Source organism: Pseudomonas sp. TNT2022 ID1044, from assembly GCF_028656895.1.
Taxonomy (GTDB): domain Bacteria; phylum Pseudomonadota; class Gammaproteobacteria; order Pseudomonadales; family Pseudomonadaceae; genus Aquipseudomonas; species Aquipseudomonas reinekei.
The window spans coordinates 1-56,585 of sequence record NZ_JAMDHB010000025.1 but is presented as its reverse complement, the minus strand read 5'-3'; the positions used below and the strand labels follow the sequence as shown (position 1 = coordinate 56,585).

53 protein-coding genes and 1 tRNA gene (1 of these 54 running past the window's edge) are annotated in these 56,585 nt (G+C 59.9%); 30 read left to right on the top strand and 24 right to left on the bottom strand.

Translation table 11 applies throughout. From position 1 onward, the window contains the following. A protein-coding gene (locus M5G20_RS25525; RefSeq protein WP_273921668.1) for a chalcone isomerase family protein crosses the window boundary here: on the bottom strand, positions 1-265 show its 5' portion. 236 nt of this gene lie to the left of the window's left edge; only the first 265 of its 501 coding nucleotides appear in the window; its start codon is at positions 263-265; its stop codon lies off the left edge, out of view. A 453-nt stretch (positions 266-718) separates the two neighbouring features. On the opposite strand from M5G20_RS25525, the gene M5G20_RS25520 reads away from it, so the two are divergent. Then, positions 719-2,257, top strand: coding sequence for a cryptochrome/photolyase family protein (locus M5G20_RS25520; RefSeq protein ID WP_273921436.1), 1,539 nt, complete (start codon positions 719-721; stop codon positions 2,255-2,257). Positions 2,258-2,304: 47 nt separating this feature from the next. Here M5G20_RS25520 and M5G20_RS25515 read toward each other — a convergent pair whose 3' ends face one another. After that, positions 2,305-3,666: a heavy metal sensor histidine kinase gene (locus tag M5G20_RS25515; protein ID WP_273921435.1), complete on the bottom strand. Its 1,362-nt coding sequence runs from the start codon at positions 3,664-3,666 to the stop codon at positions 2,305-2,307. Beyond that, positions 3,663-4,334 (bottom strand): heavy metal response regulator transcription factor, encoded by a 672-nt coding sequence (locus tag M5G20_RS25510; RefSeq protein ID WP_150734522.1) that lies wholly within the window; start codon positions 4,332-4,334, stop codon positions 3,663-3,665. Before M5G20_RS25510 ends, M5G20_RS25515 begins: the two co-directional genes overlap by 4 nt. Before the next feature lie 148 nt (positions 4,335-4,482). On the opposite strand from M5G20_RS25510, the gene M5G20_RS25505 reads away from it, so the two are divergent. Then, positions 4,483-4,986 carry a GlcG/HbpS family heme-binding protein gene (locus M5G20_RS25505; protein ID WP_273921434.1) on the top strand — a complete coding sequence of 168 codons (504 nt, stop codon included), beginning with the start codon at positions 4,483-4,485 and terminating at the stop codon, positions 4,984-4,986. Positions 4,987-4,995: 9 nt separating this feature from the next. After that, the gene (gene uraH, locus M5G20_RS25500; RefSeq protein ID WP_273921433.1) at positions 4,996-5,406 is read left to right on the top strand and encodes a hydroxyisourate hydrolase; all 411 of its coding nucleotides are present in this window, start codon (positions 4,996-4,998) and stop codon (positions 5,404-5,406) included. A 119-nt stretch (positions 5,407-5,525) separates the two neighbouring features. Here uraH and M5G20_RS25495 read toward each other — a convergent pair whose 3' ends face one another. The 3 genes from M5G20_RS25495 to M5G20_RS25485 all read right to left on the bottom strand — a co-directional run bounded on the left by M5G20_RS25495 (position 5,526) and on the right by M5G20_RS25485 (position 9,586). Then, positions 5,526-8,006: a TonB-dependent siderophore receptor gene (locus M5G20_RS25495; protein ID WP_273921432.1), complete on the bottom strand. Its 2,481-nt coding sequence runs from the start codon at positions 8,004-8,006 to the stop codon at positions 5,526-5,528. Positions 8,007-8,102: 96 nt separating this feature from the next. After that, positions 8,103-9,068, bottom strand: a complete 966-nt coding sequence (locus M5G20_RS25490; RefSeq protein WP_273921431.1) for a FecR domain-containing protein — start codon at positions 9,066-9,068, stop codon at positions 8,103-8,105. Beyond that, positions 9,065-9,586, bottom strand: a complete 522-nt coding sequence (locus tag M5G20_RS25485; RefSeq protein ID WP_273921430.1) for a sigma-70 family RNA polymerase sigma factor — start codon at positions 9,584-9,586, stop codon at positions 9,065-9,067. The genes M5G20_RS25490 and M5G20_RS25485 overlap by 4 nt, the downstream gene beginning before the upstream one ends. A gap of 278 nt (positions 9,587-9,864) precedes the next feature. On the opposite strand from M5G20_RS25485, the gene M5G20_RS25480 reads away from it, so the two are divergent. Further along, positions 9,865-10,302, top strand: coding sequence for a nuclear transport factor 2 family protein (locus tag M5G20_RS25480; protein ID WP_273921429.1), 438 nt, complete (start codon positions 9,865-9,867; stop codon positions 10,300-10,302). 70 nt (positions 10,303-10,372) lie between these two features. Here the strand turns inward: M5G20_RS25480 and M5G20_RS25475 are convergent, their stop codons facing one another. The 4 genes from M5G20_RS25475 to M5G20_RS25460 all read right to left on the bottom strand — a co-directional run bounded on the left by M5G20_RS25475 (position 10,373) and on the right by M5G20_RS25460 (position 16,289). Beyond that, positions 10,373-11,995, bottom strand: a complete 1,623-nt coding sequence (locus M5G20_RS25475; protein WP_273921428.1) for an acyl-CoA synthetase — start codon at positions 11,993-11,995, stop codon at positions 10,373-10,375. 135 nt (positions 11,996-12,130) lie between these two features. Continuing rightward, positions 12,131-13,687: an aminomethyl-transferring glycine dehydrogenase subunit GcvPB gene (gene gcvPB / locus M5G20_RS25470; protein ID WP_273921427.1), complete on the bottom strand. Its 1,557-nt coding sequence runs from the start codon at positions 13,685-13,687 to the stop codon at positions 12,131-12,133. Further along, positions 13,684-15,087, bottom strand: coding sequence for an aminomethyl-transferring glycine dehydrogenase subunit GcvPA (gene gcvPA, locus M5G20_RS25465; protein WP_273921426.1), 1,404 nt, complete (start codon positions 15,085-15,087; stop codon positions 13,684-13,686). Before gcvPA ends, gcvPB begins: the two co-directional genes overlap by 4 nt. A gap of 35 nt (positions 15,088-15,122) precedes the next feature. Then, positions 15,123-16,289, bottom strand: coding sequence for an ATP-NAD kinase family protein (locus tag M5G20_RS25460; protein ID WP_273921425.1), 1,167 nt, complete (start codon positions 16,287-16,289; stop codon positions 15,123-15,125). 161 nt (positions 16,290-16,450) lie between these two features. Here M5G20_RS25460 and M5G20_RS25455 point away from each other — a divergent pair, with 161 nt between their 5' ends. The 3 genes from M5G20_RS25455 (at position 16,451) to M5G20_RS25445 (ending at position 17,710) form a co-directional block, all read left to right on the top strand. Then, a complete protein-coding gene (locus M5G20_RS25455) occupies positions 16,451-17,053 on the top strand; it encodes a TetR/AcrR family transcriptional regulator (RefSeq protein WP_273921424.1) in 603 nt (200 codons plus the stop codon). A gap of 115 nt (positions 17,054-17,168) precedes the next feature. Beyond that, positions 17,169-17,525 carry a hypothetical protein gene (locus M5G20_RS25450; protein WP_273921667.1) on the top strand — a complete coding sequence of 119 codons (357 nt, stop codon included), beginning with the start codon at positions 17,169-17,171 and terminating at the stop codon, positions 17,523-17,525. Between the two features lie 2 nt (positions 17,526-17,527). After that, complete coding sequence (locus M5G20_RS25445; RefSeq protein WP_150734532.1) at positions 17,528-17,710, top strand: DUF1289 domain-containing protein; 183 nt, start codon at positions 17,528-17,530, stop codon at positions 17,708-17,710. Between the two features lie 73 nt (positions 17,711-17,783). Here the strand turns inward: M5G20_RS25445 and M5G20_RS25440 are convergent, their stop codons facing one another. The 4 genes from M5G20_RS25440 to M5G20_RS25425 all read right to left on the bottom strand — a co-directional run bounded on the left by M5G20_RS25440 (position 17,784) and on the right by M5G20_RS25425 (position 19,785). Continuing rightward, entirely contained in the window at positions 17,784-18,479 is a 696-nt protein-coding gene (locus M5G20_RS25440) for a tRNA (adenine(22)-N(1))-methyltransferase (RefSeq protein ID WP_337994304.1), read from the bottom strand. Positions 18,480-18,564: 85 nt separating this feature from the next. Continuing rightward, positions 18,565-18,738: a DUF2986 domain-containing protein gene (locus M5G20_RS25435; protein WP_273921423.1), complete on the bottom strand. Its 174-nt coding sequence runs from the start codon at positions 18,736-18,738 to the stop codon at positions 18,565-18,567. Beyond that, positions 18,656-18,832, bottom strand: coding sequence for a hypothetical protein (locus M5G20_RS25430; RefSeq protein ID WP_273921673.1), 177 nt, complete (start codon positions 18,830-18,832; stop codon positions 18,656-18,658). The genes M5G20_RS25435 and M5G20_RS25430 overlap by 83 nt, the downstream gene beginning before the upstream one ends. A gap of 26 nt (positions 18,833-18,858) precedes the next feature. Continuing rightward, positions 18,859-19,785 carry a Gfo/Idh/MocA family protein gene (locus M5G20_RS25425; RefSeq protein WP_212627259.1) on the bottom strand — a complete coding sequence of 309 codons (927 nt, stop codon included), beginning with the start codon at positions 19,783-19,785 and terminating at the stop codon, positions 18,859-18,861. 324 nt (positions 19,786-20,109) lie between these two features. On the opposite strand from M5G20_RS25425, the gene M5G20_RS25420 reads away from it, so the two are divergent. Next, positions 20,110-21,177 (top strand): alpha/beta fold hydrolase, encoded by a 1,068-nt coding sequence (locus M5G20_RS25420; RefSeq protein WP_273921422.1) that lies wholly within the window; start codon positions 20,110-20,112, stop codon positions 21,175-21,177. Positions 21,178-21,219: 42 nt separating this feature from the next. On the opposite strand, the gene M5G20_RS25415 is transcribed toward M5G20_RS25420, so the two are convergent. Next, positions 21,220-21,618, bottom strand: coding sequence for a GFA family protein (locus M5G20_RS25415; RefSeq protein WP_273921421.1), 399 nt, complete (start codon positions 21,616-21,618; stop codon positions 21,220-21,222). A 120-nt stretch (positions 21,619-21,738) separates the two neighbouring features. Here M5G20_RS25415 and M5G20_RS25410 point away from each other — a divergent pair, with 120 nt between their 5' ends. After that, positions 21,739-22,725 (top strand): AraC family transcriptional regulator, encoded by a 987-nt coding sequence (locus M5G20_RS25410; protein ID WP_273921420.1) that lies wholly within the window; start codon positions 21,739-21,741, stop codon positions 22,723-22,725. A gap of 50 nt (positions 22,726-22,775) precedes the next feature. On the opposite strand, the gene M5G20_RS25405 is transcribed toward M5G20_RS25410, so the two are convergent. Together M5G20_RS25405 and M5G20_RS25400 are read right to left on the bottom strand one after the other, a co-directional pair. Further along, positions 22,776-24,695 (bottom strand): tyrosine-protein phosphatase, encoded by a 1,920-nt coding sequence (locus tag M5G20_RS25405; protein WP_273921419.1) that lies wholly within the window; start codon positions 24,693-24,695, stop codon positions 22,776-22,778. A gap of 261 nt (positions 24,696-24,956) precedes the next feature. Beyond that, positions 24,957-25,031, bottom strand: a tRNA-Gln gene (locus M5G20_RS25400). 415 nt (positions 25,032-25,446) lie between these two features. Here M5G20_RS25400 and M5G20_RS25395 point away from each other — a divergent pair. From M5G20_RS25395 to M5G20_RS25310, 18 genes are all read left to right on the top strand, one after another. Further along, positions 25,447-26,853 carry an aldehyde dehydrogenase family protein gene (locus tag M5G20_RS25395; protein ID WP_273921418.1) on the top strand — a complete coding sequence of 469 codons (1,407 nt, stop codon included), beginning with the start codon at positions 25,447-25,449 and terminating at the stop codon, positions 26,851-26,853. A gap of 378 nt (positions 26,854-27,231) precedes the next feature. Then, positions 27,232-28,050 (top strand): alpha/beta fold hydrolase, encoded by an 819-nt coding sequence (locus M5G20_RS25390; RefSeq protein ID WP_273921665.1) that lies wholly within the window; start codon positions 27,232-27,234, stop codon positions 28,048-28,050. Positions 28,051-28,087: 37 nt separating this feature from the next. After that, entirely contained in the window at positions 28,088-29,212 is a 1,125-nt protein-coding gene (locus M5G20_RS25385; protein ID WP_273921416.1) for a sensor histidine kinase, read from the top strand. A 226-nt stretch (positions 29,213-29,438) separates the two neighbouring features. After that, positions 29,439-30,410: an MBL fold metallo-hydrolase gene (locus M5G20_RS25380; RefSeq protein WP_273921414.1), complete on the top strand. Its 972-nt coding sequence runs from the start codon at positions 29,439-29,441 to the stop codon at positions 30,408-30,410. Between the two features lie 132 nt (positions 30,411-30,542). Continuing rightward, complete coding sequence (locus M5G20_RS25375; protein ID WP_273921413.1) at positions 30,543-30,842, top strand: hypothetical protein; 300 nt, start codon at positions 30,543-30,545, stop codon at positions 30,840-30,842. A 161-nt stretch (positions 30,843-31,003) separates the two neighbouring features. Further along, positions 31,004-32,743 (top strand): dipeptidase, encoded by a 1,740-nt coding sequence (locus tag M5G20_RS25370; RefSeq protein WP_273921412.1) that lies wholly within the window; start codon positions 31,004-31,006, stop codon positions 32,741-32,743. Between the two features lie 477 nt (positions 32,744-33,220). Beyond that, a complete protein-coding gene (locus M5G20_RS25365; RefSeq protein ID WP_273921410.1) occupies positions 33,221-33,580 on the top strand; it encodes a DUF6124 family protein in 360 nt (119 codons plus the stop codon). Between the two features lie 212 nt (positions 33,581-33,792). Further along, positions 33,793-34,368 carry a type II RES/Xre toxin-antitoxin system antitoxin gene (gene parS, locus M5G20_RS25360; protein WP_273921409.1) on the top strand — a complete coding sequence of 192 codons (576 nt, stop codon included), beginning with the start codon at positions 33,793-33,795 and terminating at the stop codon, positions 34,366-34,368. Then, positions 34,368-34,865: an RES family NAD+ phosphorylase gene (locus M5G20_RS25355; RefSeq protein WP_273921408.1), complete on the top strand. Its 498-nt coding sequence runs from the start codon at positions 34,368-34,370 to the stop codon at positions 34,863-34,865. Before parS ends, M5G20_RS25355 begins: the two co-directional genes overlap by 1 nt. 328 nt (positions 34,866-35,193) lie before the next feature. Beyond that, positions 35,194-36,672 carry a DUF3300 domain-containing protein gene (locus tag M5G20_RS25350; protein ID WP_273921407.1) on the top strand — a complete coding sequence of 493 codons (1,479 nt, stop codon included), beginning with the start codon at positions 35,194-35,196 and terminating at the stop codon, positions 36,670-36,672. Between the two features lie 26 nt (positions 36,673-36,698). After that, a complete protein-coding gene (locus tag M5G20_RS25345; RefSeq protein WP_273921664.1) occupies positions 36,699-37,586 on the top strand; it encodes a DUF2950 domain-containing protein in 888 nt (295 codons plus the stop codon). 43 nt (positions 37,587-37,629) lie between these two features. Next, a complete protein-coding gene (gene tspO, locus M5G20_RS25340; RefSeq protein WP_273921406.1) occupies positions 37,630-38,070 on the top strand; it encodes a tryptophan-rich sensory protein TspO in 441 nt (146 codons plus the stop codon). Between the two features lie 130 nt (positions 38,071-38,200). Beyond that, positions 38,201-39,499, top strand: a complete 1,299-nt coding sequence (locus M5G20_RS25335) for a sialidase family protein (protein ID WP_273921663.1) — start codon at positions 38,201-38,203, stop codon at positions 39,497-39,499. Beyond that, entirely contained in the window at positions 39,496-40,113 is a 618-nt protein-coding gene (locus tag M5G20_RS25330) for a hypothetical protein (protein WP_273921405.1), read from the top strand. The genes M5G20_RS25335 and M5G20_RS25330 overlap by 4 nt, the downstream gene beginning before the upstream one ends. 32 nt (positions 40,114-40,145) lie before the next feature. Beyond that, on the top strand, positions 40,146-42,182 hold the full coding sequence (locus M5G20_RS25325) for an LTA synthase family protein (protein ID WP_273921404.1): 2,037 nt from the start codon (positions 40,146-40,148) through the stop codon (positions 42,180-42,182). A 1,071-nt stretch (positions 42,183-43,253) separates the two neighbouring features. Further along, on the top strand, positions 43,254-44,627 hold the full coding sequence (locus M5G20_RS25320) for a glutamine synthetase family protein (RefSeq protein ID WP_273921403.1): 1,374 nt from the start codon (positions 43,254-43,256) through the stop codon (positions 44,625-44,627). A gap of 7 nt (positions 44,628-44,634) precedes the next feature. After that, entirely contained in the window at positions 44,635-46,026 is a 1,392-nt protein-coding gene (locus M5G20_RS25315; RefSeq protein ID WP_273921402.1) for an aldehyde dehydrogenase family protein, read from the top strand. Between the two features lie 3 nt (positions 46,027-46,029). Next, a complete protein-coding gene (locus tag M5G20_RS25310; protein WP_273921401.1) occupies positions 46,030-47,190 on the top strand; it encodes an iron-containing alcohol dehydrogenase in 1,161 nt (386 codons plus the stop codon). 104 nt (positions 47,191-47,294) lie between these two features. On the opposite strand, the gene M5G20_RS25305 is transcribed toward M5G20_RS25310, so the two are convergent. Then, entirely contained in the window at positions 47,295-48,068 is a 774-nt protein-coding gene (locus M5G20_RS25305) for an AraC family transcriptional regulator (protein WP_273921662.1), read from the bottom strand. Positions 48,069-48,216: 148 nt separating this feature from the next. Between M5G20_RS25305 and M5G20_RS25300 the strand changes: the two genes are divergently transcribed. Both M5G20_RS25300 and M5G20_RS25295 read left to right on the top strand, forming a co-directional pair. Next, entirely contained in the window at positions 48,217-49,434 is a 1,218-nt protein-coding gene (locus M5G20_RS25300) for an MFS transporter (RefSeq protein ID WP_150734556.1), read from the top strand. A gap of 90 nt (positions 49,435-49,524) precedes the next feature. Next, the gene (locus M5G20_RS25295; protein WP_273921400.1) at positions 49,525-49,665 is read left to right on the top strand and encodes a hypothetical protein; all 141 of its coding nucleotides are present in this window, start codon (positions 49,525-49,527) and stop codon (positions 49,663-49,665) included. Between the two features lie 5 nt (positions 49,666-49,670). On the opposite strand, the gene M5G20_RS25290 is transcribed toward M5G20_RS25295, so the two are convergent. The 6 genes from M5G20_RS25290 to M5G20_RS25265 all read right to left on the bottom strand — a co-directional run bounded on the left by M5G20_RS25290 (position 49,671) and on the right by M5G20_RS25265 (position 55,571). Beyond that, positions 49,671-49,835, bottom strand: a complete 165-nt coding sequence (locus tag M5G20_RS25290) for a hypothetical protein (protein ID WP_273921399.1) — start codon at positions 49,833-49,835, stop codon at positions 49,671-49,673. Further along, positions 49,828-50,841, bottom strand: a complete 1,014-nt coding sequence (locus M5G20_RS25285) for a class I SAM-dependent methyltransferase (protein WP_273921398.1) — start codon at positions 50,839-50,841, stop codon at positions 49,828-49,830. The genes M5G20_RS25290 and M5G20_RS25285 overlap by 8 nt, the downstream gene beginning before the upstream one ends. 17 nt (positions 50,842-50,858) lie before the next feature. Then, the gene (locus tag M5G20_RS25280) at positions 50,859-52,241 is read right to left on the bottom strand and encodes an iron-containing redox enzyme family protein (protein WP_273921397.1); all 1,383 of its coding nucleotides are present in this window, start codon (positions 52,239-52,241) and stop codon (positions 50,859-50,861) included. A gap of 229 nt (positions 52,242-52,470) precedes the next feature. Continuing rightward, positions 52,471-53,517: an NAD(P)H-dependent flavin oxidoreductase gene (locus tag M5G20_RS25275; protein ID WP_273921396.1), complete on the bottom strand. Its 1,047-nt coding sequence runs from the start codon at positions 53,515-53,517 to the stop codon at positions 52,471-52,473. A 36-nt stretch (positions 53,518-53,553) separates the two neighbouring features. Further along, positions 53,554-53,943 carry a tautomerase family protein gene (locus tag M5G20_RS25270; RefSeq protein WP_273921395.1) on the bottom strand — a complete coding sequence of 130 codons (390 nt, stop codon included), beginning with the start codon at positions 53,941-53,943 and terminating at the stop codon, positions 53,554-53,556. A gap of 110 nt (positions 53,944-54,053) precedes the next feature. Next, complete coding sequence (locus tag M5G20_RS25265) at positions 54,054-55,571, bottom strand: CoA-acylating methylmalonate-semialdehyde dehydrogenase (protein WP_273921394.1); 1,518 nt, start codon at positions 55,569-55,571, stop codon at positions 54,054-54,056. A gap of 572 nt (positions 55,572-56,143) precedes the next feature. Here M5G20_RS25265 and M5G20_RS25260 point away from each other — a divergent pair. Continuing rightward, positions 56,144-56,503, top strand: coding sequence for a DUF6124 family protein (locus tag M5G20_RS25260; protein ID WP_273921393.1), 360 nt, complete (start codon positions 56,144-56,146; stop codon positions 56,501-56,503). Positions 56,504-56,585 lie beyond the last annotated feature (82 nt).

Here is a 56,585-nt window from a genome sequence, read left to right as displayed (position 1 = left end):
CTGGATTCAGAGGGTTGGGTGACAGGCGGCGAATTTCCTTGATGCTGGCCTCGACCAGATCTTCGCGACTTACCGCGCGACGGTAGGTCAGCTCCAGCGCAAAAGGCACATCCGCACCTGGCGATTGACCGGCAATCAGGCGCGGGCTCCAGAATTGCGCGCTGTAGATAGAAAAACCAAACACGCTCATGTCCCCGCGCCCCAACAGACGAGCATCGGGTAAAGCCTCACGCCAATCAGCTAACAGTTCTGCGCTCTGGAGCATCAGAACAAAACAGATAACGCGGCGGATTAGGCCGTCCGGCTGCCTGGTCATACGAAGGCCTCGATAAGACTCAATGAACGTCCTTAAAAGTTATACCAAATAATAGATTTGTATAGTTTTCGTCTCAAATTCGAGTGCCCCCTGAAAAAACGGATACCGACGACATGTAAAAATAATGCAGGTGCCAAGGGACTCAGCACGATTCCCGCGTCGCCGACGCGACCGTCGAGCTGCCGTTGATATGGGCTCGGGGTTATCACCGCACAGCCATGACGCACATTGTCAGCTCGTTTTTTTAGGCCTACCTTATGCACATACCTATACACGACAACCTACAATGTATAAGAAAATGATTGCAGCTTGTCCCTCCATTCCCTGCGTACTTGTGCAGCACTGCGTTCATGATGAGATGTGCGGCGCCCTGGGGAGGCGTATTTCGCCGGAGACCGGCACATGAGCAACGTTCGCCGACTGTGCCTGGTTCTGGGCGACCAACTGTCGTTCGACCTGGCCTCATTGCAGGGGCTGGACGCCGAGCTCGATACGGTGCTGCTGGCGGAGGTGATGGAAGAAGCCAGCCATGTGCCCCATCACCCGCAAAAAATCGCACTGATTTTCAGCGCGATGCGCCATTTTGCCGAGGCGCTGAGGCAGCGCGGTCTGCGCGTGCACTACGTCACCCTCAATGATCCGCACAACAGCGGATCGTTACCCGGCGAATTACGGCGTTTGCAGTCACTGCTGCAACCCCAGGAATTGCACCTGACCGAGTGCGGTGACTGGCGCCTGGAGCAGTCGTTCAAGGACTGCGGTTTAGCGATACAGTGGCATGGCGATAGCCGTTTTCTTTGCACCCGGGCCGAATTTTCGTCCTGGGCCGAAGGCAAAAAGCAGCTGCGCATGGAGTTCTTCTACCGTGAGATGCGCCGTAAAAGCGGCTTGCTGCTCAATGGTGATAGCAGCCCCGTCGGCGGCGCCTGGAACTTTGATGCCGAAAACCGCAAAGCCCTGCCCAAAGGCATGAGAGCGCCCTCGCCCGTGCGCTTTTCGGCCGATGCCATCACCCAGGATGTGCTGGCGCTGGTGGCAGAAAACTTCTCCGGCCACTACGGCGCGCTCGACACCTTTGACTACCCGGTGACCCACGCCGATGCCCAAGCCTTGTGGGACTACTTCCTCGATTGGGGTCTGGCGGCCTTCGGCGACTATCAAGATGCAATGGCCAGTGACGAGCCTTTCCTGTTTCATGCGCGAATCAGCGCCGCGCTGAATATCGGCCTGCTGGATCTGCGTCAGGTGTGCAGCGACGTCGAGGCGGCGTACTGGGCGCACCGGATTCCCCTGAACGCCGCCGAAGGCTTTATCCGTCAACTCATCGGCTGGCGTGAGTATGTAAGGGGCCTCTACTGGCTGAAAATGCCCGACTACGCCGGCGGCAATCTGTTTGGCAACAGCCGGCCGCTTCCGGAGTTCTACTGGACGGGCGACACCAAAATGAACTGCATGGGCCAGGCGATCGGCCAAAGTTTGAAACATGCCTATGCCCACCATATTCAACGGCTGATGGTGACCGGCAACTTTGCGCTGCTGGCCGGCATTGCACCAAACCAGATTTGCGACTGGTACCTGGCGATCTACATGGACGCGTTCGACTGGGTTGAACTGCCCAATACCTTGGGCATGGTCATGCATGCCGATGGCGGTTACCTGGGCTCCAAGCCGTACTGTGCCAGTGGCCAATACATAAAGCGCATGTCGGATTACTGCCGTAACTGCGCGTACAACGTCAGTGAAAGCACGACGGACGATGCCTGCCCTTTCAATGCGCTTTACTGGCATTTCCTGATGCGTCACGGCGACCTGTTGCGCAGCAATCAGCGCATGGGCATGGTCTACAAAAACCTCGACCGCATGACTGGACTCAAGCAGCAAGCACTTTGGGAACGGGGCGAGCAACTGCTCGCCAGACTGGATGCCGGGGAGTCGTTTTGACGCGTCATCCAATGGCTGCCGCCTGACCTGAAAGGAGACCAGGGGTTTTACAGGGGAAACGCCAGGCAAAAGCTGGTCCCGCTTTCAGAGCTGTCAACACTCACGCGACCGCCATGCACTTGCATAATCGACCGAACGATTGCCAGGCCCAGGCCGCCGGAGTCGTCCGGTTGATTTCGTGATGGGTCACACCGGTAAAAGCGTTCAAACAATCGTGGCAGGTGCTCCGGAGCAATCGGATCACCGTGGTTGTGCACGCTGAGTTCGAGCATGTTTTCCCGAATCTCGCTGGTGATGGTTACTGCAGTACCGGGCGTAGCATGGCGCAGCGCATTGGCAAGCAAGTTCGCCAATGCTCGACGGATCAAGATCGGATCTGCCACCAACTCACCCTTGGTTTGATCAATGAGCTGGACGTCCCGCTCTTGCGCTACGCCTTCGAAATACTCGCACAACTGCGCACCTAGTTCGGGTAGATCCACGCGCTCAGGCTTGATCGAGATATGTGATTGCTCGGTCCGCGCAAGAAACAACATGCTGTCAATCATTCGCGCCAGTCGCTCGTATTCTTCCTGGTTGGAGACCAGCAGGTTCTGATACTCATCAACAGTGCGGCCATGCCTGAGCATATGCTGGGTATGGCCCATCAGGTTGCTCAATGGCGTACGCATCTCATGAGCGAGATCTTCCGAGAAACGAGAGAGTTGGGCAAACCCGTCTTCAAGTCGCGCCAACATTTGATTGAGGGCTTTGCTGAGAACTCGGAGCTCGCTCAGTTCATTGAAGTCATCCAACCGCAGATGCAGATGCTGAACATCAATGCCAGCGGCACGCACAGCCAGTTGGCGCACCGGTCGCAAGCCACGCTGACTGACCCACCAGCCGAGCGCAAAGGCGAGTAAAGCGCCGACGGATAAGGTTAGCCAAAGCTTGAATCGGTAGACGCTGAGCATCTGCTCGCGCTCAATCAGCAACTTGGCGGCAATCAGGGTTAGATGGCGGTCTCCATTGACGACCGTCAGCCAGGCCAGACGGACGGGCTCAGCGTAGTTGCCGTCACCCAGTTGCGCCGTTGGGGTAGCCTGCAACTTGGGCAAGACCAACTGTGCAGGGTTGATTTCGATTAACACCTTGTCAGCGTCATCGACAATCCATAACAGGTTGTCACGATTTCCCAGCATGTTTTCATAAAGCTTTGGCCGGCCGCGCAGCGTTTCGATACTGTCGCTGTCGTTGATCAACGCTTGCATGCGTTGTAACCGTCCAAGCAAAGCCTGGTCGTCGCGCCAGGCTATTTCTCGCTGTAACGATTGATAAAGATAAAACCCGATAGCGCCCATCAGTAGCATGCTGACCAAGGCAAACATGACGGCAAGGCGCACACTCAAGGCGCTCGGCACGAGTTTCAAGATTGCACCTCAAGCAGGTAGCCAATACCGCGAACGGTATGGATCAGCTTGAGCGGGTAAGGATCGTCCACCTTTGCCCGCAGCCGGCGGATGGCAACGTCAACAACGTTGGTGTCGCTGTCAAAGTTCATTTGCCACACCTGGGAGGCAATAAGCGCGCGCGATAGCACCTCTCCTTCTCGACTGAGCAATAGATGCAGGAGCGCGAATTCTTTGTTGGTCAGGGTAAGACGCTGGCCACTGCGAGTGACCTTACGCCCTAATAAATCCAGACTCAGATCGGCAACGAGAAACTGTTCAACCTCGCGAGGCGGCCCCCTGCGCAACAACGTACGCACGCGCGCCAGCAGCTCCGCGTAGGAAAAAGGCTTGACCAGATAATCATCTGCTCCCAGTTCCAATCCTTTGACCCGGTCGTCGATGGAGTCACGTGCAGTGAGGAACAACACAGGCGTTTGCCACTTGCGCCGGATGATCTGAAGTAATTGCCAGCCGTCCAAGCCGGGGAGCATTACGTCAAGAATGATCAAGTCGTATTCACTTTCTTGCACCAGGTGCTGGCCATCCAGACCATTCAAGGCGACGTCCACTGCATACCCGGACTCACTCAAGGCTTTGTGCAGGTAATCGGCAGTTTTCGCTTCATCTTCAACGATCAGGATACGCATCTTTTCCTCCAGAACAGGCGCATAGGCTAAGCCGATATGCCGCCCTCTCACATTACAAATTGGTAATCCGGGGGCAATCATCCTGTCGGGATGAGCGGCTCATTATGCCCAACGATTTTTTCAGTCACGCTCAACCAAGGGGAAAGGCATGCGTATAACCGGATCAACCTTATTGCTGATCACATTGGCGGTGAGCTCGACGTTTGCAGTTGCGGCACCCGACAGTCAGGTTGCGCAGCGCAAGGATATGACGCTGACGCTGGCTAATAACCTGGCCGGTGCCGCATTGGCAGCCTGCCATTTGGAGGGCAGAACAGGCGTTGTCGCTGTCGTCGACCGTGGAGGTAATTTGGTCGCCGTACAACGCGACGACAATGTCGGCCCGCACAACACGCTGGCCGCTCAGCGCAAAGCGTATACGGCTCTGTCGACCAAGACACCCACGAGGCTGCTGGCAGAACGTGCTCGCAGTACTGCCGATGCCGAAAATCTGAACACTGTGCCTGAGTTGTTACTGCTCGGGGGCGGCGTGCCGGTGTTGGTCGAGGGAGAGGTTATCGGTGCAATCGGTGTCGCCGGTGCCGGAGGAGCGGCATTCGACGAAGGATGTGCACTGACCGCCATTTCTAAAATTTTAACTGCCACTCATTAAGAGACGATCATGAACGTATTGAAATTGTTTTTCGCAGGCGCCGTATTGAGCGCGCTCTCCTCGCTGGCATCAGCTGCGGCAAATCCCCTGAGCGTACATGTATTGAATCTACAGGACGGATTACCTTCCCCGGCAGTCAAGGTGACCCTGGAAAAAAAGAATGGCCAGAGCTGGGACATGCTCAACACTGCATCAACCAATGATCAAGGGCGGATCCCTGAGTTCTATCCGGATGGAAAATCATTAGAGAAAGGCATTTACCGGGTAACGTTCAAGACCGGCGAATGGTTCACTGCACACAAGATCGCCAGTTTCTTTCCGGAAGTACCGGTTATTTTCGAAGTGGACGGTACTGTTCCCCACTACCACATTCCGTTGCTGCTCAGCCCTTATGGCTTTTCCACTTACCGTGGAAATTAAGGAATAGGCGAGAATAGATAAGAGCCCGAATGCAGAACCGGGCTCTTTTTATGTGCCAGCATCACTTGAGTTCGAAATCCGGCCAAAGAACAGACGTTCGGGCCGGTTTTCCCTTCGAATCAGAAACTCGCTTTTACCGAGACCATGAAGTTACGCGGATCACCATAGTAGTTACCGAAAGCCTCGGTCCCGATGGTGGCGTAGTAGCGCTTGTCGAAGAGGTTATTGCCGTTGAGTGCCACCGACCAGGTGTCGTCGATGCGGTAGCCGATGCGGCCGTTCCAGATCGCATAACCTGACTGGCTGATTTTCTCGCCACTGGACGGAGACACGCGGAAGTTGTCGCTTTGCGCGTTCACACCGGCACCGATGGTGAAGCGCTCCAATGATCCGCCCAACGCGTAGTCACCCCACATCCGCAGCATATGCCGAGGCACATAGCTGTTGAACGCGGCGCCGTTCAGGCTGCTGTCGATGTCATCCAGGGTTTTGGTCTGGGTGTAGGTGTAGCCCGCCAGCACTTGCAGGCGTTCGATGACTTCACCGCTGATCTCGGCCTCAAAACCCTGGGCGCGAACCTTGCCGGCATTGACGTAGCAATAACCGTCGGAGGACGGGCAGGACGAGTTGAAGTCCGTCTGTGCCTGATCTTTCTGGATCGTGCGGAACAGGTTGAAGGAGCCGTTCAGACGACCGTCGTACCAGGCGCCCTTGATCCCCAGCTCATAGCTCTGGCCAACCAGCGGCTTGAGCGCCGAGCCGTCCTCGGAGCGGTAGTTGCCTTGCGGGGTAAAGATGTCCGAGTAGCTGGCGTAGGCCGTCAGGTTCTCGTTGAGGTCCAGCAGCACGCCGGCAAATGGCGTGACTTGCCCGGTCTCGGTGGTACTGGAGTGTTCCGAAGTCCCCGTGTTGATGAAGTCGGAGTCGGTATCGGAGTTGTACCAGCTCACCCGAGTGCCGACCACAAAGGTCAACGGATCGGCCAGTTTCAACCGCAGTGTCGAATACACGCCCTTCTGTTTGGTCACTGAATTGACCGGCCCGCCGCGAGACGAGTTATCGATGAAGTAGCTGTCAGCCGGCTCCGGGATATGTTTGTCGGGGTTGAACACGTTTTGCCGTTGCGGCAGAAACGCCACCGAGTAGAAGTCGTCCTTATTCGAACGGCTGGCGTTGAAGCCCACCACCCATTCATGTTTCTGACCGAACGCGTCGAACTTGCCATCGACGTACGCATCGAGTCCGTAATCGACCTGATCGTAATCGTACATACTGCCGAGCATGCCGGTGGTGTTCGTGCCGGGAGTCACCGCGCCGGAAGCGAATGCGTACTTGATGTCCTGGGTGTTTTTTGTATAGACGCTGGCGACCTTGAGGCTCCAGTCGTCGTTGATCTGATGCTTCAGATCACTGAACACCGTGGTGCGCTTGCTGCGCCATGTATTCCACGAAGGATCGAGACAGGTCGAGCGGCTGAGCTTCAAGTCGCTGCGATCCCGGTAACGCGGCAAGCCGCCCCAGCAAGGGTTGGCGTCGACGTCTTCATAGGCAACGCCCAACCCGAGGGTCGTGTCGGGGCTCAGGTCCGCGTCGAGCGCGCCGTAATACACCTGATCCTTGCGACTGGCGTCATCGACAAAGTAATGCCGGCTCTGCTCGGCCACCACCGCCCGCCCGCGCAAGGTGCCGGTTTCGTTCAGCGGGCCACCGGTGTCGACCTGGCCACGGTAGTTGTCCCAGCTGCCGCCGGACAGCGTGATTTCGGTGTGCGGGGTCGTCTGCGCGCGTTTGCGCACGAAATTCACCCCGCCAGCGGTGCCACCCGAGCCTTTCATCATGCCCGCCGCACCACGCAGGATTTCAACGCGGTCGTAATAGGCCATGTCACCGCTGAAACTGTCGGCCTGAACATAGAGGTTGCCCATGTCCAGCGGAACGCCGTCGTACTGATACTGGCCGGACATCCGGAACCCGCGCGAGTAAAAGTATTTGCCGCCCATGGTCGAGTCGTAGACGGTGATGCCCGGGGTCTTTTCCATGACCTGGTCGATGGTGTTCAGGTTCTGGTCATCGAGCATCTTGCGGGTCATCACCGTAACCGATTGCGGCGTCTCCCTGAGCGAGTGTTCGCCCTTGCCGATGGTCACCGCCCCCGTGGTGTAGGAGCCGCTGTTTTCCGTGGTCGCACCGAGCATTTGCCCATTGATGTTGGTGGCGCCCAGTTCCAGCGCCGAGCCGGTCGCCGGTGCCGGACGCAGCACATAAGTGCCATTGCCCTGGGGTTCGGCTTGCAGGCCGCTGCCGGCCAGAATCCGCGCAAACCCTTCGCTGATACCGTACGCACCCTGGAGCCCGGAGGATTTCAAGCCATCGGTTTGACGCGCATCAAACGAAAGCGCCGCACCCGCCGCGCTGGCGAAATGACTGAGCACTTCGGTCAGGCTGCCTCCCGCGATGTCAAAGGACTTGACCGCGTTTTGCTGTTGCGCCGGCAACTGCGCCGCCATCGTGACGTTTGACCACACGCCCGCGGTCGTTGCCGCCAATAGCCCGACCTTGACTGCGGTCGTCAACCGACCCGGTTTGTACACCCGAAACATGCTTACCCTCCCCCAAAAGACGATCTGTAAAAACTCATTGAGGGATGAGCCGAACGGTGCGCATGAAAAGTGCAAACCCACGCAAACTTTTTTAATTCACTGGAAAATCGCATTGGCAGGTGGCGACACGGTGACCCAATAACGGCTGTACCGCGCGATGCGCAGGGAGAACCCGCTCTCCAGCGCCGCCAGTGCCAGGTCAGTGTCATCAATGGGAAATGCGCCGGACACCTTGAGCTGTGCAATGCGCGGATCACAGCGCAACACCCCGGTGCGATAGCGAGAAAGATCGGCCAGCAACTCGCCCAAGGGACGATTGATCGCAATGATGCTGCCCTGCTGCCAGGCACCAACGGAAGCGTCGTTGCGCCGGACAGCGCCCACCGATTGGCCATCGAAATCCAGGGACTGCCCGGCCTCCAGGCGCACCGCCGAGCCACCACCCGCCGAACGGACCTCCACAGCCTTCTCGATCACTGCCACCCCTCCACTCTGCTCGGCGCAACGGACGATAAATCGCGTCCCCAGTGCCAGCACCTCTCCATGACGAGTGAAGACCTTGAATGGCCGTTGCGAAGGATCGACGGCGGTTGTCACCAGGATTTCGCCGCGCAACAGTTCGAGCGTACGTTGACGACCATCGAATCGCAGGTTGACCGAGGTATCGGTGTTCAGCAGCAAGGAGGTGCCATCCGCCAGGCGAAACTCACGGCGTTCACCCACTGCGGTGTGAAAATCGGCAAGCAGGTCCTGGGAGGTTTCACTGCGCCAGCCCAACCAGCCCAGTGAACCGGCTGACGCGATGACCAACACACTGCGCAACACCTGACGCCGGGTTTGATCTGCGCCGCGTAATGCGGGTGCAGCCAGCGAGCCCGGCACGCCCGCCATCTGCTCGCCGACATCGACCATGCGCTGCCAGGCCTGGCGATGAGAAGGATCTGACATCAGCCAGTCATTCCAGGCGGCTCGATCGGAATCGGTCGCGACACCGGAGCGAAGCCGGGCGTACCACTGCGCGGCGACGCCAATCACTTTCAGCTCGGCAGGTGAAAGGCTCATGCCAATTCCAACCGGATCTGCATCAGGCAGCAATGCTCCATGGCCTTGGCCATGTAGTTATTGACCGTGCGGGAACTGATGTTCAAACGCTCGGCGATCTGCGGGTATGTCAGGCCGTCGAACTGGGACAGGATGAACGCCTGCTTGACCTTCGGCCCCAAGCCTTGCAGCAGGCGATCGATTTCTACCAGGGCTTGCAACAGGATCGCCTGCTCCTCCAGCGACGGCTGCTGCCATTCGGGCATGGCGGCCAAGGCTTCCAGATAAGACTGTTCCAGCGAGCGTCGACGAAACAGGTCGATCAACAAGCCTTTGGCGATCATCGACAGGTACGGGCGCGGCTCGCGGATCTCCAGCGCGTTACGTGCCTTGATCACCCGAACGAAGGTGTCCTGCGCCAGATCCGCCGCATCGAAAGCATTGCCCAGGCGCTTGCGTAGCCAACCCTTGAGCCAACTGTGATGGTCGCAATAGAGATCGTGAACGGCGCTACGCAGGGATAATTCGTTGGCGGACATGACGAGGGAGTCATTCGTTACTGATAATGACTCTTATTGTCATGCGCACTGCGAGTGGTTTGCAATAGCCATATGGCGTTGCCAGGGAAACTCGCAGCCATCTGCTTTCAAAGTCACCTCTTTGATCCCCCCGCTGCGTTATTCACGCGAAGACCTACGCGATGTATATTTATTGACATACGCAGCGAATGCGAAATAGCATGAACTCATACGGGACGTATGCTCTACCCAATTCAAGGAACGACATCCTCGAAACCCGCAGTAAATCTGGAGCATTTATGATCGACAGCCTCGCCGGATACCAGTCACCGTCCCTGATTACCGATGCAGCCACCCGGGAATCTCTCAATGCATTTATCGCCAAGGTGCTTGAAGGCCTTTCCACCCCAGGCTCAGATGTCGCCAAGTACTTCGCCGACCCCGACGTCGCGATCGCCGGCTCTGGCCTGGACGAGTACTTCATGGGGACCGAGGCCGTTCAACATGGCGTGACCTGGGTGAGCACCTTGAACATTCGCTGGGAGCCAAAACGGGTGGTGTCCTGGATGCGCGCAGACATTGCCTGGGCGCAGATCCGCATTGACGGCCACACGATTGAAAATGGCGAGCCGACAGTCGTCCAGTACGTCGCAACCGGGGTCTTCCAGCGCAATGGCGACAGTTGGACCTGGCTGTACTGGGGCGGCGGCGAACCGCAGAAAGTAGCCCGGCTGTAACACGACCTTTTCAGCAAGGTCGCCAGGCGAGACGAGTAAAAGAAAAGAGCCCCTGATCCAGGGGCTCTTTTTATAGGGCCTTGGCCCAATCGCGCAGCAAATACTTCTGGATCTTGCCGGTCGAGGTTTTCGGCAACTCGCTGAACACCACGGTTTTGGGCAACTTGAACCCCGCCAGATGCTCACGGCAGAAGAGGATGATCTCGGTCTCCCGGGTGTCCTGATAACCGGCCTTGAGCGTGATGTAGGCGCAAGGTGTTTCACCCCATTTTTCGTCCGGGCGGGCCACCACGGCGGCCTCCAACACGGCCGGGTGAAGATAGAGAACATCTTCAACCTCGATGGTGGAAATGTTCTCCCCGCCGGAGATGATGATGTCCTTGAGGCGATCCTTGATTTCGACATAGCCGTCGGGGTGACGAACCGCCAGGTCGCCAGTATGGAACCAGCCCCCCTCGAAAGCTTCGGCTGTCGCTTGAGGGTTCTTCAGGTAACCCTTCATCACCGTGTTACCACGCATGAAGATTTCGCCAACCGTGGTGCCGTCGCAAGGCACTGGCTCAAGGGTTCGCGGATCGGCCACCATCAGCCCTTCCAGGGTCGGATAACGCACGCCCTGGCGCGCCTTGATCTTTGCCCGCGCGTCCAGCGGTTGTTCGTCCCATTGCGCATGCCAGGCACACACGGTCACCGGACCGTACACCTCGGTCAGGCCATAAACGTGGGTGACCTTGATGCCCATCTCCTCGACCGCGCCAATGACTTTGGCCGGTGGAGCGGCGCCCGCCAGCATGGCGTCGACCGGATGATCGATAGTGACTTTGGCCGAGTCGGGCAAGTTAACCAGCCCATTGAGCACAATCGGCGCCCCACACAAATGGCTGACCCGATGTTGCCGGATAAGCGTGAGAATTTTTTGCGGGTCGACGCGGCGCAGGAATACGTGCGTCCCGGCCAGCGCGGTGACCGTCCACGGATAACACCAGCCATTGCAGTGGAACATCGGCAATGTCCACAGGTACACCGGATGATGCCCCATGGCCCAGGTCATCTGATTGCCCAGTGAGTTGAGATAGGCTCCGCGATGGTGATAGATGACGCCCTTCGGATTACCCGTGGTGCCGGAAGTGTAGTTGAGCGAGATGGCTTGCCATTCGTCTTCCGGCCATTGCCAGGCAAACTGCGGGTCACCTTCAGCGAGGAACGCTTCGTAATCCAGCGCGCTGACGGGGCTGCCTTCGCCGTACTCCGGATCGTCCACATCGATCACCATGGGCGGATGCGAGAGCAGGCTCAAGGCCTCACGAATGACCACGTGGAACTCACGGTCGGTGATCAACACCTTGGCTTCGCCGTGCTCAAGCATGAAGGCAATGGCCTGAGTATCCAGGCGCACATTCAGGGTATTGAGGACTGCGCCAATCATCGGCACGCCGAAGTGAACTTCGAGCATCGCGGGAATGTTCGGCAGCATGACCGCCACCGTGTCGCCCTTGCCGACACCCCGTCCGCTGAGCGCACTGGCAAGCCGCCGGCAGCGTTCATAGGTTTGTTGCCAATTGCGCCGGATGGCGCCGTGGATCACGGCGGGATAATCGCCATAGACAGCGGCAGTACGCTCGATAAAGCTCAACGGGGAAAGGGCGATGTGGTTGACTGCCGAGGGCGCCAGGCCCGTTTCGAAAATCGACATGAGGTTTTCCTGTTGGGAGATCACCAGCCTGTTTTGCGGTGCTGGAAACCTCCGATGGCTGATTGTTAGCTCTGATCAGGTTTCGACAACGCCCCCGCCCGATCGGCGGGGACGCTGCAACGGTGAAGCATCGAATCAAGCGGTTTGCTTCTTGCTCTTGCGCAAGAACGACCGCCAGGTCATGGCCCAATGTTCAGGGTCTTCCAGCGGTGCGCTCTTGAGCCGGTGGATCGCCTGGTTATGCGGCGACGTCTTGACGATCTCCGGGTTGGCGTATGCCTCGTCCGAGATGTGCGCGAGCACTGCAATCCAGGTGTCCAGCGCCTCTTTGCCGTACATTTCGCCCGGTTCCGGGGTGAAGGGCTCAGGCACCAGCCACGGGTGATGACTGCTCCACATGGGATCGATGCCGAAGTCGCTCATGCGGTTCTGCACATCGTGGACGTCGACGCCGGTGTCTTCCTTGAGCTGCTCAAGACTGTAGCGTGTCATCTCCATCCGTGGGCTGGTGGCATCAGGATGTGAACGGGTCACGCCACGAATCGCCAGCAAGCCTTTTTCCATGTAGTTATTGGCCAGCACCGAAATGTCGGACGCTTCAGCCATCCCCGCAGCCCCCATGGCCCGAGACCAGGCATAGGCCTTGAGGATCACCGGAACGTTGCCCCAAAACTCGCGGATCTTGCCGGTGCTCTGCGGACGGTCGTAATCCAGGCTGTAGCGCTCACCGTCGAAAGCCACCACCGGCGCCGGCAGGAACGGCGCCAGTTCCGCCGAACAACCATAGGCACCCACTGCCGGGCCCCCTACTCCACTTTTTGGCGCGCCGAAGGTTTTGTGCAGCATGAACATGCACGCATCGAAGCCGAGCTCGCGGGCACGAATCTTGGTCATTGCGCCGTTGAAGTTGGCGTGGTCGTAGAAGCACAAACCACCCGCTTCATGCACCACCCGCACCCACTCACGGATCTGCGGGTTGTACACTCCCATGTCGTCGGGATTGTTGACCATCAACGCGGCTGTGCGATTGGACACGGCGGCCTTGAGGGATTCAAGCGACGGGTAACCGTTTTCCTCAATCATCAGGGTGATGACCTTGAACCCGGCGGCAGCGGCTGTCGCGGCACTGCTGGGGTGAGTCTGGATCGTGGTGATGATCTCGTCTCGCTGCGCCAGTTCACCACGCGAAGCATGGTAGGCGCGGGTCACGGCGCAACTGGTGTAAGCCGCGTCAGCACCGCCGCCCGCCTGGAAGATGAACTGATCCATCCCGGACAGCTCGCGCAGAATCGTGTCCATGCCGTGCACCACTTCCAGCGCGCCTTGCAGGGTGTCTTCGTCCTGATACGGATGAACGTGGGTAATTTCCGGACGCCAGGCCATCGCCTCGTTGATCTGAGCGTTGTACTTCATGGTGCAGGTGCCGAACAGGCTAATTTTCATCATGCCCAGGGTCTGCTGCGACAGGCGCAAATAGTGATACAACACCTCGGGCTCGGACATCTCCGGCAAAGCCGGTTTGCTCGAACGCCGCATACTCGCCGGAATGAGTCCGTCGGCGCTGCCGACAGCCGCCTGCACACCGGACTCGACGTCAGAAAAAATCACACCGCGACGGCCGGGATAGCCCATCTGCAGAATGACGGGTTCGCTCCAGACGGGAGCGCGGTATTCCTTGAGTGTTGTGCTCATTGTGCGATTACCTTTTTGAGTGCATCGGCCAGACGCTGAAGATCGGCCTGAGTGTGAATCTCGGTGACGCAGTAAAGGGCGCTGGCCCCAAGCGCTGGAAAATCCTGTGTCAGGTCTTTGCCGCCGAAAATCCCGAGCGCGAGCAAGCGCTTGTTGATGTCTTTCACGCTGACGCCGGCTTCGTCGAAGTTCACCACGAACTCCTTGAAGAACCCGGATGGGAACGTCACGCGCACGCCTGGAATATCACCCAGCAGCTTCGCGGCGTAGTGCGCCCGTTGCAGGATGATCCGGCCCACGTCCTCAAACCCTTTCGGCCCCATCATGGCCATGTACACGGCATTGGCGATGGCCCACATGTACACCGAGTGCCCCGTCCAATCGTTACCCTTGTCACGCAAACCGTAAGACGATTGCTCGAACAGACTCAGGCCAAAACCGTATTCACCGGGCTGGGTGGTTTCGGCGATGCTGATGAACAACGTCGGGTATTGATGCGCGTAGAGTTCTTCGTCGCGAGTCGCAATGAAGCCGCTGACACCGCCCCCGCAGTTCATGTGCACGCCGAGCGGTTGCGTGGTGCCGACCACGATGTCCGCGCCGAAGTCGATCGGTGCTGCCAGTACACCCAGCGAGATGGGATCGACACCGACGATCACCTCGGCGCCAACGGCATGGGCAATGGCGGCGATCTCGGCGCCTTGCTGTTCGATCACACCGAAGTAGGACGGGGTTTCAAAATAGACGGCAGCGGTTTGCGAGCCGATCGATGCACGAAGATGATCGAGATCAAGCAATCCGGTCGCCGGGTCGTAGTCGACAAGACGCACAACGATGTGGCCCGGCATATCAATCGGCTCGCAGTAATTACGGATGATCGACAACCGCTCCGGATCGATGGCGCGCACCACCGCCACTTCGTTGCGCCCGGTAATGCGCGTGGCCATGCGAATGGCGTGGCCGGCGGCGCAACCCCAGCTGCGCACCGGCAGGCCGACCAGATCCATGTTCAGCAGCTCGCCGAGCTGGCTGCAGAATTCAAACCAGGCCTGATTGCGACCGTGGTCGGAACTCGGCTCGCCAAACACCGAGGTCAGCCACTCATTGCGACGCACGACCTCGTCGCACGCCGCCGGAACGTGATGCTGCCAGCAACCGGCGCCCAGGAAGTTGAGGTTCTGCTCGCAGGTCTTGTTCTTCGACAGCGTACTGACCAGGTGCCGACGCAGCTCGTTCTCGGTCAATGCTGGCGGCAGATCAATCGGACGTTGCAGCCGATGTGCCTCGGGGATCTGCTGGAACAATTCCTCGATGCTGTCGGCACCGATTGAGTCGAGCATATCCTGTTTGAGAGCAGGAACGGAGTTCGCCATGTAGGGGTGGGCGACATGATTACTCATGGGGTTATCCTCGTTTTTTCGGATGAAACAAATGATCAGGATCGAACCCTGAAAAAGACGGACCGGTCTGGCCCTGTGTGCACGCGTATGTGGCCGCTGAGCATGGCGTCGACGTGTGCGTCACCGGTGTCGACGCGCAGGCACCCGGCGTCGAGGGAGAGGAGCTTGTCCATCGAGGTGATCACGAGGATGTGCTCGCGCCCTACCTGGCGGATGACCTCGGCACTGATCTGCTGATTGCCACGGCCGAACAGACTGCCGTGACCGCCCAGGACGCCGACGATGATGCAGGTCTCACGCCCCGCCATCAGGCGGATCAACTCATGTTCATTAAGATCAGAGCCCACCAGCGCTCCGTCCATGACCGCGTCTACGCCAAGCAGCGTCGAGGGCAGGCCGAGTTCGGTCATGACGCGCCGTGTCGTCGTGCCTGGCCCCAGCAGGTACAGGCAGCCGGGTTTCATCTCCCTGACGACCTGTCGTGAAACTGCGTCAAGCGCCATGTTTTCGCTGACCACTGAACCGGCCTTGGCGTTTTGCGTCAGGTGGCGCTCGTGGGGGCTGCGTGCGTAGCCATACAAGCGCGCCGAGACCTGGTCGTTGCGCATGGCGGCCTCATCGATGTCCATGACCTCCGCCTCGCGAAAACGCACTGAGGATTCTGCGGCCACGAACCGTGCGGCAAGATTTCCGGCGTTTTCCGGGTTGGTGCCGAAAACGGCGGAATACATTTTCACGCCCGTCGGGATACCCAGGATGGGAACGCGATCGGCGACCATCGCCAGCACATCCCGCGCCGTACCATCGCCCCCGGCGAAAAGCAGCAGATCGACAGAGGCGTACGCCATGACGAGCGCGGCATTACGGGTGTCATCCGGCCGGCTTGATCCGGGTGATGACGCGTAAACGACAATTGGCTCGAGACCGGCGGCGCGTGCCACATCCTCGCCCAGGTCCCCGGAGCCGGTAACCAGACGAAACGGCGTTGTCGAAGCAGCCAGGCGCTTTAGCGCGAGCAAAGCCCGTTCACTGGAGACCGGCCGCGCGCCACGACGCCTTGCTTCCTGCAGGATCTCGGGGCCATCGGTGCCTTTGAGTCCCACGGGCCCGCCCATACCGGCGACAGGATTGACGATCAATCCGAGGGTTGTTCCCGGGCCTTGGTCACGGAGTGAAATATCTGAATCGCTCTGTCCACGCATTGGTCGGTATCCTGTGCTAAATGGCGGTGCTTCAGAGCCTGTAAGCACATCTGTCAGGCTCATTGCATACGCCGCGTATGTCGGACACAATACGACATACGCGAAGTATGTCAACTCGCATACGCAACGAATGTTAAATTTTTTATAGAGGTAGACGAGCGATGGCGCAGAAGCGTGCGGACATGATTGCGGAGACTCGCGGCAAACTGATCAAGGCTGCGCGAGAAGCATTCGCCGCGAAGGGATACGCGGAAAGTTCGATGGACGACTTTACCGCTCAAGCGGGTCTGACCCGTGGCGCGCTGTACCATCACTTCGGTGACAAGAAGGGCTTGCTGCAGGCGGTCATCGCTCAGATCGACGGGGAGATGATTGAGCGCCTGTCGGTCATTATCGAAGCGGCGAGCACGACTTGGGACGGGTTTATCGATGAGTCCATCGCTTACATCAAGATGTCCCTGGAGCCGGAAATCCAGCGCATCGTATTCCTCGATGGGCCGGCGGTGCTGGGCGACCCATCGCAGTGGCCGAGCCAGAGTGGGTGCATCAGCAGTACGCAACGCAGCATTCAAAAGCTGATGGATGAAGGGATCATCCGGGAAGTCGACAGCGAGGCAACAGCGCGTCTGATCATGGGTGCCCTGCTCGGTGCTTCCTTGTGGATCGCGCACGCAGAGGACCCGCAAACCGCCTCCGAGAAAGCGGGCCAGAGTTTCATCGCATTGGCGTCCGGGTTGCTGAAGTCCGGCGAGTCGGTAAAGTAACAAACAGGCGGTTGGCGCGTACTTGAAGCGGATGCTGGCTGAGGACAGTCCTACAAACGGCGCCAAATGCTTTGGTCAAGCGCCGCCCCACCATTGCCTCCCAAGGAAACCCCCAATGCCCCCTGGCAAACGTGAAATGGCGCGGATCGAGCGCCGGTTGATTACCGCCCTCACCGAAGCGTGCGAAACAGCAAAAGGTGAAATCAAAGGCTTCACCTGGCTCACCCATACCACCGATTTGAACGCGCTGACTGAAACACTGAGGATCACCTGGGTGTTCGAAACCCAAGCCGATAAAAAACTGGCTCAGGCCAACGCAAAGGCGCGCATTTTTGAGCTGACGGCCATGGCGTTGAACGAGGCAAACATCGACCTGACGCCTTCAGACCTTACTGTCCGCTTCGATTCTGAGGAAGAGTGCCAACGCACTCACCGGGGCGACTGGCAGAAGCGTCTGGCCAAAGGTGATTGACGATGGCAAAAGAAATCGAAAACCCCTGCATCTCGGTTTGCCAGTTGAGCGGCGACCTGTGTGTGAGTTGCGGAAGAAGCAAGGAAGACATCAAAAAGTGGAAACGCATGAAGCGGCCGGAAAAGATGGCTGCGGTGCAAAGGGCGAATATGCGTTTGAAAGGCCTGAAGAAAATGCAGAGTTAGTCAGCGAAGGACGAAAACGCGAACCTTACCGCCCCACCCACTGCCGCGGAACCCCGCTATTGCGCAGTGGTAGCTAAGCCAATAATTCGGCAATCCATCGGGCCTGTCGGGCGACGTCCTGGACCTTGTCCTCAGGTAAAGCCTGTCGCGCCTTGGCAACGTTGCTGAGTGTCTTGTGCTTAAGTCGCAGCAGGCGCTGCCACTTGCTCAGGAACGCCGGGCTGCGTTCCTGCATTTGCAACGGGCCGAAGTACAGCTCCTGGGCGCTATACCGCACCGGCCCGGCGCGTTCGGCGACGATGATTTCGTAGTCGAAGCGGTTTTCTCGCAGCACTTGCTCGAACATGATGCGGTAGCCATTGTCCATCAGCCATTGGCGCAATGGCTGCTCGCCGCCGTTGGGCTGCAGGATCAGTCGCTCCTGCCCGTTCAGGCGTGCCTTGCCGGCGTCGAGAATGTCGCGGATCGTCTCGCCGCCCATGCCGCAGATGCTGATCGCGGTGATGTCGTCTGCCGGCTCGATTGCCGCCAGGCCATCGGCCAGACGCACAGTGATCTGCAAGTCCAGAGCGTTCTCACGCACGGTGCGCCTGGCCGCGTGGAACGGCGTCAAGGCCACCTCGCCCGCCACCGCCGCCGCGATGACGCCACGCCTCAGCAGCGCGACCGGCAGGTAGCCGTGATCCGAGCCGATGTCGGCCAGTCGCGAACCTGCTGGCACCTGCGCCGCCACGCGCTCCAGGCGCATGGACAATGTCTGTTCGTTCAAAAGCAGCCCCTGTTCGCTTCAAACGTCCGGCACCTGAGTCCGGATCGGGAGGCGATTCTGTCGAGCTATGCCGCACATTTCAAATTTATGCGACCGGAACCCCGGCTGTGCTCGGCACCGTCGATTCTTGAGCGCTTTCTTCCGCCAGCTTCAACCGGTCCGCCTTACTGATGTATTTAGGCTTTTTCGGCGCCAGTTTGGCGCTGGCCTTTTTGGCCTTTTCCTTGAACAGCTGCTGTAACTTCTTTTGGCGATTCATATTTTTCTACTCGGCGATCCTTGGGCAACTTGAGCGCCACTTTAGCAAACGCGCTGCACGGCAGGGAAACCCAGTGAGCCATTTTCAGGCTCATGTGCGTCTGCCCTGCCCAAGCGGCCATTAATCGTAGAACGGTTCGACCAAGGTCCGGCTGCCGACAAAAAAGCTGTCGGCAACCAGGCGCAGTGGCTGGAGGTCCAGGTCACTGGCTTTGTCGCCGATCAGCTGTTGGAAGTGTCGATACACCGCCGCGTACTCGCCCTCCTCCGATACGGTCTGGCGCACGCCGTCAATGCTCAGCAGCGCGCCGCCGTTGTCCAGTCGCAGGACGCCTTCGGTGCAGCGAACCTCGATGCTCCAGAGTTCGTCATGACCGTGATCGAAATCGAATTCCGCGCGGACATCGAGGTGGCGTGCGTCAGACATTTTGATCGAAGCGGCAATCGGCGACTGGCAGTTGTCAGGGACGCGCAGCTCAGCGGACTCGACAAACAACGGCAGCGCCAGCAGATGGGTGACAATCGACAAGGCGTTGATACCCGGATCGAAAACGCCCAGGCCACCGGGTTGCCAGATCCAGGCCTGGCCGGGGTGCCACTTGCGCACGTCTTCCTTCCAGTCGATCTGCACGCTTTGCAGGGTGCGGCTGGCCAGCCAGTCACGGGCAGCTTCGATGCCTGGCGCGTAGCGTGAATGCCAGGCGAACAGACCGCTGACGCCTTGCTCGGCGGTCTGATTAACCAGCGCCATGGCTTCGCCGAGCGTGGCACACGGCGGCTTTTCCACCAGCACATGTTTGCCCGCGGCCAGCGCTTGCTGCACCAGCGCAAATCGCCCTTGCGGCGGCGTGCAAAACGCTATCGCATCGACCTGCGGGCCGTTTTCCAGCAGCTCGCCAAGGGAGTGGAAATTCTCTACGCCGGCGCAGGGCTGCCCTTGCGTCGCGACAGCCACCAACTGGAACGCCGGGTTGGCGAGGATAGCGGGAACGTGTTGATCCTGAGCAATCTTGCCGTAGCCCACCAGACCGAGACGGATCGGTTGCATCAATGACTCCTGATTTGTTCGTTTTGTTTTGATCAGCGAACTGGCGAGATTACGTTTGAATCGCGAGGAAGTCATTGATGGCGTGCTCGCGGATGAAAGCGGCCTGTCCTCGAAGGCCTGTTGCATGCCGCGCAACGGCTCAAACCAGGGTGGCGAACCGGGTCGCTCTGTATCACTGTGTATCTCAATACGGTCTCGATACACGGGCTTGCACCTGGCCGGTGATTCGACACAGGCCAGATACGTCTCCGCATTCAAATGCATGCAAGGTTTGAAGGGGCTCAGCCAGACCCCTGGCCAATGGCTTGCAACGGAGACATCACCATGAAGATGGCAGTGCAGAACAACACCAAAGGCAAAACCCGCCGCCGACTGGTGGGTTCGTCGATCCTCGCATTTACCCTGCTCGGCGCTTTCGGCGTGACCCAGGCGCAAACGGCCGCCGCCGGACAACCCGCCGCGGCCACTGCCGGCACCCGTTATTCGGCCCCCTCTCCGTTCGGCCCGCTCAAGCATGTCAACGCCGGCCTTCTGAGCGTGGCGTACGCCGAAACCGGTCCGGCCGACGGGCCAGTGGTCATTCTTCTGCACGGCTGGCCCTACGACATTCACAGCTATAACGACGTCGCACCACTGCTCGCAGCCAAGGGCTATCGTGTGCTGATGCCGTATGCCCGTGGTTACGGCGATACGCATTTCCTGTCTGAAAAAACCCTGCGCAATGGTCAGCCCGCCGCTCTCGCCAGTGATGTCATCGACTTTATGGATGCGCTGCACATCAAGCAAGCCGTGCTCGGCGGCTACGATTGGGGCGCACGTTCAGCCGATATCGTCGCGGCGCTGTGGCCAGAGCGGGTCAAGGCGCTGGTTTCGGTCAGCGGCTACCTGATCGGTAATCAGGCGGCCGGCAAGAACCCGTTGCCGCCCAAGGCTGAACTGCAATGGTGGTATCAGTTTTACTTCGCCACGGACCGTGGCCGCGCGGGTTACGAGAAAAACACCCACGATTTCGCCAAGTTGATCTGGCAACTGGCTTCGCCGAAATGGGCGTTCGACGACGCGACCTTCGACCGCAGTGCCAAGGCGCTGGAGAACCCGGACCATGTTGACATCACCGTGTACAACTACCGCTGGCGTCTGGGCCTGGAACAAGGTGAAAGCCGATACGACGCGCTGGAGCAGAAACTCGCCACCGCGCCGTCCATCAGCGTCCCGACCATCACCCTTGAAGGCGACGCCAATGGCGCACCGCACCCTGACCCTAAGGATTACGCCAAGCGCTTTACCGGCAAGTACGAGTTCCGCCTGATCACTGGCGGCATCGGCCACAACCTGCCGCAGGAAGATCCAAAGGCGTTCGCCAAGGCGGTGATTGACGCGGATCACCTCTAAGGTCGATCTAGAACGCGCAGAGGTCCAGACCTCTGCGCGTTTTCACGGTTGATCTTCCATACGCCCCGTGCTGTCACGATCACGCTCATATCGCCGCATAGGCTGGAACGCCGGCAACCAGGACTCGCGCCGAAGGGTCCAGAGTTCGTAGGTGGGCGTCAATTGATCGGGAGCATCGAGGGCACCGAGGCTGACTTCGATCTCATCGGCGCTGCGTCCGAACACGGACGAGCCACACCGCGGACAGAAATGCCGCCCGGCGTAGTCGCGGGTCTCACCTTCGACAGTCACCGCATCCTCGGGAAAAATCGCCGACGCCTGAAACAGCGCACCGCTGTGCTTGCGGCAGTCAAGGCAATGACAAACGCCCACCCGGTAGGGGCGCCCCGACGCCACAATCCGTACGTTGCCGCAAAGGCAACCGCCCGTGAATCGCTCCATGTTGCGTCTCCTCTGAAATAAAGCCTCGAACGCTCGTCACGAACCTGTCATTGACGCCTGCTAACGTCCCGGCGCGTCCCTGAGTCGGGGGCCATCCCCTTCCTCAAGGTGACAGTCCAGGTGTATTCAAGTTCGACCCGCAAACAGATCATCCTCAGATCCAGTGACCTGCGCTGCGACGACTTCGGCGCGTTGTTCTCGAAAATGTTCGGCAATCTCTATTCCGATTCTGCGCCGCTACCAAAAAACATCATCATCGGCGGTGTCTACGGCAGGCACGACGGGGTCAGTTTCCGCCGCATGCATTATCGTGGCGACTTCTCGGTGGCCTTTCCCGCCCCCCTCGACGAGATCACTTTCGTCATCCCTACCGCCGGCAAAATCATTTTCAATCATGCCACCGAGTCTGTTGGCCTGACCCACGTTGGCCTGGCCATCGATAAGGCCGACGTGCGCTCGGTGCGCTTCATCGACAATCATGCGCAGCACGGCGTTTCGATCAGTCGTTCGCTGTTGACCGAGCGCCTGTCGACGCTGCTGGGCAAGCCGATCGTGAAAAAAGTGCTGTTCGAACCCGTGGTGGATCTGCATGCTTCGGCGTTCCAGAGCATCAGGGCATTGGTGGAACTGGCCACGGGCGCCGAGTTCGACCTGCTGATGAATACCGGTTCGCTGATGCCTTCGCGTCTACGGGAAATGCTGATTGATGCTGTACTGGAGGCCTGGCCGCACAACTTTACCGAAGCCCTCCAGCGCCCTGCTCCGCTGATTGCGCCGCGACATGTAAAGCTGGCGGTGGAATACATTCAGGATCATCCCGACAGCCTGGTCAGCGGAACTGAACTGGCTCGCATGACCAACGTCAGCCTGCGCGCATTGCAGGACGGTTTTCGACATTTCGTCGGCACCTCGATCGTTGCCTATCAGCGGCAGGTGCGCCTTGAGCGCGCATACGATGTGCTCACCCAAGGCGCCTCGCCTTCCGTGACCGAAGTGGCGTTGCAGTACGGATTCAGCAACGTCGGCAGGTTTTGCCAGTACTTCCAGTCGGCTTACGGCGTCAGTCCTGCCGAGGTCAGAAAGGGTTTGCGACTTCGCTGCCTGTAGCGTTGACCCAAGCCGCCGCGACCATCGCGGCCCGGGTCAACGGCCAGCCATCAGAACAGATAGCTGGCCTTGAGTCCGCCACTGAAACCGTGGCTGTCGCCGCCGCCGCTGGCACCGACTTCGGCCCCTACGCTCAGTGCTCCCAAGTTGGCCATGAGGTTGACGCCGCCGGTGAACTGGTCGCGATTGTCGAAGGCCGCGCGCTGCTCGATATCCAGCCCCAACAGGTGGCCTTGACTGTCGACCTGGTGATCGCCAAGCACACGTTCGTAACCGACCTGCAGGCCCGGCACCCACTGCCAGGCGCCTACACTCACCGGTGCAAAGGTCGCGTTCAGATTGGCCACGGCACTGCGTCGGGTTTCCTGAATGCCATCGACGTCGAGGGCCAGCTCGCTGCCTTTTTCCTGGAAGCCCGACAGGTCCAGATGACTGACGCGCATGCCCAGGCTCGGTTCCAGTGTCACGCTGCTGAGCGGCAAACGATACCCAAGCGCCAGCGTTGCACCGGTGAGGTTGCCATGGCTGTCGCCCTTGGCCGTGCCCAGGCCGCCACCGAGCTCGCGTTTGCTGTCGTAATCAAGCCAGCCGGCGCTGGCGTGCGCATCCACAAACAGCCCGCGTTCCAGACCGTCCGGCGCGAAGCGCGCACCCGCGTTGAAAAATGTCAGGTCGGTATCGGCCTCGCCACCCGCGCCGCCGACACTGCCCCGGCTGTAGCCGAAGCCGGCGTGAGCGCTGAGCTGATCGGAGAAACGCTGGGTCAGGCCGACCATCAAGCCCTGGCTGTGTTCGTTGCTGCTCTGGGCCTGGGAAGAACCATCGGTGCCCAGGTAACCCGCCAGCCCCGTGCTCCACAAACGGTACTGACCCGCCTTGAGGTCGGTGCCGCTGGTGAACGGTGCGGCGGCTTGTTCGATCATCGCGCCCTGGCGCAGCAAGTAGCTGGCGGCGTCGGCGTGTACCTGGCCGCCGACGGTCGATTGCACGCCCGCTAGATCGCCGGCATCAATGGCCGATTGCAGGTAATAGTTGTAAGCGCTGTAGGTGCCCAACAGGTTGCTGTTCTGCAGTTGCTGCAACAGCTGCGCACCGGCGGCATCGTTGCCCAGCAGGCCCGCCTGACCCGGCAGACTGTTGTAATAAACCATCTTGCCGCGAAGCACATAAATGGTTTCCTGGGACAAGCCCAAACCTTGCTTGAGGTAGTTGTCCATGCTGCCGTACTGCGCGGTCACCTGATCCAGGCCCGCTTGCAGGTAACTGGCCTCGACGCCGAGCAGCGGCGCATAAATGGCCGCCATACTCGCAGGCATCGCCGCCAGGGTGGCCGCCACACGCGCGGCGGTGTAGTCGTTGGACGCCAGGTAATTGCTCATGATGGTCGAGCTGTCGACCCCGGCGATGCTCAGCAACACTGCGGCCGTCCAGCCCGTGCGGTCCTTGCCGGCGGTGCAATGGAACAGCGCGGCGCCGTCAACGCCGGCAAGTTCATTGAACAGTTGGTTGAACTGACTGCGCATCCCCGCGTCGCTGACAAAAGCGCGGTTGGTTTCCTGCATCATGGCTACCGCTTCAGCGGCGCTGTGAAACGAAATGCTGGTGATGTTCGAGCCGGAGGTGGTGGCTCCGATGATGTCGATGTTGCTGTAGGTTGCGCCCGCGATCAGCGTGTCGGGCGTGGCGGCGATTTCGCTGGGGGTTCGCAGGTCGTAGATCGCCTTGATGCCCAGGCTGTTCAGGGTCGCCAGGTCGGCCCCGGAAGGCGTCAGCGCATTGGAGCGATAGAACACGCCGGAGCGCAGGGTGCCGTCGTTGGCCGTGGAATAAGCACGGGTGGTGCCGGCAATGTCACGGAAGTTGTCGATGCCCTTCAGGCGCGGAGTATCGAGCTCGTAGGTTTCGGCAGCCTGGGCGGCCGCGATGGAAAGGCTTAAAACCGACAGCGAACACAAAAGACGTTGAAACACGATGCAGCCTCATTCAATGCGTTGGGCTGGCTACTATCTGTGCCGAAGAGAGACTGAATATGACAAATTGGCGGGCTTGGAGAATCCCTGCGCGATTGGTCCGCCTGGTGCGTGTTCTGTCCTCTGTGCGAGCCACGAACGCAGACCGTCAGCCTTGACTGACCATCACACTGAGATCGGTTTGAAACCGTTTTAAAGACAATCGTCCAGGACTCGCATGTTACCTGCCGAGTGATTGAAATCTGGATGATGATAAGAAAATGGCAGGGGCGGCTGGATTCGAACCAACGCATGGCAGGATCAAAACCTGCTGCCTTACCGCTTGGCGACGCCCCTGTAGATATTGCTGTGAGTGCCTGGCACTCATTTCTGACTTCGCAGCTTGCAAGCCCTGGGAGGGCCCCTGCGAAAGTGCGCGAAATTTAACAACTTTCGTGACGCCTGGGAAGCCCCATACCGAAATTTATTTGAATTAAAACAGCCAGTTAGTGATGCCTCGCATGGCGCAAATACCTTTGCGGCGAGGCAGCACCTGCGTTCTGGCCAATATTCAGACGTCGTCACGCTTCAGCCGCCAACAGGTACGACTCGAGAGCGCCAACCGTCCAGGCTTCCAGGCATTCTCTAAAACTGAACGAAAGCTTCTTAATTATTCAGTTTTGCAAAAGACCACTGACTATTACCTTGGGCCCAGGTTTGACAGGCACACCGGCCTGAATCGCCATTTTTCGTACGACTCGAGGTAGCTCCCATGTCTGAACAATCCCTGGCTGTGCACTCCCCTTTCGATGGCGCTGTCGTCGGTCACGTGGCGGTTTCCACCGAGGCTGATGTCGAGCAGGCGCTGAGTATTGCCCATGGCATCTTCCGCGACCGCAGCCAGTGGTTGTCCAAGCCTCGGCGGATTGAAATCCTGCAGCGCGCCGCCGAATTGATCGGTGCGCGCAAGGTGGCGATTGCTACCCAGGCGGCCAGCGAAGGCGGCAAGCCGTTGAAGGATTCGATCACCGAAGTCGAGCGTGGTATCGACGGCATCCTCAATTGCATCGAAGTGCTGCGCACCGAAGGCGGCCACGTGATCCCGATGGGATTGAACGCCACTTCGGCCAACCGGGTGGCCTTCACCCAATACGAACCGCTCGGCGTGGTCGCGGCCGTCTCGGCATTCAACCACCCGTTCAACCTGATCGTGCATCAAGTGGTACCGGCCATTGCGGTCAGTGCGCCCGTGGTGGTCAAGCCGGCGGCCAACACGCCGCTGAGCTGCCAGACCTTGCTCGATATTCTCGCCGAGGCCGGCCTGCCCCAAGGTTGGGCGCAAATGGTGCTACCGACCGACAACGCGGTCACCGGCAAACTGGTGTCCGACCCACGGGTGGGTTTCTTCAGCTTCATCGGCTCGGCGGCGGTGGGCTGGATGCTGCGCTCGACCCTCGCCCCGGGAACCCGCTGCGCGCTGGAGCACGGCGGCGTGGCGCCCGTGATCCTCGCGGCCGATGCCGACCTCGACGACGCCCTGCCGCGTATCGCCCGTGGCGGGTTCTGGCACGCCGGCCAGGCGTGCGTCAGCGTGCAGCGGATTTTCTGCCATCGCAGCATCGCCGAGCAGGTCGCCGAGCGACTGGGCCAATCGGCCGACGCGATGTTGGTGGGTGACCCGACCGAGATGGCGACCGATGTCGGCCCGCTGATCGCCGAACGTGAAGTCATGCGTGTGGGCCAATGGGTGAACGACGCCGTTGCCGGTGGCGCCCGCTTGATTGCCGGTGGCCGCGCACTGGGCAACAACTGCTATGCGCCCACTGTGCTGCTCAACCCGCCCATCGATTCCAACGTGATGCAAAAAGAAGTCTTTGGCCCGGTGGTGGCGGTGTATGCCTACGACGACCTGGTAGAAGCGATCCGACTGGCCAACGCCCTGCCCTATGCCTTCCAGGCCGCGGTGTTCACCCGGGACCTGGACACCGCCATGCAGTGCTATCAGGACCTCGACGCCACGGCCGTGATGGTCAACGAGAACACCCTGTTCCGCGTCGACTGGATGCCATTCGCCGGTGCACGCCTGTCCGGCCATGGGGTGGGCGGTATTCCTCACACCATGAAAGAGATGCAGGTCGAGAAAATGATGGTCTGGCGTTCGCGAGCAGTACGTGGCTGAACGGCATGCTGTTCGACTTCCACCTGCCCTTCAAGGAAACCGATTGATCGCGCTGCCGGCCTGAGTCACCGGCACCGCTACATACCAAAGCGTTAGTTTCAAACACCCATGTCTGGTGGTCAGTGCCCTGCTTTGCCCATAAATTTTCCACATCCGGGGAAACGTCCCCGGGCCGGGCCGGCGCTCCCTCTAGAACTCACATGAGTGATGAACATGACTGACGAGACAAACGGAACCACACGCCGTGGTTTGATCACCACCGGAGCCATGGCTGCAGCCCTGGCGGTGACATTGCCTGCGCTGGCGGCGCAGCAGACATCGGCATCGACCACCGCCGCTGCGGGCGGCAAAAGCGACGGCAGTGCCAGTGGCTCGGGGATGATCACCGTCAAGGACGGCACGCAGATTTTCTACAAGGACTGGGGCAGCGGTCAGCCGATCGTATTCCACCACGGCTGGCCACTGTCCAGTGACGACTGGGATGCGCAAATGCTGTTCTTCCTCAGCAAGGGTTTTCGCGTCATCGCCCACGATCGCCGTGGTCATGGCCGCTCCTCCCAGACCGCTGTCGGCAACGACATGGACACCTACGCCGCCGACGTCGCCGAACTGATGGCGCACCTGAATATCAGGAATGCCGTGCACATCGGTCACTCAACCGGTGGCGGTGAAGTGGCCCGTTATGTGGCGCGACACGGTCGCGGTCGCGTGGCCAAAGCGGTACTGATCGGTGCTGTGCCGCCGATCATGCTGCGTACCGCAAACAATCCGGGCGGCATTCCAATGGACGTCTTCGACGGCTTGCGCAAAGCCGTGGCGGAGAACCGCACTCAGTTTTATCGCGAGTTCCCAAGCGGGCCGTTCTACGGCTTCAATCGCCCCGGCGCGAAAGTCTCCGAAGCGATCATCGACAACTGGTGGCGCCAGGGCATGAACGGCGGGATCAAGGCGCAGTACGACTGCATCAAAGCCTTCTCGGAAACCGACTTCACCGATGACTTGAAAAACATCGAAGTGCCGACCCTGGTGCTGCACGGTGAAGACGACCAGATCGTACCGATCGCCGACTCGGCGCAACTGTCGATCAAACTGCTGCGACACGGCACGTTGAAAACCTACCCGGGTCAGCCCCACGGCATGTGCACGACCCATGGCGACGTGATCAACGCAGACCTCCTGGCGTTCATCAAGGCTTGATGCCCTTGGGCGGCGGCAGCACCGCAAGAGCCGGATCATGCTGAACGTCATGTCCGGCTTCCCCCGCGCCAGAGCAAAGTGCCTGGCGCTTTGGGCAACCACATCCGCGATTTTTTTCGTCGATACCCTCACGGAACTCAACGTCGCAGTGGCGGTGCTGTACGTCCTGGTCATCATGATGGCCATGGACACCTGCTCGATTCGCGGGCTGCGCCGGGTGGCACTGACCTGCGCGGTGCTGACGGCTGCCGGGTTCTTTGTTTCCCATCACGAGCATCCGTTCAGCGCCGCACTGGCGCGCTGCCTCGTCAGCCTGACGGCCATCGGCATTGCCACCTGGCTGGCTTTGAAAAATCGGCGCACCAGCGATGAACTGCAAAAGCAATTCAGCTTGCTGGCCCATACCCATGATGTGGAAGCGCAGTTGCATCGCGCGCAAATCGAACTCGCCCACATCAGCCGCAATACCACGATGGGCGAACTGTCTGCGTCCATCGCCCACGAAGTGAATCAGCCCTTGGCAGCCATCACCTCCAGTGCCGAAGCGGCCCAACGCTGGCTTGACCGACCGGTTCCCGATCTCAAGGAAGCCGGCGCTGCCATCGCCAGGGCAGCCAGCAACGCGCGTCGTGCGGCCGAGGTAATAAAGCGCATTCGCGACCTGACGCGCAAAAGAGATTCGCACTACGAAGAACTGGATCTGCAATCCGTAGTGGCGGACTCACTCGCCCTGCTTGAACGGGAAATCCAGAGTCATCAGGTGCGATTGTTGTGCACGTTCGCGCGCCATTCACCCAAGGTGTCCGGCGATCGCATCCAGCTCCAGCAGGTGGTGATAAACCTCATCATCAACAGCCTGCACGCCATGAGCGGCCACCGAGACTCGCCGGGTGAGCTGCATGTAGGCGTTTATTCGCAGGAGGATCGTGCAGTGGTGCAAGTGCACGATAACGGCCCGGGGATTGACCAACCGCACCTTGCGTTGCTGTTCGATGCGTTTTTCACCACCAAGGAAGACGGCATGGGCATCGGGTTATCCATTTGCCGCTCGATCATCGAGTTGCATGGCGGATCCATCCAGGCAGACAGTCAACCCGACCAGGGCGCGACCTTCTCGTTCTCCCTCCCGCTTTCGACAGCGAATGGCCAACCCTCGAAATAGCGTCACGATCTGTCCTGCATGACGCTGCCCACCGGCGTTACGCCGCACAACGCAACCACCATTTGGTGGGAAACGATCACGCTAAAGCCTGAGGGTTCTATACCTGCGTATGGTATCGAACGCGGTACTTCGGGATGCACACTCTTTCTCCAGGCGATCGGTCGCTCTCGCAGCGAAACAGCCGCTTTCGCCAACGACTTTTGACCCAGGCAAACGGAGAATGAGCATGACAACGCATCTGGACCACCCCAACCAACAGGCTGGAGCACATCCGAAAGGCAACGGTCAGCAGGCGGCAACAACACTCGCCGGTGGATCGGGGTTCGAGGAGTTGGTTCCTTCGCGCTATGCCGTGCGGGTCGGCGAGATTGACGTGCTGGTGATCAGCGACGGTGTGCTGCCTCTGCCAACCTCGACCATGTCCACCAACGCCGACCCGGCCGCCCGTGCGGCCTGGTTCAAGGACATGTTCCTGGGGCCGGACGCCTTCGATTGGGCGCTGAACGTCCTGGTGATACGCAGCGGCGAGCAAATCATTCTCGTCGACGCCGGGCTGGGCGGGCAATTCCCCGGTTTCCCGAGGGCCGGACAGTTTCCCAAGCGCCTGCAGGCTGCCGGTATCGATTTGGGTGCCGTGACCGATGTGGTGATCACCCACATGCACATGGACCATGTCGGCGGGCTGCTGGTCGACGAAGTGAAAAACAAGTTGCGGCCGGACGTGCGCATCCACGTTTCAGCGACCGAGGTCGCGTTCTGGGAGTCGCCCGATTTCACCCACACCGTCATGCCCGAGCCGGTGCCGGACGTCCTGCGGGCAACCGCCAAACAGTTCATCAACGACTACCGCAGCAACGTGCGGACCTTCGATGACGAGTATGAAGTGGCACCGGGCGTGGTCGCCAAAGTCACCGGTGGCCACACCCCTGGGCACTGCGTGGTCTACGTGAACTCCGGCGGCGAACGCTTGACCTTTGCAGGTGACGCCCTGTTCCCGGTGGCCTTCGAACACCCCGACTGGCACAACGGTTTTGAACACGACCCCGAGGAATCGGAACGCGTTCGGGTCCGGCTGATGCAAGAAGCCGCAGCCAGCGGTGAGCTGTTTGTCGCCACGCACCTGCCGTTCCCTTCCGTTGGCCGCGTGGCCATCGATGGCAACGCATTTCGCTGGGTAGCGGCTTTCTGGGATTACTGACTGTTTTCAGGTGAGTCCGGCCTCTGCAACGCTCGTGCGTGGGGCGTAGAGGCCGGACGAAAGCCCTGAACCCGTCTAATCTGATTAGTACAGATTCAACACGCCTGCTGCCTCTTCTACAGGGGAAACGCAATGACGAGTCAACACACGCACCTCTGCTCGTCATGGCCGCTCCCTGCCCTGCTCGCTATCAGCCTGGTGTTGAACGCCGGATGTTCGGGCAAAACGTCCACGACTCGCTATGCATCCTCAAACATCGGTTCAGCCTGCTATGCGAAAGCCCTTCCCACGGTCGGCGAAGGTGGCCTGGCCTGGGGCGACACCCTGACCATGGCGCGGCAGAAATCCCTGAGCAATTGCGCGCGCTATGCCGGCCGTTCCGGCGGCACGCCAAGTACCTGCCAAGTGGTGCTGGCGCAATGCAAGCATTGAAAAAGCGGATTTTTCGTTTCTGCGCCGCTTTTGCATTTCTGTGCGACACATCCCACTTCCGGGGCTCCCGTTTCACACACTCGTGGTGTTAGCTTGGAGATGTTTCTGATTAAACGATCAGATATTTCCCACAAACTGCCTGCAAAGGAATGCCCCCAGCAATGGACTTTTCACTCAAGCACCTGGCCGCGACCACCCTGATGATCGCCAGCCTGTCGACGTTCACCACCGCTGCCCACGCCAACATCACACCGCAACAGAGCGCGATCATTCTCAAGACCTTCGGCGATGCCTCGGTCAAGGACTTCAGGCAGTTTCTTGGCAGCCTGGCCAAAAGCGATATTGCCAAAACCGGTGACCTCTGGCCGGCTATCAAAGCCTTTCTCGACAACAAGACGCTGACCGCCGAGCAACAGAACGAAATCCATCGTTTGCTAGGCCTGTATGCGCGGCTGAAATACGGCAGCGCCGCCACCGAAACCTTGAAGGAACTGGTGGCCATCCCGACCGTGCGCGTCGAGGGTGTGGAACAGCATGACAACCCTGAATTCATCAAGATCGCCGAGAAGATCAAAGGCCTCGCCCAGGCGTTCAACCTGAACTTCCGCAACATCGATAACCGCGTCTATGAAATCTCCCTCGAAGGCAGCGGCGCTGAAGTCGTGGGCATTCACGCCCATGCCGACGTGGTGCCGGTCACGCCGGAAAACTGGGTCCTGAAGGACGGCACCCGCCTCGATCCGTTCAAGGTCACGCTGATCGGCGACCGCATGTATGGCCGCGGCACCGAGGATGACAAGAACGGCATCGTGGTGGCGATGTACGCCATGAAAATCATCAAGGAAGAGAAACTGCCGCTGGCAAGGAACTTCAAGCTGCTGGTCGACACCACCGAAGAAACCACCGGCGACGCCATCCCCTACTACTTCGAACGCAACCCTACGCCCAACTACAACCTGGCGCTGGATGGCGGCTATCCGGTGGTCATCGCCGAGAAAGGCTACGGCACGGTCATGGCTAGCTTCGCCAAGCGTGAAGCCCAGGGCAAAGGCGCGCAGATCATTTCGATGACAGGCGGCCTGGCCACCAACCAGATTCCGTCGACATCGGTCGCCACGCTGCTGACCGACAAATCCGCCGAACTGGCCGCCAGCCTGCAAACGGCCGGGGCCGATTACGTCAAGCGCAATGGTGGCAACTTCGAAATCGCGGCCAAAGTCGACGGCAAGGACGTCAAGTTGACCGTCACCGGAGTGTCCGCGCACTCCTCCGAGCCTGAATCTGGAGTCAACCCGGTGGCCAGGATGCTCGACTTCATCAATGGCCTGGACGGCAAGGTTGCGCTCAAGCACAACCAGATCACTGATGCCGCCCGCTATGCGGCCGACAATTGGGGCCTGGATTATCTGGGTGGCAAATTGGGCGTTGGTTTTACCGATGAATTCATGGGGCCGCTGACCACTTCCCTGACCTATGTCGGGGAGGATGACAAAGCGTTCAAACTGGCGGTCAACCTGCGCGTGCCGAAGGGCAAATCACCGCAAGCGCTGAAAGCGGAAATCGCCGGCAAGCTCGACGCCTGGAGCAAGAAAAGCAAGATCGCACCGAACTTCGACTACTCGATCGCCGAACCAATGTACCGCAACCCCGAGGGTGAATGGGTCAAGGCCCTGCTCGCCGTGGCCAGCGAAAACCTCGGCATGGAACACAAATTCGGCACCTCCGCCGGCGCCACCTCGGTGCATGAACTGCCCAACGGCGTGCAATTCGGCCTGGCGATGCCAGACGTGAAATACACCGGCCACAACGACAACGAGTTCAAGACCACCGAGCAGTTCCTGCTCGACCTGCAGATCGTCACCGAAATGATGGGCCGCATCGGCCAGTTGCCAAAGCTCTGATCCGTGCGGGGACGAAAGTCCCCGCCTTTTTTGGGTTATGGGTTGGTGTGGGTGAGTTTTTTGCCCACGGATTTCATCACCCACAGGTCACGGTTCGTCACTCGACTGGCACTGCTCAAACATGTCCGTTTAAACGACCGCGAAGATACTTCGTGAAAGCTACAGTTCCTTGCGTCGTTGCCTACACTTACGCCAGAATCCGCCGGCTTGTGCGACTAGGGCAGGAATTCTATCGTTCGCGTGTCGCTGCCAATTCAGCGACCGGGACTGGAAACCCCGAAATGAAAATGGTGCCACCGCACCCTTCATAACCTATGCGTGCACGGCTTCAAGAGTGCACTCCGTTATGGCGGCTGTGCGCGGGAGACCTTCGGGTCTACCGGGTTGCCGTTTCCCCGGGTTTCCAGCCTGCGTACAGCTGCCACCTCTTCGTCTGGAAACGAACGTGGAAGCTTCAACCATGAAGCGGAGATAGTTATGTTCAAGGTCACACCCAACCCGCCGGACGTCGATCCGACATTCCCATACGAACCCGATTCAAAAAAACTCAACGAAGCTGCCGAACGCGCCCTCGACTTCCACCTCCCCTCGATTGCCGATATTAAGGCCACCCCACGCACGCCCAGTTCGCTATTCACTGTCGACCCTGAGGCTGATACCGAAACCCTGGTGGTTTACCTGGTTGAGACGCTAGCGTCGGTCGATGTGATGGTGCATCAGTTGGTGGACCATTTGGATGGTGGGTCGCGCAATGCCCTGCTGGGGATTTCCAACAGTGTGATGCTGGCGGAGATTACGGCTAACCGGGTGCTGGATCAGATTGATCCGCCTGAGTGAATGCAGATCGCGCAGCGGTTATTTTGATGCCGCTGCGCGGTCCAGCGAAAAAGCGCTCGCTCGCCACTTGGCCGTTTTTACGATTCGCCACCTGCTTTTAAGGGCATCTCATCCGCCAAGACCATGGCCGGACGGGTAAAGGTCGCTGCATTAGGCTTTCTTGCCATTTGGCACTATAGTTAATGCCATATGACAAAGCGATGGAGGTTGCCATGAGCGCCAAGGAAAAAGATGTTGTAGCGGAAGACGCTGTTGAAAAGCCCACCCGAAAAAGAAAGCACAAATCCTACGAATCTGCTGTGGGTTCGGCCGTCTTGAGTGATGGCGTACGGGCGGTGGTGATGGTGGAAACGAGAAAAAATAGCGCGTCTCAGTTGGTTAAGGTTTTGCTCTCTGGAAAAGCAAGCGATGACCGTATGGAGCTTTATAGGGCCGTCAAAACCGGTTTCCCGCTGCAGTCGGTACTCAATATGATCGAAATCAGCGAGACGTATAAGCGACACGGCGTGCTGTCTAAAATTGTGGGGGCGTCTGATCGCACGCTGGCCCGGCGCCTGAAAACGCCCGATGAAGCCTTGACCCCAGAGCAAAGCACCAGAGCGCTCAATTACGCAGAGATGTTGGAAAAGGCCACCCAGGTGCTGGGCTCGCGTGAACTTGCCGAGCAATGGATGGTTAAACCTGCGCGGGGCCTGGATGGTGAGGTACCTATCGACCTTATTGCAAACTCGGTCGGGTATGAGTTGGTCTCTGACTTTCTGACGCGTATTGAGTATGGGGTCTATTGATGGCTAAGGACCCGTTGAGCAATGAAATTCACTTCTGGCGCTTGGACCCTGCTGAGTATGCTGGCTCATGGAACATGGGTATAGGTGCTGAAAAGGTGGGTGGGCGCTGGAACCCTCGAGGTTTGGCCACGGTTTATACGAGCCTGGATGCGTCTACAGCGATCCTTGAGGTAGCGGTACATAAAAGTTTTGATGCGTTGGACTGCAAACCCCATGTACTTACGCAGGCGCGAGTGCTGGATCGGTCCCGTGTTTATGTGGTTGCGCCCGACAGTATTGCGAACCCTAACTGGCTGGTACCGGGGACGCCGAGCAGCAGCCAGCAGCAGTTCGGTGCCGAGCTGCTGAGCCGCCATCCGTTCGTTTTGGTGCCTTCAAGCGTGTCGCGGCATAGCTGGAATCTGCTGATGAACCCGCAAATGGCTAATGGGCTGTACGAAGTGGTGCTACAGGAGCCGTTTGGTCTTGATGGGCGTCTTAATCCGCCTATGCCATGAAGCTGACCTGGGGCAGAGCTCTTTCACCCGGTCGAGCGCCGGCCGCTCTGTGTACTTTGCATCAGATGCCGGCAGCCTGTTTCAGAGGCAAAAGCGCTAGTTGCAGCAGGGCCGTATTTGCCCCACAGGTGTGGAAAGTCCGCCTGCTCCCCCCAGTTCCCCCCTGAAAAATCGCAGCCCCTTATTGCGTTAAACACTGGCAAATTCTGGCTGGCTGCTACGATTAAGGAACGCCAATAAACTGAGGCCTGTGGCTTGCACAGTCGGCACTGACCTCCCGGACGTTGATCCACTCATTTCGAGCCTGCCCGACCCCAGGGAGGGAGTAATGCGTATTCCATTGTTTTACGCGATGTCGGCAGTACTGCTTTTGAGCGGAACGCCTAGCCTGGCGCAATCACCGGAGACCACCGCACCCGCCCCGGTAACCGCTGCCGAGGCCCTGCCGACGCCTGCGCCTGCCCCGGCGCCCGTCAAAGATGCGGTGTTCACCCAGGAACAACTGGATCAAATGTTGGCGCCTATTGCGCTTTATCCGGATCCTTTGCTGGCGCAATTGCTGATGGCTTCCACCTACCCCGGGGAAATCGCCGAGGCGGTGAAGTGGTCCAAAGCGCACCCGGACGCCAAGGGCGATGATGCGGTCAAACAAGTGGCGAATCAGACCTGGGACCCAAGCGTGCAGGCGCTGGTCGCTTTTCCGCAAGTGCTGGCCACGCTGGGACAGGATCCCGTCTGGGTCCAGCGCCTGGGTGATGCATTCCTGGCGCAGCCCGATGACTTGATGGACGGCGTGCAACGCCTGCGTCGTCAAGCCCAGGCGGCAGGCAATCTGCAGAGCAATCAATATCAGAACGTGACGGTTCAGGCAGCGCCGGCACCCGCAACTCCGGCGCCCGCCCCTGCACCGGCCAGCAGCCCTTCCACCATCATCATTCAGCCTGCCGATCCACAGGTTGTGTATGTGCCCACGTATAACCCGACAACTACTTACGGCACTTGGGCCTATCCGGCGTCGCCCCCCGTGTACTACCCACCGCCACCGGCCTATTACCCCGGTTCGGCATTGGTGGCCGGACTGGCGTTCGGCACCGGTGTGGCGATCATCGGGTCGTTGTGGGGCGATTGCGACTGGGACAACAACGACATCGACATCGACGTCAATCGCTACAACAACATCAATCGCAACAACCAGATCACCAATAACAAGTGGCAACACAATGCTGTTCACCGTGATGGCGTGCCTTACCGTGACACCCGCAGCCGCGAACAGTACGGCCGACAATTGACCGGTGCCAACCAGCGCGACGCTTATCGAGGCGACAATGCCCAACGCGCCCAGGCTCGGGAAAACGCCCGCAACTCCATGGACAAACACGGTATCGAGCGCCCCGCCACCAGCAACCGCGAGGCCCGCGATCAGACCCGCAGAGCCCAATCGGAAAACACGATCAGCAATCGGATGCAGTCGGGGACAGACAGGCCGAGAACGTCTGATAGAGCCCAGAACACCGCCAGAAATACCCGCGAGCATCAGCAGCCCGCAAGAGAGGCCGGGCAGGTAAATCAACGCACGCAGGACCGCTCACACGTGCGCCAGACGTCCCAGAAAAGACCGGCCGCCAGCGCTGGCAGTGCCCGCAACAACGCATTCGCCGGCGCACGCTCACCGTCGCAGACCCACGCACAAGCTGCACGTGGTCGGGCCAGCCAGGCATCCGCCATGCGCCCCAGTGCCGCACGATCCGCCGGCCACCCGATCAGTCGGCCATCCGCACCAGCGCGTCAAAGGGGGGGCCGACGTTGAAAAACCTTCTTCCTGTCAAGACATTCATGGGCTTGCTGCCGCAGGTCCTGGCGATCACTGCCGGCCTGTTCTGGTCGAGCATGGCGATGGCACAGCAGGCATTTCCCACACCCGAAAAAGCCGCTGAAGCGTTCGTCGAGGCACTGGGCACCGAACAGGCTGATCAGGCGCGCCTGACAGAGTTGCTCGGTGAGGACTGGCGCACTTACATCCCGCGTGAAGGCGTGCAGCGCAGTGATGTGGATGCGTTCCTCAAGCAGTACCACGAGCAACACCGCATCGAAAAAGCCAACGAGCGCAAGGCCCACCTGGCCGTCGGCAGTGATCACTGGACCCTGCCGATCCCCATGATCAAAGACGCCAAGGGTTGGCGTTTTGATCTCAAGGCCGGCAGCGTGGAAATCCGCGCGCGTCGAATCGGTCGCAACGAACTGGCCGCCGTGCAATCGGTGCTGACCTATCACGACGCGCAGATGGACTATGCGTCAGTCGATCGTGACGGTGATGGCGCGCTCGAATACGCGCAAAAAATCCTCAGCACCCCCGGCCAGCACGACGGCCTCTATTGGGAGGACGATGACAGTGGCCAGATCAGCCCGTTGGGACCACTGTTCGGCAAAACCATTGCCGGCGAAGACTGGCACGGCTACCACTTCCGCATCCTTGACGGCCAAGGTCCTTCGGCGCCGGGTGGAGCCTACAGCTATCTGATTGGCGACAAAATGAGCCGGGGTTTTGCCCTGATTGCCTGGCCGGCGAAATACGATGACACCGGGGTCATGAGTTTCATGATCAGTCATGAAGGCCAGGTGTTCGAGAAAGACCTCGGGCCCGGGGGCGACAAACTGGCGAAAGCGATGAAGCGCTTTGATCCGGATGACAGCTGGAACGAAGTGGCGGCAGATCAGGACTAAGGCGCAATGGGCTGAGGACGGCTGAACTGACTGAGGACGGGTAATGACTTTTCTGGTTTTTCTTCTGGCTTGCGGTGCGGCGGCAAGCACGGGCCTCATTTTCAAGCCGGGCCCTTGGTATGAGTCCCTCATCAAACCGGGTTTCACTCCACCCAACTGGGTGTTTCCAGTCGCTTGGTCGACTATCTATTTGCTGCTCGCCTGGGCCGGGTACCGGTTGACGCTGATACCTGCAAGCCAGCCGGTGTTGGCGTTATGGGCGGCGCAGATTGCGCTCAATACGCTGTGGACGCCGGTGTTCTTCGGCGCGCAACGCATTCTCGCCGCGATGGTGATCCTGGCCGTGCTGTGGCTGGTGGTCGCGGCCATGGTGGTGATGGCGCTGCGGCTCGACCTGATCACTGGCCTGATCCTGTTTCCTTACCTTGTGTGGCTTTGTGTAGCCGCCGCGTTGAATTTTTCCATCCTGATCAAAAACCGCTGATGGCTTCAAGTAGCGACATAGAGCCTCCAACACATATGCTTACAATTGAGCCACTCGCGAAAATCCTGATCGGCGACTAACACTGATAGGTTAACGCGCTTTATTGGGCCATGAGATGCCTAGCCTTACCATGCGCATCAAACTTCCCGGCATCCCCGCCCTCGGTGCTTATTTGGCACTGCTCTGTCTATTTGCGACCGCATGGTTCCTCAACCCTGCCAATACGCATTCTTCATTTGCCCTGATGAAACCCGCGATGGCCGTGGCCAATCAGGTCGCCAAGCCCATCTACACCAGCCGTTTCGCTTCGTCCGGGCTGGTGGATTTCGTGCATTCTTCGGCCGTGACCGCGTTGCCTGATGGCAGTTTGATGACTGCCTGGTTCGCCGGCTCGCGCGAAGGTGCCGCCGATGTGGAAGTGCGTGCCGCCCGATTCGACGCGAAAACCGGTGAATGGGGGTCGGAGCAGGTATTGGCCACCCGCCGTTCAACCCAGCAAGGCACCCAACGCTATATTCGCAAGCTAGGCAACCCGGTGATTGCCCTCGCGCCGGACAATCGTCTGTGGTTGTTCTACGTGTCCGTGTCCATGGGCGGCTGGGCCGGCAGTGCGGTCAACGTGATGGTGTCTGACGATTTCGGTGGACATTGGTCCGCCCCTCGCCAGTTGATCACTTCGCCCTTTTTGAACATCAGTACCCTGGTCCGCTCGGCACCGGTGTTTCATGCTGACGGGTCCATCGGTTTACCGGTCTATCACGAGTTTTTGGGCAAGTTTGCCGAATACCTCTATCTGAGCGCCGACGGCGATGTGATCGATAAATACCGCATCAGCCACGGCATGAACTCATTGCAGCCCACCGTCGTTCCGCTCGACGGACAGCGCGGCATCGCCTTGTTGCGCTATGCCGGCAATACCCATCACCGGGTTCTGGCGACCCGCACGGAAGACGCCGGGCAAACCTGGAGTGAGCCCTATCCGCTCGACCCCTGGAACCCCAACTCTTCGCTGGCGGCCGTCGCGACGCCTGAGCACGGCTTGCTCGTAGCGCTCAATGACCTGCAGGAAGGACGTTTCAAGCTGAGTCTGTATGGCACTGACGCGAAGATGGACGACTGGCGTTCGTTGCGGGACCTGGACAAATCACCTGATCCAGCGGGAGCGCCGTTTTCGCCCCAGGCCTACAAGGAAATCATCGGCAACGAATTCCGCGATTCCAGTGGCGCGCTCCGCCAACCATTGGAGGCGCAATTCCTGAGCAATCTCGACACCCGGGTCTGTAACTCCCTGGGCTGCGAGTTCGAATATGAGTACCCCTATTTCATCCGCAGTCCCGACGGCATGTATCACCTGGTTTATTCCTGGAACAACACCTTCATCAAACACGTCACTTTCAACGATGCGTGGCTGTCCGAGCGTCTCAAATGATCAACCTTTGGCAAGCCCACATCACCTTCGCGATGATCATCTTCCTGCTGCTGCCAGCCTTTGGTTTGCACCGGTACTGGCGTATCGCGCTACTGTTCGCCTTGTTGGCGGCCAGTTTCATTCGGCTGGACGGGTTGTCCCTGGCGGTGTACTTGCGCAGCCACATCGATGACCTTGCGGTTACGACACTGGTCTTCATGGCGTGGGGCTGCTTGCGTCGGCTGGACTTGCTGGCGCCAGCACAGCGGAACAAAACCGGTGTGTTGATCCTGTTCGCGGCATTGGGGCTGGTGCTGTACCCGGCGACGCTCGGCCTGAGCGACATGGACCCGTACCGTTTCGGCTACAGCCCGCGGCCGATGCTGATTCTCATGGCGCTGCTCACGTTCGGCCTGTTTTACCTGCGCAACTCTCTGGCCGTGGTGATGCTGGCCAGCGCCACCCTGGCCTTCGTCGTCGGGATAAAGCCTTCGCAAAATTACTGGGATTACCTGGTTGATCCGCTTCTGGGTCTGTATTGCTGCGCCGCACTTTTACTGATGTTCATGCGCTGGCTGTACGCCAGCCAGAACACGCGGCGGGTTTCCGCACGGGACGTATCCCGATCTTCTTGAGATTCGACGACATTTTTAACAGGGGAACATGGATGGGTTGGCTGCAATCGAGACGTTTGCACTATTGGCTAGGCGCGACAGCGATTCTGTTCGCGCTGTTTGCCGTGCTACGGGTGGTGTTCTTTTTCGGTTTTTCCGGCTTCGACGCTAAAGCGCTGTCCGGTGACGATACCGTCCTGGAAACCCTGGGCATCGGCTTTCGTTTCGATCTGCGCCTGGCCATCCTGGTGATGCTGCCGGTGGCCTTGCTGGCCTGGATTCCTCGCTGGAATCTTATCGGCAGCCGCCTGCTGCGCGGGATCGCACGCCTGTACCTGGTGTTGATACTGGGCGCCCTGCTGCTGATCTACATCATCGATTTCGGGCACTACGCGTACCTGGGCATGAGGATCAATGCCACCGTTCTGCGCTTTATCGAGGACGCGCAAATTTCCCGCGATATGGTCTGGCAGACCTACCCGGTGGTGTGGATTACCCTCGGCTGGCTGGCAACGCTCGCCTTGGTGATACTGGCCCTGGTGCGCCTGGAACGCGTGACGCTGGATCGCATTCGCCAACCGATTCACCCGCTTTCCGCTACATGGGGCGGTGCCGTGATGGTGGTGTTGGTACTGCTCGGGATTTTAGGCCGTGTCGAGAACATGAACCTGGAAAACCCGGTGCCGCTGCGCTGGAGCGACGCTTTCTTCTCGGGCAACAACCAGATCGCCGCGCTGGGGTTGAACCCGGTCATTTTCCTCTATGACACGGTCAAGGTCGGTCAATCGCGTTATGACGAAGCGCAGGTGCGTGAACACTATTCGGTCATGGCCAACTACTTGGGGGTCGATCAGCCGGACCCGCAAAGCCTGAATTTCGTCCGCCATCAGGCACCGCAACCTTACAAAGTACCGGGGTCGCGACCGCCGAACGTGATGTTCGTCATGCTTGAATCCCTGGGCACCAGCGCCGTCGGCGCCTACGGCAACCCGATCAACCCGACGCCCAATATCGATCGCCTGGCCACCCAGAGCTGGTTCTTCGAACACTTCTACGTGCCGGTGACCGGGACCGCGAAAACCGTTTGGGCCAGCATTACCGGGGTCCCTGACGTCACGCGCCAGGAAACGGCGACGCGTAACCCGTTGATCACCAGACAGCACTCGCTGATCAACGCCTTCACCGGTTACGAGAAGATCTACACCATTGGCGGCAACTCCGGTTGGGCCAACATGAACGCCTTGATCCGCCAGAGCATCGACGGCGTGCGCCTGTTTGAAGAACGCGACTGGAAATCACCGGTGGTGGATGTCTGGGGCATTTCCGACCTGGACCTGTTCAAGGAAACCGACCGTATCCTGCAAGCGCTGCCCAAGGACAAACCGTTCTTCGCCTACGTACAGACTGCCGGTAACCATCGTCCCTTCACCATTCCCGAAACCAATGATGGATTCGAGGTCAAGCACCCTACCCTCGAAGAAGTCCAGGCCGCCGGTTCGCGCAGTGTCGAGCAGTACAACGCCGTACGTTTGCTGGACTTCAACATCGGTCGGTTGATGGAAATCGCCAAGGCAGGCGGCTACTACGACAACACCATTTTCGTGCTGTTTGGCGACCACAACACCCGTATCGCCCAGATCCCTTTCCTGGCCCCGGCCTATGAGCAACTGGGTCTGGAAAGCAATGCGGTGCCAATGATCATCCACGCCCCGGGCTTGATCGGGACGCGCAAGGTCGAGGAAGCGGTGGGTCTGGTGGACTTGCTGCCGACCGTGGCAGGCATGGCCGGCCTTGAGTTCCGCAACGGCGGCATGGGCCGTGACATCCAGCAACCCGCGCCCGAGGGCGAGCGCGTGGTACCGCTGGTGTTGCGTGAGGGTACGTTCCCGTTGATTGCCGGCGTGACCCAACACTACATGGTGCAAATGGAACACGACGGCAGCTCGCCAACGCTCCACGACCTGGCTTCGATGACGCCAATGGACAACGTGGCTGAGCAGAATCCGGAAGAGTTCAAACGCCTGATGCAATTGACCCGTGCGATGCATGAAACCTCGCGGTTGATGCTGTACCAGAACGTGCGGGAGTAACCGCTGACCCTGCCATCGCAGAGCAAGCTTGCTTGCGATGGCGGACTGTCAGCCAGCATCACCGCTGAATGACCCACCGCGATCGCCAGCAAGCCGGCTCCTACGGTTTGATATCTGTGGGCACGCAGATTTCGTGTGCGACCCAATCCCCTGTAGGAGCAAGCTTGCTCGCGATAGCGGACGGTCAGCCGACATCATCACTGAATGACCACCGCAATCGCCAGCAAGCCGGCTCCTACGGTTTGATAGATGTGGGCACGCAGATTTCGTGTGCGACCCAACCCCCTGTAGGAGCAAGCTTGCTCGCGATGGCGGACAGTCAGCCGACATCACCGCTGAATGCCCCACCGCAATCGCCAGCAAGCCGGCTCCTACAGTTTGATATCTGTGGGTACGCAGATTTTGTGTGCGACCCAATCCCCTGTAGGAGCAAGCTTGCTCGCGATAGCGGACGGTCAGCGGACATCATCGCTGAATGACCCGCCGCAATCGCCAGCAAGCCGGCTCCTACGGTTTGATAGCTGTGGGCACGCAGATTTTATGTGCGACCCAATCCCCTGTAGGAGCAAGCTTGCTCGCGATGGCGTACGGTCAGCCAACATCATCACTGAATGACCCGCCGCGATCGCCAGCAAGCCGGCTCCTACAGTTTGATATCTGTGGGCACGCAGATTTCGTGTGCGCCCCAATCCCCTGTAGGAGCAAGCTTGCTCGCGATGGCGGACGGTCAGCCGAAATCATCACTGAATGACCCACCGCGATCGCCAGCAAGCCGGCTCCTACGGTTTGGTATCTGTGGGCACGCAAATTTTGTGTGCGACCCAATCCCCTGTAGGAGCAAGCTTGCTCGCGATAGCGGACGGTCAGCCGACATCATCGCTGAATGACCCACTGCAATCGCGCCATCTCGAAAAATCTGCGCGGCTGAAAACTTGCCAAAAGCGACAGTAGGCTAAGCTTACGTCAGCTTATTGCCCACGATGCTCGCGGCGGCGGTTGTTGGAATTTTCTGGAGAGCGTCTGCAACAGCTATCTCAGACAGTTCCACACAATTCGCGCAGGATTGCCGTGATGACCGAGCCATTCCTCAGTTTTGACGAACTCAAGCGTGCGGCCCTTTCGGGCGAGATCGATACCGTGCTGGTGTGCATGGTCGACATGCAGGGGCGGCTGGTGGGCAAGCGATTCCAGGTCGAGTTTTTCATCGACAGCGGCCACGAAGAAACCCACTGCTGCAACTACCTGCTGGCCGACGACATCGACATGGAGCCGGTGCCGGGCTACGCCGCTGCCAGCTGGAGCAAAGGCTACGGCGACTTTGTCCTCAAACCCGACATGCGCACCCTGCGCAAAGTGCCCTGGCTGGAATGCACGGCGCTGGTGCTGTGCGATGTGCTCGACCATCACCACCGCCAAGACTTGCCCCACAGCCCACGGGCGATCCTGAAAAAACAGGTCGATCGCCTGCGCGAACGCGGCTACACCGGCATGTTCGCCTCGGAGCTCGAGTTCTACCTGTTCGACGAAAGTTACGAGGCCATCCACAAGCGCAACTACCTCAAGCCGAAAACCGCCGGGCATTACATCGAGGATTACAACATCCTGCAGACCACCCGCGAGGAGCCGGTGCTACGGGCGATTCGCAAGCACCTTCAGGCCAGCGGCATTCCCGTGGAAAACTCCAAGGGTGAATGGGGCCCGGGCCAGGAAGAGATCAACATCCGCTACGCCGACGCCATGACCATGGCCGACCACCACGTCATCATCAAGCACGCCTGCAAAGAGATCGCGCAGCTACAAGGCAAGGCGATCACTTTCATGGCCAAGTGGCGCTACGACGCCGCCGGCTCCAGCAGCCACATCCACAACTCGTTGTGGGACAAGAACGCCAGGAAGCCGCTTTTTTACGACGCCAAGGCCGAGTTCGGCATGTCCAGACTGATGCGCTCTTGGGTGGCCGGACAGCTCAAATACGCCAATGACATCACCTGTTTCCTCGCGCCCTACATCAACTCCTACAAGCGTTTTCAGGCCGGCACCTTCGCCCCGACCCGCGCGGTGTGGAGCCGAGACAACCGCACCGCGGGTTTTCGGTTGTGCGCTGAAAGCAGCAAGTCGATTCGCATCGAATGCCGCATCGGTGGCGCCGACCTCAACCCCTACCTGGCCTTCGCCGCCCTGATCGCAGCGGGGCTGGCGGGTGTCGACGAAAAACTCGAACTCGCCGCGCCCTTCGAAGGCGATGCCTACCTCGACGAGCAATTGCCTGAAGTGTCCAAGACCCTGCGCGAAGCCAGCGCCGCGCTACAGGGTTCAAGCATGCTGCGCGAGGCGTTTGGTGATGAAGTGATCGACCACTACGTGCACACCGCCGAATGGGAGCAGAAAGAGTACGACCGGCGGGTCACCGATTGGGAACTGCAACGCGGCTTCGAGCGCTATTGAGATCGACATGACTTCGACTATCCAACTCATCTCACCGGTCGATGGCCGGGTTTACGCTGAACGCCAACCTGCCGATGCGGCGCAACTCGAGCAGGCACTGGTGGCAGCCGCGACCGCGCAAGCACAGTGGAAGCGCCGGCCACTGAACGAACGTGCGGCTTTTTGCAGTGCTGCGGTGGACGCGATGCTGGCCATGAAAGAGCAAATCGTCCCCGAACTGGCGTGGCAAATGGGTCGGCCGGTGCGCTATGGCGCCGGCGAACTGCGCGGTTTCGAAGAACGCGCGCGGCACATGATCGCGATTGCCCCTGACGCCCTGGCAGCGGTTGAACCCGTGCCCATCGCTGGCTTTGAGCGGTATATCAAACGTGAACCGCTGGGGACGGTGCTGGTGGTCGCGCCCTGGAATTATCCGTACCTCACGGCGGTGAACACGGTTATCCCGGCACTGATGGCGGGCAACGCCGTCATCCTCAAACATGCCTCGCAAACCCTGCTGGTCGGTGAACGGTTCGCCGAGGCCTTTCGTCGCGCCAACCTGCCGCCAGGCCTGTTCCAGAACTTGCTGCTCGATCATGGCCAAACCGCCGCGATTATTGCCTCTGCACGGGTGCAGCAGGTGAACTTCACGGGGTCGGTGGACGCAGGCAAGGCCATGGAAAACGCCGCCAGCGGAAGATTCCTCGGCATGGGCCTGGAACTCGGTGGCAAAGACCCCGCCTACGTCCGGGCAGACGCCAACCTTGAACACGCCGTGGAAAATCTGGTGGACGGCAGTTTTTTCAACGCCGGGCAAAGTTGCTGCGCCATCGAGCGCATTTACGTCGATCAAACCCTCTACCCGGCGTTCGTCGAGCGCTTCGTCGAGTTGACCCGCCAATACGTGCTGGGCAACCCGCTGGACGAAGCCACCACTCTCGGCCCGCTGGTGACACCCGGCGCGGCTTCTTTTGTCCGTGGCCAGATCGCCGACGCGGTGGCCCAGGGCGCGAAGGCGCTGATCGATCCGCAGACGTTTGCCGCCGATGTACCGGGCAGCGCCTACCTCGCGCCGCAGGTGTTGATTGACGTCAGCCATCAAATGTCGGTCATGCGCGATGAAAGTTTCGGGCCGGTGGTCGGCATCATGCCGGTGTCCAGCGATGACGAAGCCATTGCCTTGATGAATGACAGTGAGTTCGGGCTCAGTGCGTCGATCTGGACCCGGGACCTTGCTGCTGCGCAACACCTGGGCGACGCCATCGACACCGGCACTGTGTTCATGAACCGCTGCGACTACCTGGACCCGGCCCTGGCCTGGACCGGAGTAAAAAACAGTGGGCGCGGCGTCACCCTGTCGCGCCTGGGTTATGAACACCTGACCCGCGCCAAATCCTTCCATCTGCGCCACGAGATCTGAACCATGAGCCTGACTGGAAACTGGAATTACCCCACCAGCATCCGCTTCGGTGCCGGCCGCATCAGCGAACTGGCCGAGGTCTGTCGCAGCCAGGGCATCCAGCGACCGTTGCTGGTCACCGACAGTGGCCTGGCCCGGGCGCCGATCACCGCCGCCGCCCTGGATTCACTTCGTGACGCCGGGCTGGGCGCTGCGCTGTTTTGCGACCTCAAGCCCAACCCGGTCGAAGCCAATCTGGCTGGCGGGCTCGCTGCCTGGCGCGCGGGCCATCACGATGGCGTGGTCGCCTTCGGCGGCGGCAGTGGCCTGGACATGGGCAAGCTGATTGCATTCATGAGCGGCCAGACGCGGCCAGTCTGGGATTTCGAGGACATCGGCGACTACTGGACCCGCGCCGATGAAAGCCGCATCGCCCCGATCATTGCAGTGCCGACCACCGCCGGCACAGGCTCGGAAGTCGGCCGTGCGGCGGTGATCATCGACGACCGCACGCACACCAAACGCATCATCTTTCACCCGAAAATGATGCCGCGCGTGGTCATCAGCGACCCGGCGCTGACCGTCGGCATGCCGGCCAACGTCACCGCCGGCACGGGCATGGATGCATTGGCGCACTGCCTGGAATCCTACTGCGCGCCCGGCTTTCATCCGATGGCCGATGGCATCGCCGTGGAAGGCATGCGTTTGGTGGCCATCGCACTGGTGCGCGCCGTACACATGCCTTCCGATCTCGATGCACGGGGACAAATGCTCGCGGCCGCAGCAATGGGCGCGACCGCATTCCAGAAAGGCCTTGGCGGGATGCACGCCCTCGCCCATCCGATCGGCGCGCTGTACGACACGCACCACGGCATGACCAATGCGACCCTGATGCCGTACGTGCTGAAATTCAATCGCCCGGCCATCGAAGAACGCATCACGCGCCTGGCGGCTTACCTGCACCTGCCCTCTCCGGGCTTCGACAGTTTCATGGCCTTCGTCCTCAAACTGCGTAAAGACATTGCCGTCCCGCACACGCTGTTTGAGCTGGGCGTGGATGACAAGCAAGCCGAGCTGATTGCAGACATGGCGGTGGTCGACCCTTCAGCCAGCGGTAATCCGTTGCCGCTGACCAAGGCCGGAGTGACGGACATTTTCCACGCGGCGTACCACGGACGCCTGTAGCGCCTGAAAATACTCGCATCTTGTGAAAACTCAGCGACATGAAAGGCCTCTGATAACGAGTGATGGAAAAATCCATAGAAAAAACCGCCGCGGTGCGGCCAACATCACTTGAAAAAATGACTCGGCGTCTTGCCGAACTGTTTCTTGAACATGGTCGTGAAGGCACTGGGGCTGTCGTAACCCAGTTCACCGGCAATATCGATGATCTTTTCGCCCACCGCGATGCGCTCCAGCGCCAGCAGCAATCGCGCCTGCTGACGCCATTGCCCGAACGTCATGCCGGTTTCCTTGTGAAACAGCCGCTGGATGGTTTTCTCATCGAGATTGAGCCGCACGCTCCAGTGCGCCAGGGTCGAGCCATCGCCGGGGTCGCGCTGCAACGCCGAACACACCACCTTGATGCGAGGGTCGGTCGGTTGCGGCAGATGCAGCGGCAAGGTCGGCAAAATCGTCAGTTCATCGAGGATCAGGCGCATGACCCGGCCCTCGCGCGACGCCGGCTCGTAGGGCGGCTTGATATCCACCGAGACCTTGATCAGCTCGCTCAACAGTGCAGAAATGCTCACCGCCCGAGGCTCGCTCGGCAACTCGGTCAACGGGTCGGGCCGCACAAATACGCTGCGCATTTTCAGCGGCCCCACACAGCGGATCGAGTGAACGTGCCCGCTTGGCATCCAGATGCCACGACTGGGTGGCACGGTCCATTGGCTCAATCCCGAGTGCACGACCATCACCCCCTCGATGGCGTAGATCAATTGATGGGCTTCGTGGGAGTGCGGTTCGATCAGCCAGTTTTCCGGGTAATCCGTCGCGCTGCTGCTTACCTTGCAGGGGCGTTGGTCGATCTCTCTGAGAAATTCTTCCAGCGGTTTGATGATGATGCCCTTTTTGCGATAGTCGGTTCCCGGATTGCGTGAGACAGGCAAACCAGTGAAAACCTAGGATAGCGCCGAACCCCGAAATGGAAAGCGCTTTTGTGCCCCGCACCTGGCGCCCCGCCGTGCGTTTTTGTCTGGAAAATCTGCCATGTCCATCAGTACCACCGCTTCGCCCGCGGCCACCCCTTCGGTGGCCAGTCAAGCCAGCCCCTTGGTAATGCGCGTGATCGGCGCCTGTGCCCTGGCGCACCTGATCAATGACCTGATCCAGGCCGTGCTGCCGTCGATCTACCCGATGCTGAAAACCACGTACGGCCTGAGCTTCACCCAGGTCGGGCTGATCACCCTGACCTTCCAGCTGACTGCGTCGCTGCTGCAACCCTGGGTGGGTTATTACACTGACCGCCACCCAAAACCGTGGCTGTTGCCAGCCGGTATGGTCTGTACCTTGATCGGCATTCTGATGTTGTCGATGGTCGGCAGCTTCCCGGCGATTCTGCTGGCCTCGGCGATGGTCGGTATCGGTTCGTCGACCTTTCACCCGGAAACCTCCCGTGTCGCGCGCCTGGCTTCGGGCGGCCGCTACGGCCTGGCGCAGTCGACGTTCCAGGTCGGTGGCAACGCCGGCAGCGCGTTCGGTCCGTTGCTGGCGGCGGCCATCGTCATTCCGTATGGCCAGGGGAACGTCGCCTGGTTCGGCCTGTTCGCGGTGTTCGCCATCCTCGTGCAGTACGGCCTGAGCCGCTGGTACCGCAATCACCTCAACCTGTTCAAGCTCAAGCAAGGCAGCAAGGCCACCCACGGCTTGTCGAAAAGACGGGTAACCTTCGCCCTGGTGGTGCTGGCGCTGCTGGTGTTCTCCAAGTATTTCTACATGTCCAGTTTCACCAGCTACTTCACCTTCTACCTGATCGAGAAATTCGACCTGTCGGTGGCCAGTTCGCAGCTGTACCTGTTCCTGTTTCTCGGCGCCGTTGCGGCCGGTACGTTTTTCGGTGGGCCGATTGGCGACCGCATCGGGCGCAAGCAAGTGATCTGGTTTTCGATTCTCGGTGCGGCACCTTTCACCCTCGCCCTGCCCTACGTCGACCTGTTCTGGACCAGCGTGCTGAGCATGATCATCGGCTTCATCCTCGCGTCGGCGTTCTCCGCGATCGTGGTCTTCGCCCAGGAACTGGTGCCCGGTAACGTCGGCATGATCGCCGGGGTGTTCTTCGGCCTGATGTTCGGCTTCGGCGGTATCGGCGCCGCGCTGCTCGGGCACCTGGCGGACATCCACGGCATCGAATACGTATACACGCTGTGTTCGTTCCTGCCGCTGCTGGGGATCCTGACCATTGTGTTGCCGTCGACCAAAGGCGTTTAAGGGCCGCGACGTCCATCGGAAACACTGCCAGGTTTCTCGAACTCCCAGGCATGGACCGCTTCCAATGATTAATCACTGGAGGCGCGCGCCATGAAAGACGAAGACCGTGAAACCGCAGAAAACGAAGATGACCTCACTCCACCTGCCGCACCGCAGACGCCGGAAGAGGAAGAAGAGGCATTGCGCCGCAAAATCGCCGAGATCGAACGCAAAGTGGCGGACGGTAACTGATTGCGTCAGCCCGCGCTTTCCTTGAGCAAGTGGTCGACCACCGCTTGCAGAGGGCGCTGAGGGTCTGGGTCTCGGGCGCAGGCCTCGGCGTGGCACGCTAGCTGACGCGTCGCGCTGTTGCCGTGCAGCAACAGGGCTTTGGCTTGATCGAAAATCTGCGGCTCACCCATTTGCTCCGCCGTTTCGGCAAACTGCAACTGTGCCCGGTGCAACCATTGACCGGCACTGAGCACGGTGCCGTCGGGTCACGGTCAATGCCACGACAGCGATGCGCTCTACCCGTTCATAACCGGGTTTGAGCAATTCCTCGCCGAACACGTCCGGATCCAGCTCTCGATAAGTCCAGCCGACCGCATGGTCAGCCAGCATCGACTGGATGGCTTCAAGAAACAGGTCACGTCCCTCAACCATCGCCACGCCGGTGTACAGCACCAGGCTGCCGGCCTTCTGCAGACGCGGTAAGGATTCCCGAACGATGCGCAGCGACAGGGCTTCACCCAGGGCGCCGCCGCCGTGGCGATAGGCGCGCTGCTGGCTGTCGTTCATGTAGGGCGGGTTGGCGATGATCAGATCGAACTCACCTTCGACGCTGCCGAGGATGTCACTCTGGTACACGCTGATGTTGTCGACACTGGCCAGTTCGGCGTTGACCGCCGACAGGCGCAGTGCTCGCGGGTTGATGTCCACCGCCAGCACTTCGGCATACGGATGGGCCCGAGCCACCACCAGCGCACCGACGCCGGCCCCGCAGCCAATGTCCACGGCCCGGCGCACAGGCTCGGAACGCTGCTGCACATGCGCGTCGATCATTTGCGCAAAACGGTAGCTGTCCGGCCCGAAAAATACCGCGTCAGCCTGTGAGGTCGGGTACGCCGAATGGGCAAACAACGCCCCATCAAGGCTCGACCAACGCATCGTGCTGCGCCACAGCGGACCCTCTCGCTCGACGATCTCGGCCTGTACCAGGCCAGCCAGAAATTCTCGCGCAAACAGCGTGTGATTAAACGGCATCGACCAGCCGAAAACATCGCGCAGGTTCCTGGCCAACGGTGGTGTAAAACGTTGGTACACGCGGTCATGAGTCGCCGGGGTCGGGGTGATGAAGCGATAGTCTTCACTGAGCAGGTGCCTGCCCAGCGCCAGCATGGCCTGATCGGCGATGTGTTGTTTCGACATGCAAGTCACTCCTGAGCTCAGCGCAAGCGGGCAACCGTTTCCATAAAATGCCGGGTAGCGTAGAGCCCCGCCGGACGGCAATGCCGCTGGGCCGAGAGCCACGGGATCAGCGTATGAAGCTGTTGCTGCGGCGCCTGATCGCTCAGGGTTTTTCGCAATGCGATGAGTTCCGGGTCGTGGGTTTCGCTCGCGTCGAGAGCGTCACTGGCGCTGTGATCCCGAGCTATCGGCTTGGGCCGTTGCGGGTCCTGCCAGTCACCGGCAATCCAGTCGTGCAGCAACTGTTTTTCGTAGCCACTGAACACCCCGAACATGGCCGCGGTGCTGCCCTCGACCAGGCGCCAGAAGCGGCTGTCTTGCGGCGGCCGGTTTCGCTTGATCCAGCCCTTTTGCTCCAGGGCACCGAGAAAGCCGGCGATCTGCCCCGGCGCCGCCAGCCATTGATTGACGGTTTTGCCTTCGATCTGACAATAGTCGGAATGCATGTGCTGGCCGAAACAACGTTTGCGTTCGAGCATCGCAATCACTTCCCGTTGCAACTCAAAGCCGGCAATCACCGCCGTCGTGCCCATTCCCAGATCGTTCAGGCGATAGCCCACGGCGACACGCCGGAAAAACTCGTCCCGGCCCTGTTCCATGGGCAGCAGTTCCAACAGCGACTCAACTGCCTTGTGCCCATGACCACTGCTGGCGTTGTCGATCGTCACGTGCAGGGTGAAATAATACGGATCGATGCCCAGCTCACGCAGTTCATAAGCGCTGATCAGCAAGTGCAGCGGCAATTGCTCATAGCCGAGGTTGTAGCCGATGACTTCCGGCATGAATGCGTCGCTGCATCGGCCCAATGCGAGTTGAATCGCGCCTTGCACAAAGTGCTCATCGGCCAGTCCTTGTTTGTCGCCACAGTCGTGGGCGGCCAGCAGATTACGGTAGATCACCACGTGATTCTGCCGAGGGTCGCCCCTGCCCAGTTCTTCCAGATAAGTGTTCAGGAGTCCGTCGTAGCGCACGTCCTGCCAGTGTTCCAGCACGCCCGCCAGCCACGCACCGTCGACCTCTTTGGTCGGTGCGACGCGTTGCAGGAAATACAGCGCGTGAGCCTTGCTCGAAAAATATCGGCGCGCCCCGCCCTGCTGGCGGTCCTCAAGGTAACCGGCGTAATCCTGCGCCACTGCCGCGCAACGGGCTTGCGCCCATGCCGACAACTGCTCGGGCGCCTCGGGCAAATCACACGGCAGTTGAGCGGCGCGGGCCATTTGCTGGCGCAGGAAAACCTCCGCCTGCGGACCGGCCTCAGCGCCGTTGCTGTAGAGCAAATCGTACAGTTCTCGATAGCGCCCAGCGGCAACGGGGCCTGACAGCGCTGAAGATGTGCCGGACAGGGGTTCAAACAAAGTCATGGACGTTTTTCTCCTGGACGGTGCATTTGGCTGCGCCCCTGGAATCAGGTGCCGACAACACAAAACGCTTGCTCGTTGAACAGAAGATTTAGCCCTGCGCGGAAAATTCAATCGGTTTGCAGGAGAGCGGGACCGGTGGCATGGGTTTGCCAAAACGCGGCGTTCAAACAGCCACGGCTCCCCATGCGTCGGACTCAGCCGAGGCCGACGCCATTATTGCCGTGTTGCGCTAGTACATCTCCGCCGCCAGCAAGTTAACCAATGCCGCCGCCGGCATTTCCCGAACCAGCGGCGCGCCCTGCCCGGCCCACTGCACGGCGAACTCGCTATTGGCCTTGGCCGCTGCCGCCGCATTGAGCGCCTTGTTCGCGTCGTAGGCAATCGGATAGTCCGGCAAGGCCGGGGCATTGGCCTCAAGGCTGGTGAAATTGCGATTGACCATGCCCCGGGCAGGTCGGCCGGAGATGACGCTGGTGACTCGCGTCAGATGCGCGCGCGGCCCTTTCAGGGCTTCGCGGTATGCCGCATTGGCCGAGGACTCGGGGCACAGGATGAACGCCGTACCCAATTGCGCGGCACTGGCACCCAGTTGCATGACGGCCCGGATGCCCGCGCCATCCATGATGCCGCCCGCGGCAATCACCGGCAGCCGGCTGGTTTCGGTCAGCACGCGCACCAGGGCAAATGTGCCCAGCTCGCTGTCCTGCTGCGGATCGAACACACCGCGATGCCCGCCGGCTTCGTACCCTTGCGCCACCAGCGCATGCACGCCGGCGCGTTCCGCCGATTGCGCTTCGGCCAGGCTGGTCACGGAACACAGCAGCACAATACCGGCGTCCTTGAGGGCATCGATGGCCGGTTGCGCGGGCAAGCCGAAGTGGAAACTGACCACCGCCGGTTTTTCCTCCAGAAGCATCTGCAGCATGCCGGCGTCTTCGACAAACGAGGTGTAGATCTCGCGCAATGCCGTTGGCGCAGCGGCCTCGAACTCGGCAAAGAACGGGGCGAGAAACGCCAGCCACTGCGCCTCACGCGCGGCGTCATGAATGGCCGGCGCGTGGCAGAACAGATTCACATTGAAGGGCTTGTTGGTCAGCGCAGCCGTCTCGCGCAACATGGCCCGCGCCTGTTCGACGTTGCTTGCCCCGATACCGATGGACCCGAGCCCACCGGCATTCGACACCGCCGCGGCGAGTCTGGGCGTGGAGACGCCGACCATCGGCGACTGAATGATCGGCAGTTCAATGTTCAAAAGGGACAGCAGAGGGTTGGACATGGCAGCACCTTGAATGGGATGAGTGAACGTGGAGCGCTAGAGCTCCCCGGTCAAAAATTGCGCGCGGCCGCCTCCGAACGACCAGTCCGCGTCGCTGTTTTCCACCAGCGAAACGATGAGATCGTCCGCCGAGAGGTCGCAATCGACGCGCAGGTGTTCAGCCAGCAACCGGTAAAACGTAATTTTCTGCGCCTGCGAACGCGGTCGGGAAATCACCGTCAACAGGACCACGTTGGCCGAGCGTGGGTAACCCAATCCGGTGTCATGCAGGATCAGTTCTCCCGCAGCGTGTTGCGTGACGCTTTGATAGCGATCACTGAAGGGCACCTCGAACGCCGTGACCATGGCCTGGTGTGCCGCATCCAGCAACGTGCGCAGCTGTTCATCGGTGCGCCCGCGGATAATGTCGAACTTGAGCAATGGCATCGCGATTCACCCTGGGAAAAAATCGGGGGCGAAGGAGCTCGCCCCCCGGGACAAAAGAATGGCGTACAAGCCCGCGCCAGCACGCCTTCCAAACCCGAAAGCGTCAAAGTCTATTTGGAGGTGGGCATGGCAAACTCGGCGCCTTTGGCAATGCTGTTCGGCCAGCGCTGCATCACCGACTTCTGTTTGGTGTAGAAGCGCACGCCCTCTTCACCATACGCATGCATGTCACCGAACAGCGAGCGCTTCCAGCCGCCAAAACCGTGCCATGCCATCGGCACCGGAATCGGCACGTTGATGCCGACCATGCCCACCTGAATGCGGGTGGCGAATTCACGGGCGATGTGGCCGTCACGGGTATAGCAGGCGGTGCCGTTGCCGAATTCATGGGCATTGACCAGATCGACCGCCTCGGCAAAATCCTTGACGCGCATGCACGCCAGCACCGGGCCGAAGATTTCCTCTTTGTAGACTTTCATCTCGGGGGTGACGTGGTCGAAAATCGTCCCGCCCAGCCAGAAGCCTTCGGCACAATCCGCACCGGCCTGCGCGCCATCGAAACCACGGCCGTCGACCAGCATTTCGGCGCCTTCAGCGATGCCCTGTTCGATGTAACCGGTGATGCGTTGCAAGGCGGCAGACGAGACGATCGGGCCCATTTCCGCAGCCAGGTTCATGCCCTCCAGAATCTTCAATGTGCGCGTGCGTTCGACCAGTTTCGGCATGACCTTGTCGGCCACATCGCCGACAAACACCGCCACCGAAATCGCCATGCAGCGCTCGCCGGCCGACCCGAAGGCCGCGCCGATCAGGGCATCGACAACTTGATCGATATCGGCGTCGGGCATCACCACCATGTGGTTCTTCGCCCCCCCCAGTGCCTGCACGCGCTTGCCATGGCGGGCGCCGGTTTCGTAGATGTAGTTGGCAATCGGCGTCGAGCCGACGAAGCTCACGGCTTGGACTTGCGGGTGATCGAGCAGCGCATCCACGGCTTCTTTATCGCCTTGCACCACGTTGAACACGCCGTCGGGCAACCCGGCTTCCTTGAACAGTTCGGCAATCAGCAGCGAAGGCGAAGGATCGATCGGGCTCGGCTTGAGCACGAAGGTGTTGCCGCAGGCGATGGCCACCGGAAACATCCACATCGGCACCATCACCGGGAAGTTGAACGGCGTGACACCGGCCACCACACCCAGCGCCTGGCGCAGGGTCCAGTTGTCGATATTGGTGGAGACCTGTTCGGTGTAGTCGCCCTTGAGCAGTTGCGGAATACCGCAGGCGAACTCGACCACTTCGATACCACGGGTCACTTCGCCCTGGGCATCGGTGAACACTTTGCCGTGCTCCGAGGTAATCATCCGCGCCAGGGTGTCACGGTGCTCGTTGAGCAGCGCCAGGAACTTGAACATGATGCGCGCACGACGCAGCGGCGGCGTCGCCGACCAGGCGGGAAACGCGGCCGCGGCCGACCGGACCGCTGCGTCGACTTCAGAAACATTGGCCAGAGCCACTTTGCCGAGCACCGAACCGGTGGCCGGGTTGGTGACGTCCTGCGCGCGCCCGGAAGTGCCCGGTACGGCGCGGCCGTGAATGTAATGTGCAATGTCTACTGGCTGGTTGCTCATGGCGGGTGTCCCCTGCTGGTGGATAAGAGCCATCTCTTTTTGTTTTTCTGGAACGCCAGGCGCGGCGTTGGCGCGGCTGGCAGAGCCAAAGTAGGCCAGGCACTGAATCATGTAAAATGATGATTAATGATTCTATAGATCATAAATGGTGAATGGTGTTTTGCAGGTGGCTTGCATGGATACACTTGTAAGAAAGGCTCACACCTGCCCGTTAAACACACAATGAAAGCGCCTGTTTAAAGGCGTATGCGGTTACTGGATGAGGGCTACAAAACCTTGCGTCATTGCCTACGAGTACGCCAGAATCCGCCGGCTTGTGCGCCTTGGGGGCCATCGGTAACTTGATTCGTGTCACTGCTCATCAGTGATCGGGTTTAGCAGCCCGGGGTTTCACGAGGCGTATCTGCTTCCAGATAGTCAGGTCATTTCTTGCCTGCACTTCATGGTCGCTGTGCGCAGGGCGCTCTCGGGCGCGCCGGTTTCGTGTCTCCCCGGTCTGCTAACCTGCGCACAGCTGCCACCCTTCGTTTAGCAGCGACGCGGTGACGGCTCCATATTTTGGAGACAGAACTATGTTCAAAGTAACGCCAAACCCGCCAGGCACCGATCCAACCTCCCCCTACGAACCCGATTCAAACAAGCTCAACGACGCCGCCGAACGCGCGCTCGACTTCCACTTTCCCTCCACTGCCGACATCAAAGCCACGCCGCGCACCGTCAGCACACTGTTCACCGTCGACCCGGAAGCCACCAGTGAAACGCTGATGGTGTATCTGGTCGAGACGTTGGCATCGGTGGACGTCATGGTCCATCAGTTGGTCGATCATCTGGACGGTGGTTCGCGCAATGCGCTCCTCGGGATTTCCAACAGCGTCATGCTGGCGGAGATCACCGCTAACCGGGTGCTGGACCAGATCGACCCACCGGAGTAACGCAAGCCCCCAAGCCCTCCAGGCCGGCCAGCAGACCGCCATCGCTGGCAGGCCAGCTCCTACAGGAATCGGGTACGGCCGC

Excerpts from the sequence above, each read along its gene's own strand:
- M5G20_RS25520 (WP_273921436.1), top strand. The coding sequence starts at position 719 with ATGAGCAACGTTCGCCGACTGTGCCTGGTTCTGGGCGACCAACTGTCG.
- M5G20_RS25510 (WP_150734522.1), bottom strand. The coding sequence starts at position 4,334 with ATGCGTATCCTGATCGTTGAAGATGAAGCGAAAACTGCCGATTACCTG.
- M5G20_RS25505 (WP_273921434.1), top strand. The coding sequence starts at position 4,483 with ATGCGTATAACCGGATCAACCTTATTGCTGATCACATTGGCGGTGAGC.
- uraH (WP_273921433.1), top strand. The coding sequence starts at position 4,996 with ATGAACGTATTGAAATTGTTTTTCGCAGGCGCCGTATTGAGCGCGCTC.
- M5G20_RS25495 (WP_273921432.1), bottom strand. The coding sequence starts at position 8,006 with ATGTTTCGGGTGTACAAACCGGGTCGGTTGACGACCGCAGTCAAGGTC.
- M5G20_RS25490 (WP_273921431.1), bottom strand. The coding sequence starts at position 9,068 with ATGAGCCTTTCACCTGCCGAGCTGAAAGTGATTGGCGTCGCCGCGCAG.
- M5G20_RS25485 (WP_273921430.1), bottom strand. The coding sequence starts at position 9,586 with ATGTCCGCCAACGAATTATCCCTGCGTAGCGCCGTTCACGATCTCTAT.
- M5G20_RS25480 (WP_273921429.1), top strand. The coding sequence starts at position 9,865 with ATGATCGACAGCCTCGCCGGATACCAGTCACCGTCCCTGATTACCGAT.
- M5G20_RS25475 (WP_273921428.1), bottom strand. The coding sequence starts at position 11,995 with ATGTCGATTTTCGAAACGGGCCTGGCGCCCTCGGCAGTCAACCACATC.
- gcvPB (WP_273921427.1), bottom strand. The coding sequence starts at position 13,687 with ATGAGCACAACACTCAAGGAATACCGCGCTCCCGTCTGGAGCGAACCC.
- gcvPA (WP_273921426.1), bottom strand. The coding sequence starts at position 15,087 with ATGAGTAATCATGTCGCCCACCCCTACATGGCGAACTCCGTTCCTGCT.
- M5G20_RS25460 (WP_273921425.1), bottom strand. The coding sequence starts at position 16,289 with ATGCGTGGACAGAGCGATTCAGATATTTCACTCCGTGACCAAGGCCCG.
- M5G20_RS25455 (WP_273921424.1), top strand. The coding sequence starts at position 16,451 with ATGGCGCAGAAGCGTGCGGACATGATTGCGGAGACTCGCGGCAAACTG.
- M5G20_RS25450 (WP_273921667.1), top strand. The coding sequence starts at position 17,169 with ATGCCCCCTGGCAAACGTGAAATGGCGCGGATCGAGCGCCGGTTGATT.
- M5G20_RS25445 (WP_150734532.1), top strand. The coding sequence starts at position 17,528 with ATGGCAAAAGAAATCGAAAACCCCTGCATCTCGGTTTGCCAGTTGAGC.
- M5G20_RS25435 (WP_273921423.1), bottom strand. The coding sequence starts at position 18,738 with ATGAATCGCCAAAAGAAGTTACAGCAGCTGTTCAAGGAAAAGGCCAAA.
- M5G20_RS25430 (WP_273921673.1), bottom strand. The coding sequence starts at position 18,832 with ATGAGCCTGAAAATGGCTCACTGGGTTTCCCTGCCGTGCAGCGCGTTT.
- M5G20_RS25425 (WP_212627259.1), bottom strand. The coding sequence starts at position 19,785 with ATGCAACCGATCCGTCTCGGTCTGGTGGGCTACGGCAAGATTGCTCAG.
- M5G20_RS25420 (WP_273921422.1), top strand. The coding sequence starts at position 20,110 with ATGAAGATGGCAGTGCAGAACAACACCAAAGGCAAAACCCGCCGCCGA.
- M5G20_RS25415 (WP_273921421.1), bottom strand. The coding sequence starts at position 21,618 with ATGGAGCGATTCACGGGCGGTTGCCTTTGCGGCAACGTACGGATTGTG.
- M5G20_RS25395 (WP_273921418.1), top strand. The coding sequence starts at position 25,447 with ATGTCTGAACAATCCCTGGCTGTGCACTCCCCTTTCGATGGCGCTGTC.
- M5G20_RS25390 (WP_273921665.1), top strand. The coding sequence starts at position 27,232 with ATGATCACCGTCAAGGACGGCACGCAGATTTTCTACAAGGACTGGGGC.
- M5G20_RS25385 (WP_273921416.1), top strand. The coding sequence starts at position 28,088 with ATGCTGAACGTCATGTCCGGCTTCCCCCGCGCCAGAGCAAAGTGCCTG.
- M5G20_RS25380 (WP_273921414.1), top strand. The coding sequence starts at position 29,439 with ATGACAACGCATCTGGACCACCCCAACCAACAGGCTGGAGCACATCCG.
- M5G20_RS25375 (WP_273921413.1), top strand. The coding sequence starts at position 30,543 with ATGACGAGTCAACACACGCACCTCTGCTCGTCATGGCCGCTCCCTGCC.
- M5G20_RS25370 (WP_273921412.1), top strand. The coding sequence starts at position 31,004 with ATGGACTTTTCACTCAAGCACCTGGCCGCGACCACCCTGATGATCGCC.
- M5G20_RS25365 (WP_273921410.1), top strand. The coding sequence starts at position 33,221 with ATGTTCAAGGTCACACCCAACCCGCCGGACGTCGATCCGACATTCCCA.
- parS (WP_273921409.1), top strand. The coding sequence starts at position 33,793 with ATGAGCGCCAAGGAAAAAGATGTTGTAGCGGAAGACGCTGTTGAAAAG.
- M5G20_RS25355 (WP_273921408.1), top strand. The coding sequence starts at position 34,368 with ATGGCTAAGGACCCGTTGAGCAATGAAATTCACTTCTGGCGCTTGGAC.
- M5G20_RS25350 (WP_273921407.1), top strand. The coding sequence starts at position 35,194 with ATGCGTATTCCATTGTTTTACGCGATGTCGGCAGTACTGCTTTTGAGC.
- M5G20_RS25345 (WP_273921664.1), top strand. The coding sequence starts at position 36,699 with ATGGGCTTGCTGCCGCAGGTCCTGGCGATCACTGCCGGCCTGTTCTGG.
- tspO (WP_273921406.1), top strand. The coding sequence starts at position 37,630 with ATGACTTTTCTGGTTTTTCTTCTGGCTTGCGGTGCGGCGGCAAGCACG.
- M5G20_RS25335 (WP_273921663.1), top strand. The coding sequence starts at position 38,201 with ATGCGCATCAAACTTCCCGGCATCCCCGCCCTCGGTGCTTATTTGGCA.
- M5G20_RS25330 (WP_273921405.1), top strand. The coding sequence starts at position 39,496 with ATGATCAACCTTTGGCAAGCCCACATCACCTTCGCGATGATCATCTTC.
- M5G20_RS25325 (WP_273921404.1), top strand. The coding sequence starts at position 40,146 with ATGGGTTGGCTGCAATCGAGACGTTTGCACTATTGGCTAGGCGCGACA.
- M5G20_RS25320 (WP_273921403.1), top strand. The coding sequence starts at position 43,254 with ATGACCGAGCCATTCCTCAGTTTTGACGAACTCAAGCGTGCGGCCCTT.
- M5G20_RS25315 (WP_273921402.1), top strand. The coding sequence starts at position 44,635 with ATGACTTCGACTATCCAACTCATCTCACCGGTCGATGGCCGGGTTTAC.
- M5G20_RS25310 (WP_273921401.1), top strand. The coding sequence starts at position 46,030 with ATGAGCCTGACTGGAAACTGGAATTACCCCACCAGCATCCGCTTCGGT.
- M5G20_RS25300 (WP_150734556.1), top strand. The coding sequence starts at position 48,217 with ATGTCCATCAGTACCACCGCTTCGCCCGCGGCCACCCCTTCGGTGGCC.
- M5G20_RS25295 (WP_273921400.1), top strand. The coding sequence starts at position 49,525 with ATGAAAGACGAAGACCGTGAAACCGCAGAAAACGAAGATGACCTCACT.
- M5G20_RS25290 (WP_273921399.1), bottom strand. The coding sequence starts at position 49,835 with ATGGGTGAGCCGCAGATTTTCGATCAAGCCAAAGCCCTGTTGCTGCAC.
- M5G20_RS25285 (WP_273921398.1), bottom strand. The coding sequence starts at position 50,841 with ATGTCGAAACAACACATCGCCGATCAGGCCATGCTGGCGCTGGGCAGG.
- M5G20_RS25280 (WP_273921397.1), bottom strand. The coding sequence starts at position 52,241 with ATGACTTTGTTTGAACCCCTGTCCGGCACATCTTCAGCGCTGTCAGGC.
- M5G20_RS25275 (WP_273921396.1), bottom strand. The coding sequence starts at position 53,517 with ATGTCCAACCCTCTGCTGTCCCTTTTGAACATTGAACTGCCGATCATT.
- M5G20_RS25270 (WP_273921395.1), bottom strand. The coding sequence starts at position 53,943 with ATGCCATTGCTCAAGTTCGACATTATCCGCGGGCGCACCGATGAACAG.
- M5G20_RS25265 (WP_273921394.1), bottom strand. The coding sequence starts at position 55,571 with ATGAGCAACCAGCCAGTAGACATTGCACATTACATTCACGGCCGCGCC.
- M5G20_RS25260 (WP_273921393.1), top strand. The coding sequence starts at position 56,144 with ATGTTCAAAGTAACGCCAAACCCGCCAGGCACCGATCCAACCTCCCCC.